The following is a 57,671-nucleotide window of genomic DNA, read 5'->3' as shown; positions in this document are numbered from 1 at the left end:
TGCTGTAAAACCACAGAACTCTTTTAGCATCAGGCATGATATTTTGCCAACCTTCCGGGGTATCTGGCATTATCATCCCGAACTGGAGCTGCATTACGTAATTAAAGGCGAAGGTGTGCGTTTTATTGGTGATAATATCAGCAATTTTTCGCCCGGCGAAATTACTCTGCTTGGCGAGGCCCTGCCCCATTGCTGGCGCTGCAAGGATGAATACTTTTTACCCGATTCGGGTTTGAATGTAGAAGTGATCGTGATTCATTTTTTACCGGATTGCCTGGGCAAATACCTGTTGAATTTACCCGAAGCCTACCTGCTGCCCAAACTGTTTGAAAAAGCCAAAAGTGGCATGGTGATAAAAGGGGCTGCCAAAGAAAAACTGGCCAATTTAATGCGGCAGGCAGTTGAAGCAACCAACCTCGACCGCATCATTGTGCTGTTGTCTATTTTGAAAATTTTGGCCGAAACTGAAGAGTTTGCCCCTATCATTCTTTCGCACAACGAGTTTCACCAGTCAAACGAATCGGACACCATCCGGTTGAATAAAGTATGCTCATACACACTTGCCAACTATAAACAGGAAATCAGCCTCGAAAAAATAGCAGCCATCGGTAATTTAAGCGTTACCTCCTTTTGCAGGTATTTTAAGCTGATGACCAAGAAAACCTATTTTGATTTTTTAACCGAGATAAGGATAAGCCACGCCTGCCGTTTTTTAATTGAGGATAAGCTACCTACCGAAGTACTATGTTTTGAGTGCGGCTACAATAACATATCAAATTTTTACCGGCATTTTAAAAGGGTTACCAACATGACCCCGCTGGAGTATAAAAGGCGATATATTAAAGGGCAAAAGGCAGCTGTGGCGTAACCAACTGATTTATACATTTATAATCTACCAGTCGGCTTTTAGCTTTAGGCATTCAGCTTTTAGCTATTATTTAATACCGATATTATTTTGCAGTAAAGTATAATTGCTATACAAGTCTTCGATCTGGTTGCGTACCGAAGCCGAAAAATGTCCTACGTTGCGCCTTGTAACTGTCGAAATTTTTAATCCGCGCCTGGTTAAATAATATTTGGCTATAACCGGGTATACATTATGCATCACAACCATGTTGTCTGTTAAAAACTCCTGTACCATGGTTACCTCATGCTGTAAAGCCTCATTGGCATAATTATTACACAACCATACAATTAACTCCGGAAAAAAATTCCCCTGGATACATGACAGGCCCTCCGAGCCTGCTTTTAAAGTTTCAACGGCGTGCCCCATATAAGCATCGTATAAACCAAAAGCCAGGTTTACGGCCTGGGCAGCCAATTTTTGTTTTACCTTGCCGATATCGAGACAGGTATCTTTATGATAAATTACCCTGCCAGTGGCTACAAAATCAATAAGCTGCTGTGGCGATAACAGCCTTTTGTAAGGTACCGGGCATTCGTAAAAACCCAGCGGAATACCTGTAGTTTGTTCAAACAAGTCAAATACGCGGTCGTTCAAAACTTCATCTCCCTCGTTAACATCTGCCAGTAAACTTGTAATGGCAATTACCGCTGCTGTACCTGTATCATGCACTTTTTTTATAAAATCGGCTTGCTGTGTAACAGTGCCACCAAAAGTGCCTGTGGCTACTACAGGTACGGCGCCATTCACCACTTGTATAACGTGCTTGATAAGTTGCAGCCGCTCATCTTCCTTGAGTTCAAACATCTCGCTGGATAAGCAATTGGCAAATACCCCGGCGGCGCCTGCCTGCAAATACATCTCTGTAAGTTGTGTAAGTGCGTCATAATCAATACAACCGTCGCTTTTAAAAGGTGTCAACATTACTGGTATAAAGCCTTTTTTCGCCTGTTCCATTTGTTTTTGAATTGAATTTAAATGAGTAATTAAACCGTTTGCCGCCTTGCTTTTGTTAAAAGTATGCCAGTAAGAAAAATGGAGAGCGTACCCACCACAATAATCATATTAGTATTGAAAGTACTGCGAAGCGACGCGTACTGATCTGGAATAATGGCCGGAAATGTAAGCCATATGATAACTATAACACCTATAATGGTGGCTATAATTGCCTCGTGATTGTTAGTTTGCCTGCTGATGATGCCTAATAAAAACAAGCCCAGCATGCCCGCGGCAAATATGCCCGAAAGCTGCCACCATAAATCAAGAATACTTTTTGCCCCTATCATGGCTATACCCACGCCCATACCGGCAAACCCGAATACTACAGTGCCAATATGTAATAAAAAAAGTGTCTGCTTGCCGTTAAGCTTCGGTTTAAAATACCGTTTATAAATATCAACTGCAAAAACAGTAGCCGATGCATTCATCCCCGAACTAATGGTGCTCATTGCTGCCGATAAAATTGCGGCAACAATAATACCCACCAGCCCTGTTGGAATACGGGTTACCATAAAATGGGGCATAATTTTATCGCCATAATCGGCAGGCGTTAATGTGGCCATCAGGGCGTTTACCTGGCCGGGCGTAGCCGTTAACGGGAGCCGTTCCGCAGCTACCTGGTGCTTTATACTTAAAAGCAAATCGGGATGCTGGCTATAATAGGCATACAGGCAGGATCCTATCGCAAAAAAAAGAAACGATGCGGGGATATATATCAGCACACAAAGCCACACCGACTTTGCCGCCTGGCTGGTTGACTTTGCCGCGTGGTAGCGCTGTATATAATTTTGATCCATCCCAAAATTGTTAAGGTTGATAAAAAAGCCATAAAACAATATTACCCAAAATGTGGGCTGTGTGAAGTTTAACGAAAAACTGCCCAAACTAAACTTATCGGCAATTTTACCTATAGCCAGTATTTTGGTAAAACCGCCCGGCACATTGGTTACTACCAGGTAAATAATAAGCACTGCTCCCAGTGTTTTCACAATGGCTTGTACTACCTCTGTCCAGATAACCGCTTTTATACCACCCGATACGGTGTATATAATAATAGCAATCCCCATAACGAGCATGATGAGTTTCATGGATACCCCGGTAAGCGCCTGCAGGCTTAATGCGATGCCAAAAAATACCGAGCCCATACGCGCCAGCTGGGTAAGTAAAAAACAGATAACCGCGTAAGTGCGCGCCCATGCCCCAAAACGTTTTTCGAAATGGGTATAGGCTGATACTTCGCCGCTGTTACGGTAAAATGGTATAAAATACTTAACCGCCATCCACGCCGCCAGGGGCATAGACAGGCTAAATACAAAAGCGCTCCAATTACCGCCATAAGCTTTACCCGGCACGCCCAAAAAAGTGTTACTACTTAAAAATGTGGCATATATGGATAGCCCGATAGCCCAACCCGGTATCAAACCCGAGCCGGTGGTAAACTGCTCGGCATTCTTATTTTTACGCGAAAAATAAAAGCCGATTAATACCATGGCAATAAGGTAAATACCTATAACGGCAAAATCGACCACGGGTAACATTTTCATGTATGGAACGGGTTGAACAATAAAAGTTTATATGATGGTTTAAAATTGTATTAACAAATGTAGCGCCCTATGGTTAATATTTACTGTAACATTTTTTCAGGCTATTGTAGGATGTTAGCATGGGGGTTAAAGGAATGGTGGCGACGACTCACCCCGACGAGGCTGCGCCCGTCTGCCCCTCTCTCCGCTTCGCGCATAGAGGGGCCAAAAGATTTTTTTTATTTTCATAAACCCTCTTTGCGGCTTCAGCCGGAGAGAGGGTGGCCCAGCGCAGCGTCGGCCGGGTGAGTCTTAGCCAGCGTCCAACCGAATGTTTACTCCCCCACACCTCATGGATAACTTGTTTCAGAATCTCACAAACATAGCGGCATGCCATCCGGCTATTTTACCTACCACTTTGTATAATAAGCTGCCCCGGCTGCAAACCTTCTGCTGCTGCGGTTATATTAATTTTACCTGCATTTGATTTTGATTGAATAATAGCCAGCCCCAAACCATTAAATACCCGGTGCTGATTGGAAACAAATGGATCAAGGTCTGTTTGCGAGCCATTATCAACCGCTTTTAAAATCCCCTGCCCCCCTACTTTAAATTTAATGAGCTGACCGGCATCCGGCACCGGGACATTATTTTTATCCAGTATGGTAACGGTAATATACGAAAGGTCTTTACCATCGGCTTTAATATGGTTCCTGTCGGCTTTAAGCTGTATGCGGTATGGCGCACCTGCCGTAACAACCTGCGTACTCATAATGACTTTGCCATTTTTACGCGAAACCGCCTTCAAGGTGCCGGGCTCGTATTTAACCCGCCACGTCACATGCAGGTCATCACCTGTTTTCTTGCGGATGCCTAATGATTTGCCGTTTAAATAAGCCTCCACCTCATCGGCATTATTATAATAAGCCCAAACATCAATAGTTTTACCGGGTTTCCAGTTCCAATGCGGCAGCAGGTGCAATACCGGCTTAGTTGTCCATTCACTTTGGTACATGTAATAAACATCCTTGGGGAAGCCTGCCAGGTCAACTATCCCAAAGTATGAGCTGCGTGCTGGCCATAAATATGGGGTAGGTTCACCAATATAATCAAAACCAGTCCACACAAATAAGCCCGAAAGGAAATCGTATTTTTTGATGATCTTCCAGGTTTCTTCATGTGTTGAACCCCAATAGGCCGATACATTGTCATAAGCCGATACCGTAAAATCGGGATTGCCATCTTTCAAAGGTGTTTTGCCATCCTTTGGCCAGCGCCTTATGCTATCCGAGGGCATATCATAATGCCCACGGGTAGCTAATGCCGACATGTTTTCGGTGCCGATAAACTTTTGGCCGGGGTAATTCTTTTGAAAATTGGCATACACCTCCTGGTGGTAATTTAAGCCAACCAAATCGAGCGCGCCGGATTGATAGATGAAATTCTTTTTAGGATCAGCCTCGCTCAGGGCCGATGTAACCGGCCTGGTTGTATCCAGCTGCTTCACTATGCCAACCAATTCGCGACTAATACTTATACCGGTAGTGTCAAATTGTTCCCTTATTTCGTTACCTATGCTCCAGGCAAAAATTGAAGGATGGTTACGGTCACGCAATACCTGGTCCTGCAGATCTTTTACATGCCATTTATCCCAATCCTGGTGATAGTCATACTTGCTTTTCTTTTTTCGCCACATATCAAAAGCCTCATCCATCACCAAAAACCCCATCCTGTCGCACAGGTCAAGAAACCCGGGAGCAGGCGCGTTGTGCGATGTGCGGATGGCGTTACAGCCCATAGCTTTCAGTATCTGCAGCTGGCGCTCCATAGCCCTTACATTTACAGCTGCACCCAGTGCGCCCTGGTCATGATGCAGGCAAACGCCTTTTATTTTCATCGGTTCGCCGTTTAAAATAAATCCTTTATCGGCATCAAAGTTAAAATAACGAACGCCCGTGTAAATTGACCGGTCATCAAGCACTTTGCCATTCTGCAGCACTTTTATTACTACTTTATACAAATATGGCCTTGCTACCGACCAAAGCTTGGGTTTGTTTACTGCCAAAGTTTGATGAACAGCAATCGAAGTGTCTCCTGTATTTTTTACCGGGGATGTCTGGGAAGCAACAGCTTTACCTTCGGCGTTGTAAATGGTAGTTTGCAGGCTTAATTTGTTTTTTGACGGGGGTTGATGTACCCCGATCTCCAAAGCCACTTCGGCGGCTTTATCATTTACTTTAGGTGTTGTTATAAAAGTTCCCCAGTTTGTAAGGTAAGTTTTAGCCGTGGTAATCAGCCACACGTTACGGTAAATACCCGAGCCTGTATACCAACGGGAATTAGGCTGATCGGAATTATCTACACGTACCGCGATCACATTTTTTTTGCTGCCAAAGTTAAGGTACGGCGTAATATCATACCTGAAAGAGATATATCCATTTGGGCGTTTGCCCAGGTAATGCCCGTTTACCCAAACCTCGCTGTTGTGGTAAACACCATCAAAATCAATAAATATGTTTTTATTTCGGGCAGATAAAGGCAGGGTAAAACTTTTACGGTACCAGCCAATGCCCGCTGGTAAGCCACCCTCGGCCTGTGTGGTGGGGTTTTTCTGATCAAAGCGACCTTCAATGCTCCAATCATGCGGCAGATCCAGGCTGCGCCATTGAGCATCATCAATGGCCTTGTTTTGGGCCCGCGGCTCATCGCCTAAAAAAAACTTCCAGCCCGTATTAAAGCTTTCTGTTTTACGCGCGCTTTGGGCATTAGCCGTAGTAGCACAGATCAATAAAGTAATGAGTAAAAAATAATGGTACCGCATAATAAGCCCCCTCTAAATCTCCCCCTGAAGGGGGAGACTTTTTGTTTTATGTTTTTATGTTTTGTTTTTTAAAGCCCTCTCCTTCAGCCCGCCGTATAACTACATCTTTTAGATCTCATCAATTAATAAAACCGATTGTCATTTCGAACGAGTCAGAGGTGGATTTGAGCTTTGGGGATGAGGAGAAATCTTATACGCCTTGCATTCATTAAGCATCGTTGTATAGCATATCGCCGAAGATTTCTCCTCACTCCAGCGCTCAAATCCACCTCTGACTCGTTCGAAATGACAATTTTCTTTTGTTAAAAATATGTGGGTACATTGTAACCCTTCAGCGGAGCTGCACCCCTATTTCTTCTTTTTAACTGGTGGTGCAACAAAATTCAATTCGCTTTTGCCCAGATCTTTTGATGTGGCTACAGCTATACCACGCTGATCGGCTTTGTTTACCGCGCAATAATAGTGGTATACCACACCCTTATATTTTACCACAAATGATTTGTGGGCAAACATATCATCGTAAGGTTCGGATGATTCAATCAGCTTATCGCCTGTCCAGTCAGTCCAGTGAACCAGGTCGTCCGAACAGGCAAAGCGGTTAAATACACCTGTTGTTCCGGTTTTCCAAAAGGCGCCGAAATAGAACATCACATATACATCGCCTATTTTTTGAATATACGGGTCGCCGGTAATGCCGTCGCCATGGTTCAGCACAGGATCTTTACCAAAACGCTGCCAGTGCAACATATCATCAGATACAGCCATACCAATGCGCTCGGCGCCGCGCTTTTTGTTTACACTATCGCCATTGGCATTGTAATACATTACAAATGGGTGCCCGGTAAGCTTTGCCTTATCCCATATCACAGTTTCTTTGTATTGGGTATGGTTATCCCACCAGCTTACATCTTTGTCGATACTTGATAGTACGGGATGATCTAACCGCTGCCACTCGTGCGGTATTGATGGATCCTTGTCGGTATTAGCTACGCTGATTGATAGCAGCCCTTTCTCGTACCCCCGGCTTTGCCCACCGAAATACGACATCCAGTATTTATCCCGGTATTTTTGCAACTGGTAACTACCGCCCCACTTGTAATCCTGTAAAGCGATATAACCTGCTTTTTGATTACTATCCCACTGCGTGGTATCAGAGAATGACAGGATACGGCCGCGGGTTTTCCAATGCAGCAGGTCTTTGCTATCAGCCAGCCAGGTTTCGTAACCACGGCCGTTAAAAACAAGATAAGTCATGTACCAGTTGTTCCCTTTCCTGAAAACACTGGGGCAATCCATTTTTTTTGAATTGCTATCGGGTACCATCACCAGGCCATATTTATAAGGTGTTTTTACCTGCTGATAAATATCCTGCATTACCTTACCAGGCACTGCTTTTGTTTGTGCTGATACTTTTACCGCTGATAACAGGCAAATAAATAATGTAAAGTGTTTTAATGTATGATTCATGATTTCTATAATTCTTAAAAGCTGTTTAAAAACAGATCGTCATTGCGAGGTACGAAGCAATCCCGAACTATGTGAGACTTAGCATGTCGGGGATTGCTTCGTACCTCGCAATGACGGCAGTTTAGAACATTTGTTTAAATATATCCGTTGCACGTCATAACGATTTTTTTCAGATTTTACCTGATGGATACTCGCAATGACGTGGTTGGTATAAACCAAGCAATTGTCTCAGTATACTGGCAACGACTCACCCCGGCTACGCTGCGCTGGCCGACCCTCTCTCCGGCTGCGCCGCAAAGAGGGTGAAGCTCAATTTTTGTTTTTTTGCCCCTCTATGCGACGCAGTCGGAGAGAGGGGCAGACGGGCGGAGCCTCGTCGGGGTGAGTCGTCGCCGCCATGCTGTATACGTCATTCCTTTCCCCAAACTTCATAACTCAACATGCCCCCCTTCACCTAACCACGAACAAATAACCACCCGAGCCCACCTTAACCAATGCCTTACCGTTTTTGTATCCCATAAACTCCATGTCTTTCCTGTTCCTGATATCCACCCCTCCTGACATAATCATAGCCGTTTTAGCTGCCGGCAAATAAATGATGGCCGTTGTATTAGCCGGAATACTTGCGCTCAGCTCAAATTTAGCTGCCTCCTTTTTCCAACTGCTTGAAATGGTGCCGTAGGGCGATTGGTAGTTTGCCTTGGCCCAGGTTACATCGCCTACAACTTCGGGCCTGATCTCTATTTTTTTAAAGGCGATGGCATCATCTGCCGGGCGGATGCCTGCCAATCCGCTGTAAAACCACTCCATTAAATGGCCCAGCATAAAATGGTTGTTTGATACCGATGGCAACGCTGCCCATGATTCCGTGAGCGCCGTTGCACCATGCGCTAACTGATACCCATAACCCGGCACATCAGCACGGCTATTCATATCAAATATTACGTCAGACCGGCCTTCATCATCCAGTACCCTCAGCAGGTAGCGGTAACCAATATCACCGGCGGTAAGGCTGTTACCCCTACTGCGGATATCCTTTACTATATTGTTCACCACAGCGGTTTTGTATTGCGGCTCAACCAAACCGGTATAAACAGAAATGGCATTTGCCGCCTGGCTGCCGGTACCATATTGCTTGGTTTCGGCATTAAAGAATTTTTTATTGTAAGATTGCTTTACCTGTCCGGCTAATTTATTGTAGGTTACAGCGTCTTCGCTTTTCCCCAGTAAGGTTGCAATTTTTGCCGCGATATCCAGGTCGTAATAGTATAAGGCTGTGGCTGTGATGCCCTTTGGGGTTAACTGCGATACGCCAGGTGGATTGGGTCCCAGGTCGTACCAATCGCCTAAGCCCTGGGTTAAAATATGATCATCTGCTTTTTTACCCAGGTAAGTTAGGTAGCGTTTTATCATGTCGTAATTTTGGGCCAGCACATTTTTGTCGCCGTACCATTGATACACATACCAGGGTAGGATAACTGCATTGCTGCCCCATTCGGGCGAGTCGCGGAACGGCTCATCAAACTTTACATATTCAGGCGATATTTCGGGCACCAAACCATCTTCTGTTTGGGAGATCCGCATATCGTTGATGCATTTACGCGCCAGCCCAACTAAATCATAGTTATAATGCAGGGAACTGCCCACCAAATGTGCTTCTTCCAGCCAGCCAAGTTTTTCGCGGTGCGGGCAATCGGTAAACACACTGGCCATGTTGCTCTTCATGGCCCAGTCTATCAGCCTAAAGGTTTTATTGAACAGCTCATTTGAACAGGCAAAACCGCCAACCGTAGCAGCGGCGTTGCGCGTATGCAGGCCTTTTATAGCGACAATAACCGGCTGCTGTTTGGCATTAGTCTCATTTTGCGGAACCGCGCCCACCAGCTGTAAATACCTGAAACCATAATAGGTAAACTGCGGCTGCCAGGTTTCGGCACCATCACCTTTTAAAATGTAATTATAATAATGCGGCCCGCCCGATCCTTTTTGATTCGCACTGCCATCAGCATTAACCAGCTCGGCGGGAATTATCTTTACCGTATCTCCTTTTTTACCTTTAACCGTAATTTTCGGGATGCCCGAAAAGTTTTGCCCAAAGTCATAGATCCAGGCCCCTGTGTTTAATTGTGTTTTGTTTTTGGGGATAAACTCCTGCATTACTTTCAGCGGGTCGGCCGTCTGGGCGTTTAACATCGGCGGGCCATCAACCTGTATAACCTTATGCCAGGTTTTATCATTAAAGCTATTGGTGTTCCATCCGGTTTGCTCCAGGTTGGCATTATAGTCCTCGCCGCCATAAATACTGCTGAAGGTTACCGGGCCGGGGGCGGTTTTCCAGGTGGTGTCGCTTACAAGGTTATCTACCCTCCCATCCTGGTACTCCATAACCAAACGGCAGATCATTTTGGGGTAGCCATATCCACCGGTAAGTTTACGGTAGCGTTTATCGCGGGGTATATAATAAAACCCGTTACCCAACATTACCCCGATTGTATTTTTACCGGCTTTTAAATTATTCGTAATATCAAATGGTACATATAGGGCCTGCTTGTCATATTTTGTCCAGCCGGGGTCAAGGAAATGATCGCCTACTTTTTTACCGTTCAAACTCAGGTCGAAATGGCCCAGCCCGCAAATATAAAGTGTAGCTCTTTTAAGCTGATTGCCCACATTGAACGTTTTACGCAGCAATGGCAGCACATCATTGGCTATCCCTAACTTTTTTGGTCCTTTACCATGATAAAACGGAACAATAACCGAAGTATCGGGCAGTTTATCGTAGGCTATCCAGCCGGCTCCTTGCCAATCGGCCTTAGTTAACAATCCCATTTGCCAGCTGGCGGTACCACTCCAGGCTGATTGCTGTTGATGGTTATCCCAAACCATTACTTTCCAATAATAAGTTTTGGCTGGTTGGAGTTGGCTGCCTTTGTAAGCCACCTGCAAAGATGCCGGCGAGTTCACTTTTTTTGAGTCCCAGATGTTGCCCTTATCATCGTCCAGCTTCTGCGGGTCATCCGACACCAATACCCGGTAAGCCGTTTGGATAGTGTTGACTTTACTGCTTTTCAACTGCCAGCTTAGCCCCGGCGATACCGACTCAATCCCTTGCGGATTTTGTTTGTAATCGCATTGCAGACCTGCCACTTTTAGTTCCTGGGCGAATAATCCCAATGGTAATACCAACAGCAAAAACAAAATGATCTTTTTTAGCATTTTTCTATATTTTTCTCAATTTTTCTACTGCATTTCTATCCCGGATATATATAAACCTGCACATTTTTCACCCCTGATTACCAGTTTATAATTGCCCGCGTTAATACTCGTCCCCGTTGTGGTAGCCACCATTCCCGACTTGTTTTTGGCTACGGGTTTAAAGTTTAAATTCTCCTCTTTCATCACCGTTCCATCGGCAGCAAGCAGCTTCATTTTTGCAGTAAAGACCTTATCGGTTGAGTTGTAATACTTTATGCGCAAAGCATACAAATCAGCCACACCGGGGGTAATAGCGAATGATGCCACGCCGCCCTCTTCCTTTTCAAACCGGATCACTTTTTTACCGGCCAAGGTATCCCTGATTATGCCATCGCCCTGTATATCAGCGATTTCAGCTTTGTAGCTTATGGTTTTACGCAGATCGGTTGCTGGTTCAAGTGTAGTTACCGGCAAAACAGCTGCGGTGTGCATGTATTTTCCGTTGTTCGCACCTAATTGCACCATACCATCCTTTTTAAATCTTTTGCGGTATACCGGGAGCTTATGCCCGCCATTGGCATCATTTTCTATATACAAACCGGTAACTTCATAATCGCTTAACCATTCGGGCCTTTGTGAAGGGGCAGTATCCATCGCCACAAATACATCTGCATCGGCAGTTACATTAAACGAGGCAAACTGCTTATTATCAGAAAGATCGGCACAAATCCAATCAGCCCCAAAAAGCACAGGCGGCAGGTTACTGAAGCTGATATCAGTGTTCACATATTGCTTTTGGCCCACATCCATCCAGCTTTGCAGCGTCCACCCACCGGCTGATTTTAAATGTGTTATTATGCCACTGTTGTTTGGCACTGCATGTACCTTGCCATTTAAAGTACTGATAGCCACTGCAGATATGATAGCTTCCCCAGCCAGTACATTGGGGAAGCTTATGCTTATTTTACCGCTTGTGATGTGGGCGGTAATTGTTTTCTTTAGTGCGCAGGCATAGCCCGCTTCTTTCCAGATATCCAGGTTTTTGATCTTTGTTTCACCATTAACAGCTACATCAAATAAACGCCACCCGGTGCAGTCCATTCCGCCGCCTGTGCCATACCATGGTTCAGTAAAATATAATTCAATGCGGTAATCGCCATCAGCTACCGAGAAGTTAAACTGCAATTTATCCATCCCATACCTGAATGTTTGAAACAATGGACTATCATTTGTTCTGTCAATATTATCAAACGTACGTTGCTGGCTGGCAAAAAAGGCAGGCATATCCGAATAATCGTCCGTCCATGATATTGAGCCGGGTTGATTTTTATTATGTTGATGCCTATCTGCCATCCATAAATTACCAAAGCTGTCTTTATAATCGGGACCTCCGCAATTTAAGCGATACAGGTAATTGTAACCCGCTGCGGGTTTAAGTAACGCTGAATTTGCTGACCTATCCGTACTTAAATGCGGGGCAGCAGGTAAATGATTAAGTATAACCTGGTCATGTGCAACGGCTTTGCCATTTACATAGCCAACCGTGTACAAAACGTTATATCTTATATCCACGCCATCCCATTGAAAATGAGTACCTATCCCGCCTTTTTTCTTTTTGCCCAACGAAATATGCTGTACATCGTTAAACAATTCAACCTCATCACAATTGGAGTAAACTGTAATACTATCTTTTTTACCCGCTGCCAACCAGCGGTCGGGCCATGTATGGGATACAATGTAAACCATCGGCTCTTTATCTTTTGGTGCATAATTGGCCCGGTACATATAAAATGCATCGGCTGGCTGCCCCCAGGGTGTAAATAAGCCCTTATAGTTAACCGGCCCTACCCTGTCCAACTCCCGCTGGCCTTCGCCACCTTGGGTGCGACCCGGATTTTCATGTGAGTACAACAACCATTGAAAATGCCCCGCAACCTGGTCTTTTACAGAATCGGCCAGGCGAACTTTAGTCTCCATCAATTGTGTCATACGGTCCTCGCTAAGCGAACCATTCTGATTAAAAGGACCTTCGGTATGCAAACCAAGGCTTCGCCAGGCACCATATTCGCCCACGAGGACCTGTTTTTTAAGGTCTTCGCCATAGGTTAAAGGGTTGCCGCCGTAGGTGCCTGTCCAGTTTTGCGGAACATCCCAATCGGTGCCCTGGCCGCCGTTACAGGTGGTTATTTTGCGCTGCGATGATGTTGTAGGATCAAGCTTGCGGATGATTTCGCCGCATTCACGGGCAAAGTCAGCGGGTAGTTTACTTTCATTCTGCAAACCCCACAAAATAACTGAGGGGCTGTTACGGCGCTCTTTAATCCAATCAACCAACAGGGCCTTATAACTAGCCCTAAACTCTGGTGTATCAAACCAGATATGCGCCGAATATTGCGGCCACCAAAGAATACCAAGCTTATCCCAATATGTTTGATATGCCAGATTATGCGGCTGGTGCGCATCCCTGAAAGCATTAAAACCTGCGGCTCTTACCTGCATCACTCTTGCTTTAATTTCTTCGGCGGTAAAAGCCTGGCTCTTGCCCATCAGGTGTTCATACTCAGCAATACCATTGATAAACACCGGTTTACCATTCAAATAAAAACGATTATCGCCATCATTACGCCCAGGTGGCCAGCTTATCCAGCGAATTCCATAGGGAGTGTTTGTTTGATCGGCGAGCTTGCCATTTTGCCAAACCCGGGTAATTAAATTGTATAAATACGGATTTTGTAAAGACCATAAATGTACACCGGCTATATCTTTAAGCAATTGCTGTACTATAACAGTTTCTCCTGGTTTAACTCCCTTTGAAGTGTTAACTTCTGCAACCACTTTTCCTGTAGCATCAACCAGTTTATTGCTGACACGAATGGAAGATGACTGCTTACTGTAATTTTTTACTTCTGTTTCGAGGTTAAGCGTGGCTGATTTTTCGGAGACGGTGGTATCATTCCAAATGTGTACGCCAAAAGGCTCAATACGCGCCGCGCTGGTCACAATCAAATGCACCGGCCTGAAAATACCCATAGGCTGCGACCCTTCCGAAAAACCCGGATCGTCCGAACAGCCGCCACAAACCCAGGGCAGATCTTTTATAAAGGCCGGATGATCTGCACGAATACAGAGTAGATTTTTACTTCCTGTTTTTATTGCATCAGTAACATCCAATGTAAACGAAGTACGCCCACCTGCATGATAGCCCACCGGCCTGCCATTAAGCCAAACAGTAGCATAAGAACCCACACCCTCGAACCATAAAAAGTAGCGCTTATTTTGCTGCTTTGCAGGCAGAGCGAATATTTTGCGGTACCAGGCATACCCATGCCTGTTGCCATGTTTTAAACGGCGATAACCTTCATATTCATCCCAATTGTGTGGTACGTTTACAGTTTTCCAGTCTTGATCTTTAAAGCCGGCCTGTTCAAAGCCCGGATAAGCCTTTACGTTATTATCATCGGCTATGGTATGCCAACCGGCGTTTAACAAAATCTCCTGCCTGGTGTTATTTTGCGCAAATGCCGGGCTTATCAAAAAAGTAAACACCAGGCATATAAAAAGGATTAAAACCGGTTGATGGTTGAGCCCGGGAAGTTGTTTTTTAATATGACCATTGTTTACCTGCATGCTTCTTATAGCTGTTTCAAATCAGCGTTAAATTGGTACGACTCACCTTTTTGCGTATTGATGCCGATGGTTTTATCATGATAACGCAACCGACAAACCCCGCCCATTTTTGATAGCACTTGTCCCCCCTGCAGCTTCCCTTTTTGCCAGTTAAAGTTCAATTCAAAACCACCACGGGCGCAAATGCCTTTTATACTTCCCTGCGCCAAAGCAGCCGGCAGCGCTGGCAGCAACTCAATATCATCGCCCTGGCTTTGCAGCAACATTTCGGCTAAGCCGGCAGCTCCGCCAAAATTTCCATCAATCTGGAAAGGCGGATGCGCGTCAAACAGGTTGTGGTAAACACCGCCTTTTTCTTTACCAGAGCTTACATCAGCAGGAGAAAGCAATTTGGTGAACATGAGGTAAGCATGATCGCCCTGCTTCATCCTGGCCCATATATTTACCTTCCAGGCTATACTCCACCCGGTTCCTTCATCACCACGGTATAGCATAGATTTTTCGGCTGCATGCATCAAATCCGGAGTTTTCCAGGTGATATCTGTACCGGGGAACACACCCCACATGTGCGATACATGCCGGTGGGTATCGGCAGTATCGTCCTTATCTTCCATCCATTCCTGCAGTTGACCGTATTTACCAATCCTGTTGGGAGCTATCTGATCGTATTTTGCTTTTAGTGTATCGGCAAAATCCTTGTCAATTCCTAAAACGGCTGACGCTGCTATGCAATTTTTAAATAAATCGCGGATGATCTGGTGATCCATAGCAGGTCCCGCTACCAATCCGCCATGCTCAGGCGAATTGGAGGGGCTGCTGATAAGGTAACCGGTCTTAGGATCTTTCACTAAAAAGTGCACAAAAAACTCCGCCGCCCCCTTCATTTCGGGGTAAGCGCGGTTCTGTAAAAAACTTTTATCCTTAGTATACAAATAATGCTCCCATAACTGGTGACAAAGCCATGCACCACCGCTTACCCAAATACCATGATTTGATGCATTTACCGGAGCAGTGCCCCGCCACAGGTCGGTATTATGGTGCAGCACCCAGCCGGGTGCACCGTAATGTTCTTTTGCCGTTTGCTTACCTGTTTTAGCCAGGTCATCAACTATACTGAAAAACGGTTCGCTGCAGGCCGAAAGGTTCAACACCTCAGCAGGCCAATAGTTCATCTGTAAATTGATGTTGGTGGTAAATTTACTGCCCCATGGCGGCGTAAGCAGATCATTCCATAAGCCCTGCAAATTGGCCGGACCATTGCCAGCACGCGAGGACGATATCAGCAAATACCTGCCATATTGCGTGTACAGTGTGATAAACGATGGGTCGGGTGTATCCCTGAACTTCAGGATCCGCTCATCTGTAGGCAAATCAGCATTGACGCCTTTACCAAGATCAATGGAGAATGTTTGGAAGTATTTTTGGTAATCTTTTATATGATCCGCCTTTATAACCGGGTAGCCTTTATGAGCTATGGCCGCTATTTGCTTTGCGCAGATAGCTCCGGGATTGCCTGATACATCATGATAATTTTTGAAATTTGTTGCCGCTGTTAAATAAAACGTAGCCTCATTGGCACCGGTAACTTTAATATTGTTTGCTGTTACCAGCACTTTGCCGCTGGTGGCCTTCACATGCAGGTAACTTACCCCGCGTAATACCCCGTCATGTACCTTTAACGATAACGCCAGGGTATGATCGTCAACCCTGCGGATAATAAAATTTTTATGCAGACTTTTCATCAGGGCTTTTACCGTAATGCTGCCGGGCTTATCGGCAGTTAAGTGAATGGTTATTACCTGATCGGGGGCGCTTGCCAGGTACTCGCGGGTGTAGTTTATTCCATTAGCCTTATAGGTAACATGCGCTGTGGCATTTGTGATATCAAGGTCGCGTTTGTATTCACTTATTGTTTGCTTAGGGAATTGCAGGTACAGATCGCCAAAAGGCTGATAATCGGCATTATAGCGAGGATAAGCTGGCGGATTATCATCCTGAATCCGGTATTTCCAGTTTCCGCTTAATTTTATTGGTTCTATAATACTACCTTTTTTATCAACTGCGGTTGTCATCTCGCTGCTGGTTATCCCGCCTTTGATGGTAGCAACTTCAACGCCTTCGGGATAGATCAGCATTTCTTTTGCCGCGCTCGTTAATCCACCTTTATCATTAAAATTTAATACCTGTATGGCTAATAAATTTGTTCCTGTATGCAGCTCTTTTGCCGGGATGATATATTTACGATAAGCGGTTCCGGTGGTTGTGCCTATCTGGGTGCCATTGATATAAGTAACATCCCAATCGCGGATGCGACCCAAACTAAGCACCAGGTTTTTGCCCTTCCAGCTGGCAGGTAACTCAAATGTTGTTCTGAACCAGACCGCCCCGTCAAGCCCCTCAAAACCGTGGGTTGTTTCCCAGCCCTGTACGGTTGGCAAGGTAATGGATTTCCATGTGTCATCATGAAAATCTACCCCTTGAATCCCATTTATATTCTGCATCATTTTAACCCAACGGGCCGAATCGGCAGCATACGTGATTTCATTACTTTTCACTCCCATGAAATACTTTTCGGCAAGTGCTTCGGCTTCGGCCTGTTTGCCATCAAACAAAAGCTGGCGAATAGGTTGCAGGTATTTTACGGCGCCATTCCGCTCATAGGCGCGCGGGCCTCCCGTCCATAATGTTTGCTCATTAAACTGGATTCTGTCTTCATCCACTCCACTAAATATCATTGCACCTAAACGACCGTTGCCAATGGGTAAGGCGTCTGTCCATTTTTGTGCAGGCTGCCTGTACCAGAGTTTAAGGTCTGATTGGGCCCGGGCTAAATGCGTAGCAAGCACAAGCGTAATTGCGATAAATAGATATTTTAAGACGGGCAGTGTGGAGTTCTTCATAGCACCGTTTAGTTAAATAACCAGCGTAAATCTTTAATGTTACCGGCATTGCTCAATCCGGCATCGTAAACCGGGATATAAGCGTCATCATTAACAATACCTAAAATTAAACAGGCACCTTTACCCAGCGTAAGCATGTTGATACCTGCTTTAAACGAGTAGGTATGTACATTAACCGGGGGCAGGCCTTCTACCTGTATGGCATTGGCAATCTTTACATCTGCCTGGCCATAATCGTTAGCGCTGGCATCTGTTTCCAGTTGTGGTTCCGGCAGGTATTTAGGGTCTTTCTCATTAAAAAAGCCCACCAGCACCTTAACAGGTTTGGCGTTGGTAAAACTTAGCTCAGTACCATTTTTAAGCTGATCTGCTTTCAGTAATTGTAAAGCCTGCAGGTTTACGAGCTCAGGAGCCGCATTTTTAACAACTACCGCAGTATCAGCAAATACCTGCTCACCGTTACTCAACTTGTAAAATGCGATACCACCTGTTTTAATCACTGCCTGCGCGTTGGTCAGGCTTACCTTATCAGCTTTTTTTGCCGCTACCTGCGGCGATTTCAACGAGTCGATGTTATGTTTAAAGTTATCCAGTTCTTTTTGGTAAACAGGCAACAGTTCTACCCAGGTTTTCATTTTGGCATCATTGCCGCCAACAGGAATTTTACGCTGTTTGGTTTGCATGCTATTGGCATACAGGTAAGTATCTTTGGTAAGATTAACCAGCTGTTTGAAATAATCCAGGCTGGTTTGTAATTCAGGCAAGGCCTTTTCCAGGTCGGCAATGTTATCCGAATATTTATACCGAAGCGCCCATAATGCCGCTTTTGCTTTATAGGCATAACTGTTTGCTAACGCATTATAACAATACATATCATTTTTTAACCTGCCGAATTCAGCCTTATCTTTTGTTATTTGTGCCGATGCACGATCAATAGCTTCAACAGCTTTACGGCCCTGCGTTATTACACTATCAATCACTTTCACAGGTGTCTCGCCGATATGCGGCTGGTGCTTCCATTCCTTTTCGGCGTACTCACTCATCATTTCGCCAACCGGCCCTTCAGAGTTATAAAGTAATGTGAACAAACCATATTTTTCGGGATTAACCAACTGGCTCATCAGCATGCCTAATGTCATGGTTTGCCGGTTGCCGTCGGTAATACCAAAGCGCCTGAGCAATTCCGGGGCTATCTCGCCCGATTGCTCATAAGCTGCTAAAATATCCTTGCCCTGGGTTTCATTACAGCCATATTTAGCGGCCAACTGTTTGGCCCAATAATTTATCTCGACTCCCCTGCTGCGATGGCTATCCCAGGCATAGCGTGCCCATGCCTTGTACCAGATCCAATCGCGATCCAGTTGCAATAACCGTTGGCCACCTGTGTTATCGGCTGTATAAGGCCAGTCCCAGTAAGATGCCTGTGGGTATAAGTGTAAGCCATTTGCTCCGTAAACATTGTGCATGGCTAACACGCATTTTTGTATAAAATCCGGCGAGCCATAGCGGAAAGGTTCCAGGTTGGCCATGATATGAACATTCTCTATCTGCACGGTACCAATGCGACTTAAGGTACGGTGCAGATCGGCCCATGGCCCATGCGGTTCATAGGTGGTAAGCGCCTCGCCATTATACTTAGCCATGGTATACAGGTTTTTATATAATGGTTTTGCGTATTTCATCACCGATGGCGCATCGCTATCATGCGCACGCAATACAATTGGCGGTTCATCGGTACGGCCCAATGCTTTCAAGCCATCCTGTACGCCTGGAATAATAGTTTTGGTGAACCAATCGATATCATCCTGCCCAACCCCTTCCATCGCTTCGCCAAGCGTGATTAACAACCCCACATTCGGATATTTTTGTACAAAGGCCGCTATTGATTTGCGGGTATAATCGGCAATCACGGGTACTATATGGCGGTTTCTGTCCTGTGTTTTAAGGTTATTTTTATCGGCGAAGGGTTTGGATACGATGATGTTATAAAAACCCTGGATCAGCCAGATGCCGCGTTTATCGGCCTCACTTGCCAGGAAACGATAGATCTCCTCATTCTTTTTAAAAGTAGCATCATCCACCTCAACAGCATAGGGATATTCCTTTACTTTAACCAAAGAAGCAAAGGGATGACCATTCCACAGGTATAAAGAGTTCATCCTGTTTTCGGCCAAAGAATCCAGGTAACGCAGCCAAAGTGCTTTATCATAAAACCAGGGGAAATTCTCAGGCGTATAAGGATATTCGTAAGTACCGCGACCGGGCAATAATGCAGGTTTTTGAACACCAACACAAGCACCGCGTAAAACCATTTCGGGTTGATCGGTTATTGCCAATTTAGGGGGCAAACCATGTGCTATTTTTACCCTGCCAGCCAACTCCAGGCAACCATATAAAGTACCGGAATTATCCGCGCCTGCTATGATAGTCGTATTATTGATGCCATTAATTATAAAGCCTTCTTTACCCGGAAATTTCAGCATATTGAGATGTTGCTTTATCATTACTCCTTTGATAACAGGATCCTGCAAAAGACCAACGAAAATGGCATTACCGGCCACCGCTTTAGTATTTTGCTTTATGATGACTACATAACCGGACTGTTGCAAGGCCGACTTTAGTTTTTGAGCGCCATAATCTAACCGTTCGTGATGTTTTACGGGCAGCACAATGGTTATTTTTTTGCCAGGGTCCTGAGCCTTTAATGAGGAATGAAAAGAGCTGAATAAGAGTATAAGAAGCGTAACGTAGCTATGGGTTATTTTCATTTTCATGTTTTTACATCATTTGCCACAAAGCCATTTCAGGGGGCCGACTTGGTATAGCTGGTTATGTTAAGATGGTATTAAGGTTGAACTTAATTGGTTGTATAACATTCAAAAATATCAGTATAGTATGGTAGTTTCATCTGATATTTTTCCCAGCTACTGTACGATATTATCATCATTGCAGCCTTTGCAATCCAGGAAAGAGAGAACGTATGTTACTAATTAAACAGGCATCCTTACCAATACATGCTTAAGCTGTGTACTGCGCATAATTATTTTACCATCGGCATAAATAATAAAACCTCTGCCTTTATGGTACCTGGTGCCGGTTTTATCCCATAGGATACCAATGCGATGACCATGATAAAGTACATTATCCAATGCAAACCATTTCCATTGATTTTGAGGGATAAGCGGAAAAATCTCCAGCATATTATCGGCACGGGGCTTTAAGCCAACCAGGTCATTGATCACCAGGTCACAAAAACCGGAGTGATTATAATAGCTGCTGCGTGGGTTATCGCCTTTAAGCCAATAGCCGTTTTTTTCGTCGTGGTACTCACCAAGATACGGCACTCCCCGCTTTATGTGCGATAAGGCATATTTATGCAGTTCGTTATAGAAAACAGCCGGGGTCATGCTGCCTTTGTTTTGATAATTGGTAAGCAAATTTGCCAGTCCTTTTAGGGTTTGGGTAGTAGCAAATGGCCAAACTGCCCCATCCCACTCACAACCATGCCCGGTACCATGTGTGCGGAACAACGGGTGGCGCCTTTCGGCCGTGGTAATACCCCATGGAGCATTAAAACCTCTATCATCAGTTAGCTGATCCCATTGTTTGGCAAAAGTGAGTTTATCATCGGGCAGCTTAAAATACCAGGGGATAAATCCCAATTCCTCACGGGCGCCGGCCAAGCTCCCGTTGGGTCTGCGTGCCTCAAAAAATGAAGCCGAATCGTTCCATAAACTATCCTGTACCAGTTTTCTAAGTTCGATAGCTTTTTGGCTGTACTTACTCTTCAACGAATCGATGCCAAGCAGTGATGCCATTTTTGATAGCGCCACAGCGTTACCATACATATAACTGTTAATGGTAGGTCTCTTATTCTTTATTTTCCGTGAGCCGCTAATGGATTCTTCCATGGCATCCCTTACATCAAACTGCCAGAACAGTTTTGAGGGTAGTTGCTTTTCGGTTTCCCATTGGCTGTAATCGGTATTTAAGGCAGGTATTACCTGCGCTACAAAATTTTTATTGAGGTTAACCAGGTAATAGTTATAAACGGCATCATCAATCCAACTGCTGAAGGCGTGCAAATGAGGCTTCTTTTGCTTTGGATCGACATAGAGCCAGAATTTGATATAGTCGTTTATATATTGAGGATCGTGCAGCCACCTGCCCTCATAAACCTGGTGACCAAGCGCACTGCTCGAGCTATTGTAAACGCCTGTAAAACTTACCGGTGTTATAAATTCTGTAAAAATAAAGCCATCGGGTGTTTGCTTCAGGTGTTTACGGAACGTCCACCAGCGGTAATAATATATTTTTTGGATGGCCGAATCGGGGCATTCGAACAAGGGTACATTTTTCGTGAGCCAGTCATAGGCATGGTCATTGGTCACGTAGTTTTTTACTGTTTCGGTATCAATGGAGTTAAAGTAGTTGACATAGGCTTTCAGTTTATCATAACTTAAGATATTCTTTTGCTGCGCACGGATAGCTGTTGCTATAAATACAAACAAAACTGCTGTTAACCCGGATATAATAATTCTCTTCATTGTGCTTATACTTCAACTATCGTTTTAATTACACCATTAGCTGGGTTTAACCAGCTCTCAAATTGATCTTTTACCTCATCAAACTTTACCCTGTGGCTAATACAGGTTTTGAGATCAACCTGCCAGCTTTTCATGGTTTGTATTACGTGCTCAAAATCCTGCCGGGTAGCGTTGCGGCTGCTCACGAGTGTAGCCTCGCGCTTATGAAACTCGGGGTGACTAACCACCATATCGCCCCGCTGCAAACCAACCAGCACATACCGGGCGCCATGGGCCATGTATTGAAAGGCGCCGTTTATGGCATTCAGGTTAATCTCTTTTATAGTTCACCACTTCGCCTGCCGGGAGATCGGCAAGCGCAACCAGCACATTATCGCCCGGGTATAATCGGGTAAGCCCCTTAACAGTACACCAGCACCAAATTACAGCTCTTTTTCGGCAGACTGAACAATTGCTCATCGGGTAATTCAAGTTCCTTGTTATTTATTCTTTTTAGGTTACATTTTGATAAAATTATATAACTATCAGGGGTATTATTTGTTGATCGATTTTTGTTTAACAGCTATTTGCTGCAGCACCCAGCGCACCAGGTCGTTTGCAGCGCTAAAATTTTCAAACTGCGGCGGCAGCTTACGGCCATCCACATATTCATTATAAAACCAGGGGTCGCCAACTGCAAATACGGCACCTTTACCATAACGGACCGTAGCGACTATCACATCGTTTTTATTACTCAACCGGGCAATTGCAGGGGCGTTTATCTTGAGCGTGCTGAGTTCTTTTATATAGGCCTTTTGGGCAGTTTTAAATAAGGTATTATCTGAGGCTATATTTATTGCCCCCTGCTCAAATTCACGACCGGCTACATGATTAACACTGTTTTCATTAAAGCCTATACCAAATTTTGCCATCAGTTTATTAAGATGCGCGAACTCTGCATTACCTGTATCGTTGTTTAATACCAGCAGAACGCCACCGTTTTTAACCCAGTTACTTATGGCTTTAATATGTGTGGCAAGGATATATTCAGCATCGGGGTTTTCCTTCGGGATATCGGGGTCAACAATAATATAAACAGCAGCCTTTTGCAGGTTTGTAGCAGTTGGTTCGGTATTAAGGGTTGCGGTTGTGAAGCCGTAGCTATTAAAAATCTGCCCTAAAAACGAGAAGCCGTTGTTATCCCACTCTTCCCATTTGTAGTGAAAGGGAATGGTTTTATTGGTGATATCCTGTCGATGCTCGTTATTAAAATAACTGTCGAGTAAAGCTATTTTACCCTTGCCTGCCTTTAAATTTACCAATCGTTCCATCTCCACACTGGCCAGCATAAAAGCGCCAACGCCCTTTGGCTCATTGGTGATAGTTTTCACGCTGGTATAATAATCATAGCTGCCATCCCGGTAGGGTTGGCCGCCTAAGCCAACAGCACCGCAGATGCCCTTTATATTTACCTGTCCGTTAGCATCTGTTTCAATAAATTGCCTGATAATACCCTGATATGCTTTTTGTGCCGGCTGTAAATATTTTTGCGACAGATAACCTTCCCTTACACTTTTAGCCAAAGCATAAACAAACATACAGGAAGCCGATGCCTCGAGGTAATTACCCATTTGCGCGCCTTTATCCAGTACCTGATACCACAAACCGGTGTTCTTATCCTGGCAAGCGGTTATAGCCGCCGAGAATCGGTTTAAAATAGCTAACAGTTCGGCGCGTTTAGGATGATTGGCAGGTAGCTGATCAAGCACATCTACCAGCCCCATAACGTACCAGCCATCAGCGCGGGCCCATAAACTTGCCGAGAGACCCGTTTGCGGGTTTGCCCAGCGTTCCTTTTTACTTTGATCCCAGGCATGATACAGCAATCCGGTTTTAGGATCCCGGGCCTTTTTTTCCATCAGGATGAACTGACTGGCTATATCATCAAAATCATTTTCCTGATGAAACGCGGTAGCATATTCAGCATAAAAAGGTTCGGCCATGTACAAGCCATCGAGCCACATTTGGTTTGGATAGCGCTTTTTATGCCAGAAACCACCTTCGGGTACGCGAGGCTGCGTAGTGATCTGCTTACGCAGCAAGGTAGCGGCCTTATAATACTTTGGGTTATTTAAAACCCTGTAAAGCATGATCAGGCTACGCCCGGTTAATATATTATCAAGGGTTTGATCATCGGTCTTGTAGGTGCGGATTATGCCATCGGCAGTTACGTATCTATCCGCAGCGCGTTGTATATAGTTAAAACATTCGCCATTGGCGCTTTGCTGCCAAACACTTTGCAGGCCCTGCAAAACTATGCCCTGATCATAAGACCAGTTACTGCCCGGCAAGGAATCCTTCCATAAATGCATAGCCGTAGCCGCCATACGCTGCGACCAGGGTTGCTGTTGTTGAGCCTGGAGCAATAAGCATTGCAATAAAATGCTGAGCAGTAAAAATGTCTTCTTCATTTTTAATTATTTTATGGCTGAAACATCCCAATTATCGTTATCGGCCAGGATATTTTTTAACGTATATTTTTTTATCTCCACATCAGTTATTTGGTGCGACCATGCCGCCCGTCCTTTTGGGTTTGCCTTGTCAGAAAAATCGCTGTTGGTGATAATGGTTTGGTCTTTACCCTCGCCAATTAAAGTTATTTTAGTTTTCCATGAGGAGATCACCAGCTTTTCATGATAGGTGCCTTTTTTTATAAAGATGGAAACCTGCTGCTGCGACAGATCGCGCACAGCGTTTATAGCCTCCTGTATGGTTTTATAATTACCACTGCCATACTGCGCCACCGTAAAATGTGTTGGATAGGTAATAGATTGCGCCAACAACATTCCAGGCATCATGAGGGCTATTATCAACAACTGCAATCTTCTCATTACTCTACTGTTATGAGTGAGTTACTTTCGGAACCGTGGTCAAACTCAGCTTTGCTTTTGGCCCTTGATGTATCGGTATTTAATAAACGTACCTGTGCCGATCTTTTGCCCGCTATTTTAAGCAATAGTTCGGCATAATTAACCGTTATGCCATCGAGGGTAATACCGTTTCCGTTTTGAATATTTACCAGCGGGTTGCTGTTTTTACTTTCAAGCCGCACATTTTTTATGCTGATATCCTGCGCCTCGATAATATCTATCCCGTTGTTTGTTTTAAAAGTGCTGTTTTCGATATGTATACCCTTTATACTCATCTCGGGCAACCCGCGAATCATGAGCGCCTTTTCGGCACCGTTACAGGCCACATTATTAACATAAAAATTACGGAATGCCGGGGTAGCTTCTGTTACAGGAAAAGCGACGTCGGTTTTAACAGTATCAGATTCGCCGGGCGATTTGCCGCCGTAGTACATATCAAAAAGGATAGCCTCGTTAACAATATCCCTCATGCTGATATTTTTGATAAAAATATTTTCGACCACCCCGCCACGGCCGCGGGTGGTTTTAAACCTAAGACCAATATCGGTACCAATAAATGTACAATCAGACACAAAAATGTTGCGCGCCCCGCCAGACATTTCACTACCGATAACAAAGCCACCATGTGCGCGGTAAACAACGTTGTTGCGCACAATAATATTTTCGGTGGGCTTACTCCGCTTACGGCCTTCCTCATCCCTGCCTGATTTTATGCAGATACCATCGTCGCCGGCATCAAAGGTGCTGCCCTCGATCAGTACATTTCTACATGATTCTACATCTATCCCATCGCCGTTCTGCGCGTTCCATAAATTTCTTACGCATACATTTTGCACCGTAAGATCCTCGCACAACAAGGTATGAATATCCCACGCCGGTGAATTCTGCAATGTAACGCCCCTTAACAACACATTTTTGCAATTGGTAAGTACCAGCATATTTGGCCGGAAGAAATCCTTCAGCGCCTTGCTATCCTCAATGGTTTTGCCCTGTCCCAATAATCCGGCGCCAGTTGTTTTAATACCATTCATGTAACTTTCTGAGGGATACCAGGATTCTCCGTTTTCGCTTACAACACCGTGGGATGCAACCAGTTTTTTCCATTCAACCTCCGTAAGCCTATCTTTGCCGATGGCACGCCAGGCCTCTCCGTGTCCGTCGATAATACCTTCGCCGGTAATGGCTATATTACTGAGGTTAGTGCCAGAGATAGGCGATTCATTGCGGACTGCCGCGTGCCCTTCATAATTGCCTTCAATTAATTTATACTGGCTTTTATCATCTGTAAACTGCAGCAACGCAGCCCGGCTTACATAAAGGTTCACATTGTTTTGCAAAATAATTGGTCCGGTAAGCCACAATCCCTGGGGAATGAGTACTACACCTCCCCCTTTGGCGCTGCATGTTTTTATGGCTTTATTGATGCTGACTGTGTTCAGCGTTATTCCATCGGGATTTGCGCCGTAACTTAAAATACTTACCGTATCCTTTTTAAATACAGGTTTGTTTACGGTTGGTAAATGCTGCCACGAGTACCCGGGCACCTGTGCAGATACTGTTAATAAACTTGCTGCAAACAAGGCTGCAATAGTAAATGACGCTTTTAATAGCATACGTTGATTTATAACATATTATAATTGGCAGGGGTATTATCAGGGACCGGCTCTTTACTATATCCCACATAATTTTCTAAACAAGATTAGTGGCTAATAATTATAAAAAAAAGAATATAGCCAATTAAAACAGTGCAATCGTTCCCGGAAACGATTGCGCCGTTTTACATTACCCGCAAAACAAGTGATATGTGATTGATGTAAATAATTACTGATATTTGAAACTATTTGTTGTTAATTTTACTTTGCAGCATCGAAACACATTTATCAAATTCGTACCTGTCGAGGAAATGCAAAAGTTGAGCAAAAACGTATTTCCCTGAATTCATAACCTTTAAAAAGTGCTAAGCTAAAGGGCAATTCAAATCAAAGAGAGCATATAAATTGTTATAAATCAGTGAATTGAAATCGAATTTAAAAAGTTAACGCATCACTAATAGGTTTGCCCTAAAAACAAAAAGCCCGTAAATTGATTGATTTACAGGCTTTTAATATGTTTTGAAGATCGTCTCAGCGGTAAGGGAGAGATTCGAACCTACCGCTATAAATACCTGACATATAACGATTTCAATTAGATGATGTGTTTAACTACACGAATCGCTCACCCTTTTTTTCTCTTTGTAAATCGCTTTCAAATATACTTAAATATTGCTTAATTACCAACAAATCATGGACTTACTGGATATTCCGAAGCCATTGACCACTTCATTCCGAAAATTTCAGACAGACCTTTCCAGTACCCTTTGACTATGTCAACTTCTTTAATGTTAATTACGATTTTCCTTTCTATCAACACAACTCGACGCTCTAAAGCACGTGGAATAGTTTGGTCAAGCCTACCGTAATATCCAGGTATGCTACACTTGATGCTTTTTTTATAAAATTGCGGAGGGATTGGAAATAATCAAACCACCAATACGGTCATTTCTTTAAGTGCATTTACATATTTGTCTTTGTCAAACATATAAAGAAACGGGTAGCGATGCCCCTCATTTTCTTTTGCTCATCCAGTTTTTTTATTATCCCGGTGCTGAGCAGCTTTTTAGTGAAATTGCGGCTGTCCAGTTGTTTATCTAAAATGGTTTCATACAATGCATGTATATCTAGCTATTGGTTGCAAAACTTACAATTTACAGATTTTTGAGGATCAACTAAATATTCCCGGCATCCATTATCGGTTCCTTCATATTTGACGAATTGTACTGGTGAAAGATTCCAAAGGAAATGGATCACCACAAAGGGGTGTTACAAAAGATCTTCCCAATTTTTCAATGAATTGGTTCGAAAAAACGCCAGCCTCAGGAGCTCAAAATAGTTCGGTAGTACCGAAGTAAATGTAAAAGCCTCCCTAAAAATTTCAGGAGGCTTTTACATTTACTTTATCCACCTTAAAATGAATTAGCTAAGCCTACTCCTCATCACTTTCCAAATGTGGCGGTATTAATTTATACATAACCGGCGTCACGATCCTCGATAGTATAGTAGAACTGATCAGCCCACCAATCAATACAATGGCTAAAGGCGCGATAAGCGGGTTGGGGTTAAGCGCAATGGGAAGCAAACCGCAGATGGCTGTTATGGATGTAAGCACTACCGGCAGAAAGCGGGTTTCGCCTGCCATGTTGATGGCCTCATCAATACTATAGCCTTCGAGCCGTAACTGGTTAGTAAAATCTACCAGCAACAGCGAATTTTTAACCTGTATACCTGATAAGCCGATGAATCCGATAATAGAGACAAGTGACATCGGGTTGCCTGTCATCAGTAGTAATACCACCCCGCCAAGGATACCTAAAGGAATGATCGACAATACAATAATGATCCCTTTAAAGGTCTTAAACTGCAGCAGCAGGACCCCGATAAAAAGAAAGGTGCTCAATATAATTACGGAAAGGAAGTTGCCGCCCAGTGTATCACCTTCTGACTCTGCCTCGCCGGAAAGCTTGTAATAATAGCCCTGCGGCATCTTTAATTTATTCAATTGCGGAACAACGTCTTTCAAAATGTCATTGGCCAGTACATGCTCTTTCGTAAGCGACGTAACCTTGGCAAACCGGGATTTATTGAAATGGTTAATCGCCGTAGGCGAGGTTTCAAAGGTGATCGTAGCGATCTGGTCTACCAGTACCGGGGTGCCCTGCACATTGTTGACATAAAGTTTTTTTAGCGCATTTAAACTGGAAAACTTGTCCCTGGGCATGGTGATCACCACGTTGCGCGAATCGCCCCGGTCATCAATGTAATCCCCTACCGTTAACCCGGCGACTGCCAGGCGGACCACTTTGTCTACATCACTGGTCAGGACGCCCAAAGTACGGGCCTTTTCTTTATCAATCTTGATTTTAACATCCGACTTATAGGTATTGAGTTCGTTGTTGACGAAGAAAGTGCCCGGATGTTTCCTCAGGATCTCTTCCACTTTAAATGAAAGGGACCGTAAGGTATCCTGGTTCTCACCAAATACTCTTACTACAATATTCGCTTCTATAGGTGTTCCCTGTTCAAAATCTTTGATTTCGATCCTGGCATATGGGAAGTCGCTGAACTTCTTTCGCAGTCGTTTGATCAGTTCCGTTTTTTCACCGGGACTTGCCTCTTCGCCCAATTGAACGAATACCTGGGCAAAGTCGGGCTTTACATCCTGCTGGTGCACGTTGTAATAAATTTGCGGATTTCCTTTACCTACATTAGAGGTATAAAAAACAATCTCTTTGTGTTTCTTCAATTCACCTTCTACTAGTTTGGTCACCCGGTTACTTTCCGGAATATCTGCCTGTAGGGGCAGTTTAATATTGATCAGGAACATCGGTTTTTCCGACGTTGGAAAAAGCTTAAACCCGGTTTGTGTGAACAGGAAAAAGGCAAGCCCGCTTAGCGCCAATGATATGCTGATAGTGGCTTTGGGCCATTTTAGAGCAAGCGGCATAACGCGGCTGTAAGACCTGGTCAGAAACCTTTGCAGGTGTTTTAAAAAGAAGTTGCCCTCGCCATGTGTATGCGTTTTTAACATCCGGCTACCCAGGAAAGGAACCAGTGTCAATGCTACGATCATGGATGCCAGTACGCTGGTCATGACGGCCATGGGCAGGCTACGGATAAATTCACCGGCTATATCGGGTAAGAATGCCAGTGGCAAAAACGCGATAACCAGCGTTGCGGTACAACCAATAACTGCAACACCAATCTGTTGCGTTCCTTTGAATATGGCATCCCAACGCGAATGCCCTTCCCTGAGCCAGCGTTCAATATTTTCTACCACCACAATACTGTCATCCACCAGTAGTCCTAACGCCACCACCAGGCCAACAATACTCAACTGGTTTAAAGAATAGCCTAACATGTTTAAGGCAATGAGTCCCAGGGCTAAGGAAAGCGGGATGGAGATCATCACGATAAGCGATGCCCTGAAGCCTAAAGGAAGAAGGGTTACTACCACCAGCAGAATAGCCAGCCCAAAGTCAAAGCCAAGATGGCCTAAACGTTCGGATACCATATTGGCCTGGTCGAAGTTTTTGACCATGCGGATGTTCTCCGGCAGGGTTTTGCCAAATTCCTCCAATACCGGTAAATATTCTTTCTGAACGCTGGCTATGTTCACGTTGTCCTTCATGGCCGCCGTAACCAGGATACAACGATGCCCGTTCACACGGGTAATATGGTCGACGATGCCATCCTTGTAGCTCACGTCTGCCACATCTTTCAGATAAATGATCTTGCCATTGGCATTGTAGATCACCGTATTGGCCACATCTTCAACGTTTTTAAATTTGCCGCTGGTTTTTACGTTAAACACCTTGCTATCCAGGTTAACACTCCCTCCGGGGATATCCGCCGCTTCGCTTTGCAAACTGCCGATGACCACATTAAGTGGTATTTTCAATTGAGCCAGCTTATCCAGCTGCATATCTATGCGGATCTCCTGCTCGGGCATACCGAAGTATTTCACCTCTTTCAGATTGGTGATCTTTTCTAATTGCGTTTTAAGGATGTCTGCTTTATCCCGCAGCAATTTACCTGAAGCGTTATCTGACACGAGAGCAACCTGTAAAACTTTTACGTCTGATGAGGATACCTTTTCTGTTTTGATCAGGTAGATATCTTTCGGAAGTTCACTGTTTTTTAAAGCATTGATCTCGGTGGATATTTCCTGGTATTTATTGTCTACATCCACACCGTATTTGAATTTAGGCTGGATAACCGCTACACCATCTTCTACTGTGGTGAGGATCTTTTCAATATTTTCCAGTCCATAGATTTTATTTTCGATGGGTTTTACCACCTGTTCTTCCATATCCTTGGGACTGGTACCCGGGTAAATAACCGTAATGATATATTGCGGCGCATGTGTGGTCGGGTCTTCCGAACGGGGCATGGTAAACAGCGTAAGCACGCCGACAACTGCTACCAAAAGGAATATGATCAGCGTGAACTGATAGTTCTTGACTGCAAAATTGGTAATCTTCATGGCCTTACTTGATAATTTTAATGAAAGATTGTTCGTTGAGGTAGGCGCTGTTGGAGACTACGATCTGGTCTATACCTTTCGGTTTATCCTTGAGGTATACATTTTCGTTATCAAACTTCAGGATCGTAACCGGTACTCTTTTTACCCTGGTTGTGCCGATAGTAGTAAACACGAAACCTTTGTTGCCGTCGGCCTCTACCAGCGATGCATAGGGAATGACCATTACGCTTTCATTCTGATGGGTAGCTATCTCCGCTTTGCCAAACATGCCGACCGCGGGTTTTACGCCGTTTAATTGCAGTTTGAGTTCTATCTGGAACGAGCCCAATTCACGGTCAGCCGCCTGCGACTTGCGGAACACGGTGGCATCAAAGGTTTGACCCGCATAACCGTCGAGCGTTACTTTGGCTGTTTGTCCGGGCTTGATGATGGCCCATTCACGGTCGGTCACACCCACTTTAAGTGAATAACTGTTTCGCTGTTCGGTCGAGTTGGTCAGCAGTACCGGCATCCCTTCGGCAATAACCTCGCCTTCGTTAGCTATTTTCTTGCTTACAAAACCGTCAGATGCGGCATATATTTTAGAATAGCGCTCGTTAAAGGCGGTTGCTTCTCTTGCTTTTTTAGCTACATCTAAAGCTGTTTTAGTATTCTGTAATTGTTCTAAGGTATAAACGCTGTCTTTGTAAAGATTCAGTGCCCGGCTATAGTCACGCTGTGCCTTTTCTACCCCCAAACTGGATTGAGCTAAACCCGCTGAAATTTCAGTAGAATTGAGTGTAGCCAGCAATTGTCCCTGTTTAAAGAACTGGCCTTCCTGTACCAGGATACGGCTGATCACGCCGCCTATCTTAAAAGCATATTTGGCTTCATCCTCGGTACTGACCAGGCCTGTGGCGGTGACCTGATCGGGCACGCCTAAGGTAGACACCGGGGCGATTTTAACCGGTATGATATCCGGTTCTCCTATTGGATTACCTTCCTGGTGTTTTGCTTTGCAGGAAGCCATCAAGGCTAAGGCTGCCATGGTAATGCTGAATAATTGTATTTTTTTCATGATTGTATTTTTTTTAAGGTATTCAAGAGCCCTTCGGGGTTTTTCATCGTAATAATTATTTTTTAAGGGAGATGAAGCGATCATGATCTTATTTAAATTACCTTTAAAGGGTAGCTCATGATGGTTTCATCATCCTATTTTTATTGAATGGTGAAACTGGCGTTGGCGCGTTCGATGGCTGCATCTGCAATCCAGGTGTCGTAAAGGGCAATATTGGCGTGAAGCTGGGCATCGATCCACTGGTTCTGGGCATCCAGCAGTTCAATGTAAATGACCATTCCCTGTTTGTATAACTTCAGCATATCACCATAATAAGTTTGACTGGTTTTTAATTGGGATTGGGAAGCCTCGTATTGCGCGATAGCGCTTTGCATACCGGCCTGGCGTACCTTAAGTTCCGTGAGCAGTTGCTGCTGCACATAATCGGTTTGTGAGGCCAGGGCATCGCGGTCGGCAAGCGCCTGCTTTACCCGGTAATTGTTTTTGCCGGAAGAGAACAGGTTCCATTCCAGGGAAACCCCGAACAGATAGTAACGGCTGTTATTGTTAAACTTCCAGTCAAAAGCCTGCGAACCCAGGTCAATAAAAGTTCCTAACTTGGGAACGATATAAGATCTGGCCAGCCCGGTCAGGTTGCCGTTGATATCCTTTGCTATCTTTAGCTTGGATAATTCTTCTCTGCCGTCAACATTGTTACCCAAACTTTGCTCCCTTGCAGGCAGTGTTTTAATATCGTCTGAAAGTACGCTGTCTGTAAGCGGCCGGTTAAGCAGGAAGTTAAAATAGTAACGTGCTGATTCTGCTGTTTTCCGTGCCTCAATAAGCGAAGCATTGATCCGGCTTACTTCATTCTGGCTTCTGAGCACAACGGTCCGGTTAACCTTACTGTTGTCATACAGCTTCGTATTGATCCTTTGACCCTCTTCAACCAGCCGGAGGGAGGATTCATAGATGCCGGTAGCATAAACGGCTTTCTGGTAATTGTAATAGGCTGTTTTGATCTCTTTGACCAGTTCGCGTTTATAAAGCAATACCTCGGCCTTTTGCAGATCTACCTGCTGCTTTTTGATCCGCTTATTATAGATCAGTTCAGCATTCAGGATGGGAAGTGTTGTACGGAACTTGGCATCATAAAAATTGTCCGGGTTAAGCAGGATACGCTGGTTTTGCAGCTGTGGAAAGGCATTGCTCCCTGTCAACCGGTTTAGTGTAGAGTAAACTCCGTTAAACAGGTCGCCAGTGGGGAAATCTATCGTACGCCCGCCATCGGCTTTGGTATAGGTCGTCGAAAAAGTTACCTGGGGCAAAAACATGCTCTTCGCTTCCTTCAGCGCGTAAATATTTTTTTCGAGTACAAAATTTTGTTGCTTGATACTCTCATTAGAGGCAAGGCCTTGCCGGATATACTCATCCAGCCTGCCCTGGGCTTTTGCAATGGGTGCAGCCAGTAAGGCCGACGATAAAAGCAAAAGTTGATAGAATGTTTGATTTTTAAATTTCATTTTTAATCATTGTTTTAATTTTAAACAGTGTTCAATACAGTTCGAAAAAAAAGGTTAACTTTTTTCGAGCAGCGCCACAAAAGACTCATATCCATTCTGCATCAGCTCTTCATTCGTCTTACCGACGAAGCTCGAATTGCGGTGTTTGCAAAAAAGCGCACAGATACCATGAACCACCGAGATGATCAGGAAAGTGAAATATTCTGTGTCCAAATCTACGAACTTGCCTTTCTGCTGACATTCCTGTACCATTCCCTGCATATATTTGATCGCTTCTTCAGCGATCTGGAATCCCTCAGACAGGGGATCTTTAACCGGTTCATCAACAATGAACATCAGGTTATAATAATCTTTGTTCTCCTGCGCGAATTGAATAAAAACGCGCCCGGAAGCCTTTAAACGTTCAAATGGATCAGCTACCTTGTCCAACACTTTTAATTGGTTGAGTAGCAGTCGGAACCCTTCTTTATGCAATTCGTGGAAAATCTCACTCTTATCTTTGAAGTAGAAATAAAGTGAACCCTGGCTGTAACTGATCTCGGCAGCGATGTTGCGCATGCTGGCTTTTTCATAACCTTTCTCTAAAAATATCTTACGCGCACCGTTAAGGATGCGTTTATGCATTTCCTGTTTCTCTTTTAATTTTCTTTCTGCTATGCCCATTTTCAGATGATTATAATATACAAATATAAGATCGCCGTTCGTGTGGCGAAATTTCCGATTGGTGTTTCTGCTTAATTCTGCATGCCGGGGCTGATCCCGCCCATAATGCTTACTGCGGCAACTCTGGGTAAAAACCTGAACCCGAATAGCATAAAACGATTCTTCCAGCCTTGCACCACTCTTGGTTTCTGCCTCTTTTGCAGAGCTTTAACCAGTTCTCTGGCAACATCCTCAACAGAAGACATTACAAACTTGGGGAAATCACTGGTATGCCCGCCTGCGTTTGCATGGAAATCGGAGTTTGCCGCACCGGGATTAAAGCCCAATACAAAAATGCCTTTCGGCTTGAATTCGCACCACAATGATTCCGAGAAATTGGCGACAAAACTCTTCGTAGCTGCGTACACAGAACCGCCAGGTAGTGAAGAATGGGCCAGTAGCGAGCCGATATTGACCAGCGCATCCCCCTTGACAGCATTCTGTAAGAAGCTATAAGACAAAGTAACCAATGCTTGCATATTGAGCTGCATAGTGGCCAACTGGTCTTCCAGCGGGATATCTGTAAATTTGCCGTAGGTGCCTGTACCTGCATTGTTAATGAGTACATCGTACTTTTCAGCGCAGAGATGCGTTGCCAGCTTTTGCAGGTCTTCCGTGTTGTTCAGATCAGCAACCAGGATGGTGTGGCCGCTGCCGCTTAAACTGCTTAATGCCTTTTCGAGGCGGTCCCTGTTACGGGCTACCAGCGTTACCTGGTAATTCTGTTGAGCCAGCTGCCGGGCTGTTTCGAGCCCGATGCCTCCGCTGGCGCCTGTGATCAATGCTTTTTTCATGATTGCCTGGATTAATTTTAAACCGGGACAAATTTATTGAACAGTGTTCAATAAAACAAAAGCAACGGACATCATTTTAAAAAACTGACATTAAAAACAGAAAAGGTTGGATACTCTTATGGTTCAATAAGCGGTAAAAGGCTTTCTAAATATTGAAAGTATTTCTGCTCAGCAATTCGGAAAAAAGTTAGGTAGTACCTAAATTTACTGTAAAGCTTAAAAAAACTCTTAGCATTACCCTGAGCGTTTTTTTTATTTCCTGATATACTAATTAAAGAGCAATTAGAAGTTTCAGCTAATAAATGTTCGGTTACTTACCTGTCAATTCAATGAATTCCTGTATTCATTGGGTGCATGCCCAACATGCTGTTTAAAGAAACGGGTAAAATGCGAGGGGTACTTGAAGCCAAGCTTATAAGCCACCTCGCTTACTGATTTACTTACATCGAGTATCTGTTCTTTAGCTGCATCAATCAGTTTTAGCTGTATGTACTCCTGAGCTGATTTTCCCGTTTCTTTTTTCACCAGGTCTCCGAAATATTTTGGAGACAGGTTGAGTTGGGCGGCACAGTACGAAACTGAAGGCAATCCCAGGGTTTGCAGCTTTTCCGACTGGAAGTAATCGTTCAGTAATCCCTCAAATCCAGTCAATACGTCTTTATGAATATGTTCTCTTGTGAGAAACTGCCGGTCATAAAACCGAACGGAATAATTCAGGAACATTTCGATGTTACTTACGATCAATGTCCTGCTGTGCTTATCAATTGGGTGAGCTAATTCATACCGGATCTTATTAAAACACTCCAGCACTATTTCTCTTTCTGCATCCGAAACGTGAAGCGCTTCATTAACATCGTAAGAGAAAAAGCTGTATTCATTAATGCATTTACCAAGATGGGTCCCACGGATCAAATCAGGATGAAAGAATAATCCCCAGCCTGTCGGCTGTATCATGTTTTCACTTTCGTCAAAACCAAATACCTGCCCGGGTGCAATGAACAGAAGTGTTCCCTCTTCGTAATCATAATGACTGCGGCCATATTTCATCTCCCCGCACTTCTCGTCTTTTAAAAAGATCATGTATACGTCCGAAATATAACGTGCCTCTTTTACGGGCTTCGACAGGGACTGGTCAAGAACACTAACTAATGGATGCAAGGTCTTTTGCCCCCGGTCGTTATTGATCTGGGTCACACTTTCAATTCTGAGGGGATTTCCCATGACTTCGGTTATTTGAAGTGAAAATAGCTTAAGTATTTCAAAAGTCCCCGCCGAAATTCTCCTGAACAGAAATAATGGTAAGAGAAACAGGAATCTGTATAACTACCTAATGCAAAAGTATAAAGAACTTCGCGCCTTTAGAATGATCTATTGAGCCATTTTAAATCTATATGGTAGTTTACTGGTTTACATTAACGGATTTTTATTTAATTTCCTTTCTCAAATTTGATACATCAAGGGTTTTATAAACCTTAATTAAAATGAACACAGATACACTCTATACCCATATCTGCTCTTACGTTCAAATATCCAGAGATGAATTTGAGCTCTTTTTTAACTTGTTTAAAACGGTTCATTTAAAAAAGGGTGAGTTCCATTACGTAGCGGGTAAAGTTCCTAAGTATTGGTCGTTTACTTTAAAAGGCTGCTTACGTGAATATTGGATCGATACCGAGGGTAATGAGAAAATCTTCCAATTTTATGAAGAAAATGCATGGGTTGGTCAGATCCAAAGTATGATAACGCAAAAGCCCACAGACATGAACCTGCAGGCATTGGAGGATTGCGAGTTATTGTGTATAACAGGCGATGATATGTGTAACGCTGTAAAAACACCCTGGATTCAGAACTTTACAATGCATAAGAGTTTTTCTGATAATGCCTCTATAATGGAAAATTCAAACCGAATTAAATCGGCATCACCTGAAGAGTTGTATTTGGAAATTCTTAAGCAAAGACCATCCCTATTGCTGCGTGTTCCACAGCACTATATTGCAAACTTTCTTGGCATCCGGAAAGAAACCCTAAGCAGGGTTAGAAGAAGAGTTGCCCACCTATGATTTGTTGATCCAAGTCAACGACATTCAATTTTCGTTCCGGTAATTTTACAGCGAAAAACGATCACCTCCATGTTATCGGTATCGTGCTTTATACGCACGATCTTATAAGTCGTTGAGCGACTGATTATTTTCCCGAACAATAAATTTTTAAGAAAGAATTAAATCAATGAAAAAAATAATCTATGACCAATACGGCAGTGTTGACGTTTTACATTCTGTGGAGGTAAATAAGCCAATTCCCGATACGCAACAAATTTTGGTTAAGGTAAAGGCAGTTTCTATTAATCCTATTGACTGGAAGATTTTAATGGGTGAGGTCAAACTGATGTCAGGCAAGAAATTCCCAAAATCTGTTGGCTGCGACTTCTCCGGAACAATAGAAAGCACCGGTAAGGGTATCCAAAAATTTAAAGCCGGGGATGACGTGTTTGGCGTAACAAATCCTTTTAAAGAGGGAGCCCTTGGAGAATACATCCTGGTGAATGAAAAAGAAATTGCCAGGAAGCCTGCGGATCTGTCATTTGAGCAGGCTGCTGCAATACCAACGGTCGGCCAGTCAGCTTTACAGATGCTTACTAAAAACCTTAATAACATAAAAGGGAAGGAAATTTTGATAAATGGTGCATCTGCCGGAGTGGGTATGTTTGCTATTCAGATCGCTAAAAGCCACGGGGCGATTGTAACGGCTGTTTCAAGCGCAAAAGGACTTCATTTGTTGAAAAAATGGGGTAGTGATTATGTGATCGATTACAACAAAGAAAAGGTGACCGATTTAAAGAAGAAGTTTGATATGATCCTTGAACTCTCCGCAAAATTATCTTTCAGCCAGGCTAAAAAATTGATGAAGCCTGAATCAACATATTTTACCGTAACTCCTTCCCTCTGGAATTTTGTGCATTCATTTTCAAATAATATGGTATCAGGAAAGAAATATGAAATTCTTTTAATGAAATCAGATACAGAAAGTTTAAATCGATTGGCAAATTATGCATTAAAAGGCTTTGATATCCATATTAGCAAGACCTATCCCATGTTAGATTATAAGGAAGCTTATAAAACTATAATCAAAGAGGGGGCTTTAGGCAAAGTCGTTTTTAATATCCCATCTTAAAATGCCCGTTTTAGCAACTTTTTTTTGACATGCACAGGCCTTATGAAACAAAGTCATAAGGCCTTTTTATTGGGGCAAAGGCACTGCAAATTATCTTACAGCAACACTCCTGAACAGAAATAATGGTAAGAGAAACAGGAATCTGTATAACGATCTGATGCAAAAGTATAAAGAACTTCGCTCCGTCAATTGATCTATTCAATCACTCAACATCGTCCTGTAAAAACATTAAAAGTAAGAGAGAAAATGAAAAAATTACCATCAATAGCGTTAGGTACCTGGTCATGGGGAACAGGCTTAGCGGGAGGGGACCAGGTTTTCGGTAACAACCTCAGCGCCGGCGATTTAAAGCAGGTATTCGATATAGCCATGAAGGCAGGGTTTAATCTGTGGGATACGGCAGCAGCCTATGGCATGGGCTCATCCGAATCTATCTTGGGCGAATTTGTAAAACGGTATCCCCGCGAGGAGATCCTGTTATCTACCAAGTTCACTCCACAAATGGCGGGTTCTTCCAGCAACCCTGTTGAGGAAATGCTGAATAGCAGTTTGGAGCGTTTGGAAACGGACTATATAGATATTTACTGGATTCATAACCCTACCGACGTTAATAAATGGACACCTGAACTGATACCGCTACTTAAAAACGGAAAAGTAAAAAGTGTTGGCGTATCTAACCATAACCTGGAAGAAATTAAGCTGGCAAACAGCATCCTCGCAAAAGCAGGCTTTAGTATTTCGGCAGTTCAAAACCATTACAGTCTTTTATACCGTTCGTCCGAAGATGCCGGGATAATTGACTATTGCAAAACCAATGACATCACGTTCTTTGCTTATATGGTGCTGGAACAAGGCGCACTGTCTGGCAAATATAACACCCGGAACCCGCTTCCTGAAGGTAGCGCCAGGGCAAATACCTACAATAAAGTACTTCCGCAAGTAGAAGAATTAACCGATATAATGAAAGAAATCGGCAGCAGCAAAAATGCTTCGGTTGCCCAGGTTGCCATTGCATGGGCCATTGCTAAAAATACCTTGCCTATTATCGGAGTAACCAAAACTTCACAAATTGAAGACGCTTTAAATGCAACTAAAATTATTTTAACTATTCAGGAAATAGAACAGATAGAGGCATTGGCAGCAAACGCGGGTGTTGATACCCAAGGCGCCTGGGAAAAATCAATGATATAATTGTACTGAGCGCTAAAGATAGGCTCACCCCGAATTAGCCCCACCGATGGCATCATTCACAGTTCATTTACATCCTTAAAAAACGAAGCATTCAATTTACCAAAATGAAAAAAGCAACAAGTTTTAAAAACAAAGACCTGAAGATGGCAGCGGAAATACATCTGCCGGAGGATTTTACTGAAACAAAAAAATATCCCGCTATTATATGTATCCACCCCGCAGGCGGTGTTAAAGAACAGACAATCGGGATGTATGCTTCACGGCTGGCAGCACATGGATTTGTAGTATTAACGTTTGATGCTTCGTACCAGGGAGCAAGCGAGGGCGAGCCCCGATACCTGGAAGAACCTACCGCCAGAGTGGAAGATGCACGTGCTGGTGCCGATTATTTATCAACGCTTCCTTACATTGATATAGATCGCATGGGAGTGTTCGGGATTTGTGCAGGTGGCGGTTATGCAATCAGTGTAGCACAAACAGAGCATCGTTTTAAAGCAGTAGCCACAATTAGCGCTGCACCTATGGGAGAAGGGTTCAGAAACTTCCTTGGAAACGAAACCCCCGCTTCTGTTTTGCTGGATATGCTAAAAAATGTAGGGCAACAGCGCACCGTAGAGGCAAATGGCGGAGAATTGCTTTATGTGCACTGGGTACCTGAAACGAAAGAAGAGATCAATGAGAATACGCCCGATCTATGGAGAGAAGGTCACGACTATTATAAAACACCAAGGGGGCAACATCCAAATTCAGTGAACAAATATTTGTTTACCGGTACCGACAGAATGATCGCCTTCTCGGCCTTTGATCAGATAAGCGCATTGCTTACGCAACCCATTCTTTTAATTGCCGGAAGTAAAGCTGATACCAGATTGTTCAGCGAACAGGCCTACAGCCTCGCAAAAGGCAAAAAAGAATTATTCATTGTAGAAGGTGCAACTCACATTGCCCTTTACGATATACCTGAATATGTAAATCAGATTGTACCAAAGCTGGTTGATTTTTTTCAGGCACTATAATTATCTAAATAAATCCCATAAGAAAAACGAAATGAACAAAGAAAACGGTTCAAAAAAAGTCTTGTTCGTAGTAACAAGCTGCAATGTAAAAGGAGCTACAGGTATTCCAACAGGATTTAACCTGAGCGAAGTTACACATCCATTGGAGAAATTGGAAGCAAGTGGCGTTGTTGTTGATATTGCATCTATAAAAGGCGGAGCAGCCCCATTAGATGGCTTAGAGGATTTCAATGATGCGGTTAATTCCAAATATTGGGCAGATGTTGATTTTCGTAAAGCTATCGCGAATACCCTGGAATTAGATGATGCAAAAGCGTCAGACTACGACGCCATATTTTTTGCAGGTGGTCACGGAACCATGTGGGATTTTGCTGATAGCCCCGCAATCTTAAAGTTAGTACCGGAATTTTATGAGTCCGGGAAAATTGTTTCGGCAGTTTGCCACGGCCCTGCAGCTTTGGTAAATGTAAAACTAAGCGATGGCTCCTATCTGATCTCAGGTAAAAATGTGGCAGGCTTTACTAATGGTGAGGAGGAAGAAGTGCAGTCAACCAACGTAGTTCCATTCCTGTTACAGGATGCTTTAATTAACCACGGCGCTGTTTACAAGCACGCGCCCAACTGGAACAATAACATCGCTGTTGATGGCAGATTGATCACGGGCCAAAATCCGCAATCTGCCGCAAGTGTTGGTGAAGCAATTGTAAAAACGCTTAAAATTAACACTACCGGCACATCAGCACCTAAACCCGCATTTTCAAGTGCTGATGTAAGTAGTGTTTCTCCTGCATTAGGCAAGTATATTGCTGAAAAATTAGTCGGCGAAGTTTGGGAGCGTTCGGGTTTGTCAAAGCATGACCGTTGCATAGTTACTTTATCAAGCCTGATAGCAAGAAACCAAAGCAATGCAATGCCCCATTACTTTATTAAAGCGCTGAACAACGGTATTACACCGGGCGAACTTTCAGAGATTATTACTCACCTTGCTTTCTATTCAGGAGTGCCTAACGCCATGTCGGCTGTGGCTGTTGCAAAAGATGTATTTGCAAACTATGGAATATCACAAGCAGAATTATCTTCAATCGCCCCATTGATGCTTGATAAAAATGAGGCTTTACCGGGTGATGAAAACAGGGTAGCTTTTATTCAGCAAAACATCGCTCCAATAGCAGGAGGCTTTGCTAAATATACTAATGAATTGTTATATGGTGAAGTTTGGCTGCGTGCAGGTTTAACATCAAGAAGCAGAAGCCTCGCTACAGTATGCGCAATGATCGCAGCGGGGGATATCCAATTTCTGGGAATGTACATGGGCAGGGCTGTTGAGCATGGCATTACCAGGCAGGAAATGGGTGAAGCACTGACTCAACTGGCATTTTATGCAGGCTGGCCTAAACTTATTTCTGCGTCAGAAATTGTAAAAGAGGTATATGACGGTGCCGGTAAATAATTTTTTTCATTAGCACCAATTCCCTTAAAAGGAGTTTGGGATCAAAATCCAAGACTCCTTATTTTAAAACAGTACTTTATTAGGATTAGCCTGGTTCAAATCATTTTCAAATGAGCCAATAAACAGTGGAAAACAACTACAATCAAATAGCAGGACAACGCGCGCAACGCATTGAGGCAATCAGCGATGGCGTGTTTGCCATTGCGTTAACCTTGCTTATTTTTAATATCAAGGTGCCGGTTGGCGAGTCCATCAAATCCGAGAAGAATTTGATTGAAGCATTTTTAGGATTAACTCCTCAACTCCTGAGTTACTTTCTCAGTTTCATCACCTTGGGCATTTACTGGTCTGCACATTCTACCCAGTTCCATTTTATTACTAAAAGTAACCGGACCCTGAATTGGATCAACTTGTTTTTTTTGCTCTTTGTTTCTACTATTCCATTCACCACAGCTTTCTTAAGTCAATACATTACTTTCAGGTTTGCAGTATTCCTTTATTGGCTTAATATTATTATGCTTGGGTTGATACTGGCGCTCCATTGGAATTATGCCAACAAGAATAATTTTACTTCAATAAGCGAAAACGAAAATTTGATCATAAGCAAAGCCATTAAAATAAGAGTTGTTGAGAGTTCACTGCTTTATACCATTGGTGCCTTGTTAAGCTTAATAAATCCTTATTTGAGCATTGCCGTTTTGATTTCCATTCAGCTGAATTATGCGCTGGGTTTGATCTCAGGTTCCCAAAAACACAAAGCAGATAAAGTAAAGCCAGACGGCTAACAGCAAATTCATCATCCATCGGAACTCTTAGGGATAAATTCTCGCAAAAAACACAAATGTATTAGGACGAATCAGAATTAAGATGACATGAAGCCATTAAATAAAATAATTACCATTGAGGAGCATTTTATCCTGAAAAGCATCTCGCAAAAGGTAGCAGCATTCAACATCAAAGAAAATGGTGGGATAGCGCCCAACGATTTAGTGCAAAAGGAGTTAATGAAAATTGGGCCAACCAGCGAAGATATGGAAGATGTTGGGGGGCGGCGGATAAAATTTATGGATGAAAGCGGTATTGATATGCAGGTACTCTCGTATGGTGCCGGAAGTCCTCAAAATATAACAGATAAAACCTTAGCTATTGAACTTTGCCAGGAAGCCAATGATGAATTAGCTAATTTGATAAAACTGCACCCAACAAGATTTGCCGGCTTTGCCACTTTGCCAGTTGCTGACCCAAGTGCAGCAGGAGAAGAGCTGAACCGGACCGTGAAGGAATTAGGTTTTAAAGGCGCAATGCTTTCAGGAACTTTCAATGGTCGTTTTTTTGATGAACCTGAATTTTTACCCATTTTTTCTAAAGCCCATGAATTAAACGTACCTCTGTATATGCACCCTGGTTTCATCCCCCCAAATATTGCAGCACACTATTATCAGAGTAATAACTGGCCTGCCGTTGCGGGGGCTATGTTTGCATCGGCAGGATATGGATGGCATTTAGATTCAGGAATCGCAATTGTCCGGTTAATTGCTTCAGGCATTTTTGACAAACTGCCCGATCTGAAACTCATTTCAGGACATTGGGGCGAACTGGTTCCTTTTTTCCTAAATCGCTTAGATGATCAATTAAGCAAGACTTTAAAATTAGATCGCAAAATTTCCGACTATTATAAAAACAATATCTATATCACACCAAGCGGGCTTTTTTCCGAAGCTCAACTTAAATATGTGATTGACGAACTGGGCACAGACAAAATTATTTACTCAGGTGATTACCCTTATTTAATAGATAAAAACGCCAGGCAATTTCTTGAAACGGCGCCTATTTCGCAAGAGGCTAAAGAAAAGATCGGTTATAAGAATGCCGAAAAATTGTTGGGCTTATAGTATGCTCTTTGAATGCCGCAAGTTAAAAAGTGTATATGTCGGCCGTTTTTCACGCTAATCGGAATAATGGTAAGTAAAACAGGAATCCGTATAACAGTCTTGAGCAGAAGTATCAAGAGCTTTGTTCCACAATACGAGTAATCATTACTGTAACTGTAAAGGGCTTGTTTAAATAAAATAAAAGCCTTTTAGAAACATCGAAATACTAACGAAAAACAAATGAAATTATCAAACAACAAAATTTTAATCACCGGCGGAGCCACTGGTATCGGTTTGGGATTGACTGAAAGATTTATTCAGGAAAATAACCAGGTTATTATTTGTGGCAGAAGGAAAGAAGCGCTGCAAGAGGTGTCTGACAAATTCCCGGCAGTAATAACCAAGGTTTGCGATTTATCGGAGGAATCCGAACGTACAGACCTTTATCACTGGATCGCTGAACACCATAGTGATTTGAACGTATTGGTAAACAATGCAGGAATTCAAAACTGGGTAGATATTTCAGACAAGAGCTTTTATGATAAAGCAAAAAACGAAATTGAAATAAATGTTATAGCTCCATTGCATCTGACTTCACTCTTCACAGAACTCAAATCATTGGACACTGTCATAAATGTAACTTCCGGCCTGGCATTTGTGCCCCTTACAAAAGTACCCGTTTATTGCGCCACAAAATCTTTTTTTCACTCGCTTACCATATCACTAAGGCATTTGCTGAAATCAAAAAATATAGAGATCATCGAATTGATTCCACCTGCCCTCAACACTGACCTGGGCGGCAAAGGGTTGCACAGCGAGCACCCTTCTGTAGGTGATTTTATTAAGGCAATATTTCAACAACTAAAAGAAGGCAAAAATGAATTGACTTTTGGATATAGCGAAATGCTATCGAAAGCAACACCAGTTGAAATACAGGGAATGTTTAAAAGAATGAATCCATAAGAAGACCCTAATTAAAACACTAAAAACTGGGTATCCGGATAATAACAGGGGCTGATCAATTAATTTTGATACAGCCTCTGTTAATTTAATTCTAATTTTTTTTTCAATGCCTCTGGACTTTCCGAGCTATTTCTCAGTCTTTGTTCGGGATTACAAAAAGACAGCGCCAAGTCGGATCTTAACCTATTACCTTAAAGTTACTTGTCATTTATCTCGCATTTATTTCTTTAATTCATAAAACCAGGCTTATCAGCTTCCGTTCCGGCTTTTTCCATACCGAGGCTTTCATTAACATGAAGTTTCGGATCTTCTATAAGTTTTATCACCAGGTCAGCAACACTTTTTCGGGATATTTCGGTTCCGGTAACTGGCTGGCCTTTTTGAGTGATTTTATAATCAACCTCATCTTTGTTCGTATACCAGGTCGGACGAAGAATCGTATATACAAGGCCAGATGTCTCAATGAGGCTTGCAGCTTTTTGATAGCGTTCCAGGATAGGCCCGATCATCTGTTTGTTCCACTGGCCAAAAGCACCGGGAACTTCATCGTAAATCCCAATAGCTGCAATGAACACAATACGCTTCACCCCTGCGGTCTGCATGGCTTTTACCGTCTGTTCGGCGATCACATCTTCCTGATCGTTTATATTTACATAGACCAGATCCTGGCCTTGCATAGCATTTTCAAGTTTTTCACCGTCCAGTATATCGCCTTCAATCAGCTTAATCTGCCCGCTTTCCAAATGTTGCAGTTTTGAGGCATTACGCAGATACAAAGTAAGATGGATGGAATTATTTTGTAATAACCTATCGATCACGTGCCGGGCAACTTGTCCGCCGGCTCCAAGTATTAATACGTTTGTCATATTCAGTTTCTATAGTTAGTATATTTTGCAATAAATGCATCCTTCGGATGAAACTCCGATGCATACGGGTTAAGGCGCCCGTTAATGTTCTATAACCCGGGCTGCTTCGCACTCGCGATGAGGTTAACGTCTACCAGTTCCAATTTCTTTACCATATGCTCTACGGTAGTTTTGTACTTTTTAAAATGAGGCGTTGCAATATGTTTTAGATAGGCGGCACTATCGGCGTAGATCTCCAGAATAGTTATCCGCGAAGGATCTTTTTTGTCGGCAACCGCATAATAAGTCAATACGCCAGGTTCCAGCCGGACAGCCGTTTGCATCTGCTCTTTCAATGCTGCATTATATTCCTTGAGTTGTGTCGAATCAACTTCAATTTGAGCTATACGGATCATGCGCTTATCTGTTTGTGCGTTAGCATGTAAAATAGAAAGGATTAACATTCCGCAGCAGCCGAGTATCCTGAATGATGCCCACACTGTCGTTCTGTAAAAATGATTGCTGATTTTCATATATCTTTATTTAGTGACCTTGAACTTAGTCAGTATTGTACGGGCAGCATCTGCCTGTTGTTTCCCGATGCTGCTTTCCAGCAAGGCAAAAACTTGTTCCAGTTGCCCTTCCGTTACCCCGACATTCATCCCCATGCCAAGATGCGCTTGTAATTGTGCTTCCAGTCCGGGCAAGCTCGCAAGTACTGTGATCGTTGCCAGTTCACGCTCCTGATAAGTCAATACGCCCCGCCCGAATATGTCGGCAAACAAGTGCTCTTTCAAAAAAGCATCAATGCCGGGCGCAAAAGCATTGGCGCCTGTGAGCGGACTGTTCTGTGGCTTACCTGTTAACGTCTCCAGCGTTTTCCTTCCCGCCTCGTATTTGCTTTTATTATCGCCGGTTACAGCCGTTGGGGCCTGTCCTTCCGCGTCCTGTATACCCTTGGATTTCCGTTCCTCCAGCAGGGACATGAAAGTGGTAATGCCGTTGAGGCTACGCGGAAAACCGCAGTAGGCATATAACTGCACCAATTCTTCCCTGATCTGGTTAACGGTCAATCCGGCATCAAGACCTGCATTCAGGGCATTTTTCAATCGCGGCAGGTTACCGGTTGCAGTAAAGGCGGCAATCAATACGACATATTTTTCGTTTGTATTTAATTCGTGACTTTGCTGTGCATTCATAGTAAGACTTGAAATTGCTATCAGAAGTGTTAAAACTGTGCGGATCATTGTTTGATTGTACTGCAAAAGTCGTGCGAAAATATCAGTCGTTGGTTATACAGACTCCTGAAATACTTACCATTATTCCTGATTGTGAGACAAAGACTGGGTGTTCGGAGAGGTTTGACCAAGCAGTTGGTGATTTTAAAGAATTTACCAGTAGCATAAAAGGGGTTTGATTCCTCCATGGGCTACTATTATAAGTTTAAACCTATAACAATTTGATTCTTAGTTGCTTATTTGTTTTTTAGCTAAGATCTTTTTTCTGCCAGGTTTTTCCAGCGCACAAGTAACACTCTGTTAGTTATCTATTTAAGTTGTTTTTTTAGGCGCCACAATGCCTTTTGGGGATTTGTTTCGGATACTCTTTAAATTTCCGGGACTAAATCTTTATCATTTTCACTTTCATCCATTATTATTTCTACTACGAGTTGGGCAGTCAGATCTAATAATTCAGTTTTGTTGTTATCAAATTTTGAGGCTCCTTTTTAACAACTCTTTTGACATTTTTAATAATATTAGTTAAAGACTAATGTAGCTAACCCAAAGAAACAACTTCTATTTTTTACGACCTGATTATAAGCATGTTAATAGCGTTAATCCTGCATAACCTACGTGCCTGCTGTACAAAAAGGGCGTTCCGTATCTCACCCCGGAACACCATCAATTAAATCCAGATCAACCTCATTTTATTGATCTTTTGCTTACCATCTTTCACAAAGTTGGAAGGTCTTAAATCTCCCAAACTCACCATTCTGATTTATTTACTTCACTAAATATGTTTTTTGCTCTAAACCTATTCCCGTCAGCTTTAAGGACTTCCACTGTACTTTTATGTATTAAAAGACATGATGCAACTTTCTATTTCCTGGTATGTTTTAGGTCGTGAAAGATGGATATTTCTAACACAGAATGGTTTTTGAATTTAAATGTTTGGATTGGAGATTCTAACCTCATTCAAAATTGGTTCAACAGTCTCCAAAAACTCAAATAAGTGTTCAAAGAATTTCCCTACGGGCTGCTTACATTTTGAGTCCACACTGGACAAATTTCGAACTACTGCTTAAAGGACTTTCGGAAATTGGCTTTTTAGATGGTCCGAGTCCCATGGGGTTCACCATCTAAGTGAACCGTATGGCATTCGAACCAAATCCTGGGCAGGGTGGGTATCCATTGGATAAAACACGTTTATGATCAACGGATGAAAACCTGGGAAGAGTGGCAGGACGTTTCCGTTGCTGCCCAGGGAAATTAAGATTGTATATTAGCAGTATCTGTTTTACGGATACTGCTTTTCCTATTAAAATAAATCATGAACCATTTCGATAAAATAAGCAGTTTCAGCAATGCCATCGGCATTAAAGCGCCGGAGCATCCGCTGTTCAGCATTTCCTTCGGAAATAAAGACGAGTGCGCGGGTGACGACATAGAATTCTCTGCAAATTTTTACATTATTTCTTTCCAGCAGCTGGAATCGGGTAACATTACCCATGGCAGAACAAAATTTGACCATGACCGGGGCAAGTTGTTGTTCATTAAACCACGCCAGCCGGTCACATTTAAAAATATCAAGTTAAGGGATGAATGCTTTCTGATATTAATACATGAAGATTTCCTGGCGGGAACTCCGCTGCATCATCAAATTAAAAAGTATGGCTATTTTGACTATGAGACCAATGAGGCCCTGTACTTGTCGCCCAGCGAGGAAGAGATGATCTGGAACCTGGTGAATATTATGAATAAAGAATATCGGAATAATACCGATGATTTTACCAAAACTATCCTGCTTAGCCATTTGGATACCCTGCTTAAGTACGCGCACCGCTTTTACAAGCGGCAATTTACAAATCGGGCCGATATAACGGGTACCGTAGCGACCAAGTTTTATGCGCTGCTCCATTCATATTTTGAAACAAAAAAGACCCAGGAATCCGGCCTTCCTACAGTGACTTTCATGGCAGAAAGATTAAATTTTTCGTCCCGCTATCTAAGCGACATGCTTAAACAAGAAACCGGAAAAACCGCCCTGGAACTTATACATCTCTATCTGATCACAGAGGCAAAGAATTTACTTAAAGAAGGAGTGATGAATATTGCAGAAATATCCTTTTTGCTTGGATTTGAAAACCCTACCTACTTTTCCAGGTTATTTAAAAAAGAGGTTGGCGTACCACCTAACGTTTTCAGAGATCGGCATCTGAATTAGCGACCCTACCAGGGCTTATTATGTTGATGAACTTATATAAGCCATCTGTTGGAAAATCGATTGCCAATAGCCTCGAAATATTTGACTGTAAATAATTATCTGACTTAACCAGGCATTGTTATGAGATCGCCATAAATCACCATTAATGTTAATTTATTGGTTGATAAACGAAATTTTTGAATTTAACTGTGCCCTCACCTACAGCACACAATCCTATTCGTAAACTGACGAAACCGCCCAGTACGTTATGATTGTAACCGGATACCTCGACAGAATTTTCTATTTTAATCCAGTTTCGTCCGTCTATACTGTAATACATATCAACTGTACTTTTTATGTTCCTGATCTTTAGAAACACATGTTTATTTATCGCATTTTTTTCGGTTGGGAACTGCCATCCCCTCAGGTTCGCCAAAATATTTTGCTTATCAGCCAATATTCCCGAATAATACCTGTTGTCGTAAAAAAGTGTCAGTCCACCCGTAGCACTTCCCTCTATAAATAACTCCACCTGTGCCGTATAAGAGTGGGTTGAAGGAATACAAGTTAAAGGAGCGCAATCAGCTACAGATTTACCCTTACCTTTTATTGTTAAGCTGTTATCATTCACGTGAAATCTTGTGGTGTCGTATTCTCCAAAAAATTGCCACTGGGGTTTTAAGCTATGGCCGCTGAAGTCATCGCTTAGGGTAAATGAACTTGTTAACTTACTTTGTTTTGGTTTTAATATCGGCGCATCAGTTTTAATGGTGCCGGGTACTTTAAACCACCCTTCCTTTGTCCATTCTACAGGCTCAAGCAAAGTTTGGCGCCCCATACCATAATAACCGTTCTCGTAGGCATGAAAAACCATCCACCATTTACCATTCGGGCCTTCCACTAAACTGCCGTGACCTTTGGACCACCATTTTTCTGAATTGTCTTTTGTACGGATGATCGGATCATAAGGCGAATTTTCCCATGGCCCGAACGGTGTTTTAGAGCGTGCGGAGATTACCATGTGGCTTGTTGCAGGACCAGCTGTCCCTCCTTGCGCTACGGTCAAATAATAATAATCACCCCGTTTAGCCATTGTAGGTCCTTCCAAACAAAAACATTCTATCGACCATTCACGCGGGATCTTCCAGCCGCTGTAAGCCGGTTTTAATTCACCGGTTATAGATAACCCATCATCCGACAACGGCAAATAGCCGCCATTGTTGAAATAAAGATAGCGTTTACCTGCCTTATCGGTAAAATGCCCGGGATCAATAAAATTGACCTTCAGTTCAACCGGCTCACTCCATGGACCTTTTATAGAATCGGCGGTAACCACAAAATTGCTGTTACTTGCGGGGAAGTAGATGTAATATTTGTTTTTATACTTAACTAAGTTTGGCGCCCATACCGAGCCCACATATTTATTCAGCGCGTGTGTAACCGGAACCCAGTTAACCAGATCTTTTGAATGCCAGATTAACAGGCCAGGATAATATTCAAAGGATGAATGTACAATGTAATAATCGTCACCCTCCCGCATGATGGTTGGGTCAGGGTAATCACCCGCAAAAATAGGGTTGACAAAATAAGCATCGCTCTTTGTTTTGCTTTGAGTTGGCTTCTGCGCCTGCGCTAAAAAAGCCGACAAAAAAAACACTGCGGTTAAAGTGATACTTTTGATATTATTCATATTTGCTTAACTATTTCTTTATTTGCCTGTGCCAGGCTACAAACCATCATACTCCGGGATGGGTGAAAATAAAAACACTGAACGAGCTTTCTGTCAAATCAAGAGAAATTTTTTTACTTTCATAAGCATCCGTTTGATTTCTGTTATTCCCCCCGTGCAGGCTGCTCTAACTTTGCATTATAAAGTTCAAATCAACATGATTAAAGCAAGACGAATACGCCAATTTATAATAAGTAAAATTACTTCACTACTACCCTGACCCGATCCAAATTTTGAATACGGGTAAACGAAGTGTTCGCATTGCCTTGGCGTTGTGATGCCACTCTCAATGCCGGAAAATAAGTGCCCGGTTTAGAAAATCTATAAGTAGTTGTCAATCTAACACGCGACCCCGTTTTATTGACGGCAACCCATTTCGTAGAAACTGGAAAGGCTCCGGAAGTAACAAAATTCCATCCATGCAAATCGCCGATCTTTTTTTTAAAGTCCGCCGATAAGCCATCAAAGTTCCAAACGGCAGTTACTAACTTTCCCATACGTTCCGGCACATCGACAAATGCGGTAAACGTAACTGTCTCGCCGATTTTAACTACAGCACGTTTGCTGCCATTCGCTTTCACCAATACTACGGGCTGTATACCTTTTCGTTCATTTGCGGTTGGTGGAATTACTACCTGCCCATCGACAACTTTGTAATTAGTACTGGCCGCGGGAGCAATACCTTTTTCTACCCACGCGCTCAGATCAAGGAGCGCTTGTTGTAAAACCCCGAGATAGCTAATGGTTTCTGTTGGATCATCTTCAATTGATACATCTCCGTGTAAAGCACGATCTGTGAACCATACCCTGAAATGGTTGTCAAGGCTGTCCCCGAGGTTCGCTTTGACCTTTGTTCGGTACCAATCTGCCTGCCACGGAAAAGCTTCGCGATCCCAAAGGGATTCGAGCAAAATTATTTTACCTTTAAATTTGCCGGTGGGAATGACACCGGCCGCTCCTTTTGTAAACAGCGGCCCCAGTAACAACGGACGTTGCGGATATTTAGGTGTGCCATCGGCATTGCGAAACTGATCCCATACATAATATTCCTTTCCCGGTACCTGGTGGCGGTGATAGGTTTGTATGGCGAGGAAGTTAGAGTTATCAACCTGTACCGAATCCCCTGTTTTTAGTTTGGCAACCACTGTTGAATCAACAGGCCCCAACACTACTTTGTCATCTTCTATTTTATTTATAATCAGAACTTTTCCGGCGGCCGCTCCACTTTTTATGATCAGATCGCCGCCGAGGAAATAAACATCCTTAAGTTTATCCTGCAACTGAAATGCAACCGGCATTCCATCCTGAACGCCGCCTATATTTTTAGACGCGGCTCCAGCCGTTCCGCGATCCTCCGCTGACACCGGCTTTTTAAGCCCCAAAGTAGCCGCCTGGTCGCTGTTGATGAGCGCCTTGATAACACTGCGCTGCTGAATTCGTCCTTTTAGAAATAACCCTGGTGAGTCGTGTCCGAGGTAGCCGGGCAGGGTCCAAAAGTCATGTTCAAAGTATTTGCTGTCAATACGAACAATAGACTGGTATAAAACTGAAAAACCCTGCGTACCCATTGTTTTGTAACCAAACCAGCTTTTTACGGGAAATCCCATTTTGGTAGCTTCCTGGAGCGCGGTTCTTTCTTCCTGATTTAACCCGGCGTACATGTCGCCGCTTCCGCCTGGTTCCAGTGCATCAATAATTTGCGGAAACTTATCCTTTAAAACACTCATGGCAAACATCCGCGCGGTAAATACATTGGGGATAGCCTGGTCAGACCCCAACACGTAAGGAACTACTCCATCCCAAACACCACTTATGCTTTCAAAACCTCCAACTGTGCGATATGCGCCCCCGCTGCCGCCAAAAGCGTATCCGTATGGGCGATTTCCACCATAGATCTGCTTGGCAATGACCCGTGAGAATTCGGCCGAAGCCGCATTTACCCGATACGCCGCCAGTGATGGGTCAGATTTCGATGGATCACTAAAGCTGAAATTGCCGCCTTCATTGGTCTCAATAAAATAAGCTCCATGAGTAAGGCTAAACCCTATTTTGTCTTCCTCGCCGGTTCTTCCCTGCGATCCATTCTCACTATCCGGGAATGGTGTAATGTATTGAAAAAAGTGGCCCTGATATTTTTCCTTCTGAGGAAAATAGAAGGAAAATTTTGAACTGGTGCCCTTGAATCCACCATGAATGTACCGATGTTTTACCGGCTTGTCTCGCCATTCATCAACATCCACATAAGGTTGCTTAAACAACGTGTCGGTTGTCTTAAATTTTTGAGCCAGGCCGTCATTTCCCTGGGTTAAATTGTTTTGGGCATGGGAAGCGACAAAACTCAAAAAAAGCAGCATAAACAGCCCTATCTTTAGTTTAATAGACTGCCCGCTATTTTGGATGGACTTCATACTTTTCATATTTATACTTATTTATGATCCTTTATAATTAGGTTATATACTGCTAATCAAATTGCGTTGACAGCGCTTTCCTCATGATTTCATGATTGGAAAATATTGAGGGTTTACGTTTAACGCCAGAAATAGTCCCGCGACTATGTTTAGCTTTTCATTTTAATTGGTTTTGAAGATACAGAACCTCATTCTGTTTATTTGACAGAATAAAGATATAATTGTTACATTGTATGTCAAAATTTATTCTGTCTATTTAACAGAATAGTGTATAACTTTGTATTTTCAAATGATATTTTGATTCATTATGGAATATTCTGAAATAGAAATTATTACGCATCCCGACAGGTACCTGCACCATATACAAGTCGACAATGTTATTTTCGGCTATCATGATAAAGAGCTGAAAGTACTATTGCAGCAGACCCTTGCGACCAGTAAATGGACAATTACAGGTGGCTATGTCGGCCGGGATGAGTCCATCGAAGAGGCCGCCGCCCGCATTTCGGCATCAAGGACCGGATTAAAAAATCTTTTCCTGCAACAGTTTCACTGTTTTGGTAACCCGGATCGTGCAACAGACGCTGAAAAAAATCCGGAAAACCTTCGCAAACTGTCTGGAATTGAAGTTCCTAAAGACCTTTGGATTTTTGACAGATTTGTATCTGTAGGTTTCTATACGTTGACAGAATTCTCGACAGTTGAACTAAAGAAATGGTCACTTGATGCAGCATGCCAATGGTGGCCGGTGAGCGACCTTCCCCCGTTAATGTTTGATCATAAGCTTGTTATTTCTGAAGCTTTACGGACCCTTCGAATGCATATTGCGTTTTATCCGATTGGTTATGAGTTGCTCCCTGAAAAATTTACATTACCCGAAATTCATGCTTTATATCAAACGATACTTGGGAGATCTCTTGATGAAAGAAATTTTCAAAGAAAGTTACTTGCATCAGGCATCGTTTTGAAACTGAAAGAAACAAGACCAATCGGCCCGCACCGGGCTCCCTACCTTTATAAGTTCGACCAGGAAAAATACAATGAAGGCTTACAAAGGGGCATTGTTTTAGCTTTTTAGCTGATTAATAGCAAAGCCCTTAGGATTCCTCGATCACAAAAGATTGGGAAAAGTAAAAAATAAAGTGGCAATTATTACAGGTGGAGAATTGTGAAGTTTGAACTCATATATATTAAATTTTCAAAATTAGATCAGAATTGAACATATAGCATATGAAAATTATGTGTCGGACATCCGTTGTTACGTTTCCTGCTTTTAGTGGTGTTTTGTGCTATTTAGCACTGTTTAGTGTTAAATAGTCACCAATTGTCGCAATGATTTTGTTGGGATTAAAAAACGAGAGGATAACGACGCTTTGAGTAACAAATAAACATCAAAATAAAACAATATCAGTAACAAAACATGCAAATATACCAATTGGTCTTATTTGCAATTACCTGAAAAACTGATATTTATAAAATAAAAAGTGAGATTTTGACTTTCCGTAGATTTATTGTAAAAATCTAAAAATCAATTAGTTACGTTGACTACTTGCCGATACAGAAACTAACATAATTTTGATTATCAATTATTTATACACCTTGAGTTACAAATGGGTAACAAATAAATAAGATAACAAAAAATGTTAATAACTTGAAAATTTTTTATCAAAAAAAAGACTCCAACAAAACTAGTTTGTCAATTCGCATTGTTTTCATCCTTCTAAATTTTGCTTGAATTAAAGTTTACAAGTGAAACATGGGCTTGTTTCACTCTTGCTTATTTTGTTTTCGGATACGCTTTTTTTTGCTTGATATTCAACCGGGGCGGAACTTTCGGTAAACCAAAATCACAACTCCATCATATCCTATTTCATTACTTGCATTGAAGTCATCATATAACATGATTTATATCATATTTTAAACACGCTGACATGTGCATTTTTGCTTGATGAAACTTACAATTACTCCGCAAACAAAGATCAGTCAGCTTCTTGAAGTTGACCGTGACCTGGTGATCGGGACGCTGGTCGGTTTGAACAAAAAGTTTTCAAAACTTAGAAATCCGGTATTACGGAATTTATTGGTAAAAAGAATAAGCATCGCCGATGCCTGCAAAATATCAAAAACCGAGATCGCTGATTTTATGTGGAGCATGAAGCAGATCGGGTTCAAAGTAACCGCTGACACTTCCGTTGGGAATGATATAGCCCTGCAGAATGCTTCTTTCCAGGAGCCTTTGGATTATCTTGAATTGGATGTCCGTCCTGTACTGGCCCAGGATAAAGACCCGCTAAAAGAAATATTAGCCTGTATCAAGAAACTCGAAAACGGTCAGGGACTAAAACTTATTAATACCTTCGAGCCGCTGCCATTGATCCATTTGCTGGCAGACAAAGGATTTTCCTTCCGTGTGGAACATCCCGAACCAAACCTGGTCGTAACTTATTTTAATAAAGCAGGATCTGATGCGGACGAAACGGTTACCATTCCCTTAACAGTCCCGGCCTATGATAATGATGAATTTGACCGGCTGCTGAAAAGATTTGACGAACACCGAATTATTTTTCTTGATGTCCGCCAACTGGAGATGCCAAAACCCATGCTTGCCATCCTGGAGCAAACACCGAACCTTGTGGCGGGTAACGCTTTATTTGTATACCACAAAAAGATCCCGGTATACCTGCTGCCGGAGTTGGAGAAACAGGAATTGACCTATGTCTTTAAAACGATCGGCCCTGCCGATATCAACATGCTGATCTATAAAAAATGAGTGGGATCAAGCAGAACCCTGGCCTTTATAAAATCGTGGTGACCCATTATGTGGCGGCCGCGTTTTGCTTTTTGGTGCTTTCTGTGATGATGCTGTTCTCCGTAAAAGCTTTTACCGGGCACTATTTTCATCCGCAGATCCTTGCTATCACCCATATGGCCGCGCTCGGCTGGGGAACAATGATCATACTGGGCGCATCCTACCAACTGATCCCGGTGGTATTGGAAACGGACCTGTACAGCAAAAAACTTGCCTGGTTAAGTTTCGCACTCTTTTTGCCGGGACTGATTTCACTGGTTTATTCATTTTGGGTATTTGTGCCCGGCATCCACATGCAATGCGGGGCTATTTTATTGCTTTTGGCGGTTATCATGTTTACGGTGAATGTATACCTGACCGCTAAAATGAAAAATCAGAAGACCATCCAGGAGGACTTTATCTTTAGCGCCTGTATCTGTCTTTGCCTGACGGTAGCATTAGGTGCGGCTTTGGTCTTTAATTTTACCCTGTCCATATTTCCGCAGGACCATTTGCATTTTCTGAAATTGCACGCGCATCTTGGATTGATCGGCTGGTTTTTGCTGATGTTGATCGGAGTGAGTTCCAAACTGGTACCCATGTTCCTGGTATCATCGTACCAAAACACCAAACTGCTCACCTACAGTTATTACCTGATCGTCGGCGCGCTGTTGTACTTCCTGATCGATTCTTACCTTTTCGGGCTTAGTCTCCGCACCTACCTGATATTTACGATCGGAGCTTCAGGAATAGCCTGCTATTTTATCTTCATTTTAAAATGCCTGCGGTCACGGTTAAGAAAGCATATCGACCTGCCGATGATGAACAGTTTCCTGTCTTTTATCCTGTTAAAGATCGCTACGCTGACCGTTCCGTTTATTATCTACCTCCACCTCAAAAACAACCCGATGACCATTCGTTTTTCCATGATCTATGGCGAATTTATGCTGATGGGCTGGATCACCGCTTTAATATTGGGGCAAACCTTTAAGACACTGCCATTTATTGTTTGGGTTAAACACTACGAACACCTGACCGGCAAGTTTAAAACCCCAATGCCCGCAGACCTTTTTGCGGATAACCTCCTGAAGGCACAAACCGTGGCCTACCTGATCTTTTGCCTAACCTTTATGCCAGGCTGTTACCTGCTGTTCCTGCCGCTGATCTATATCGGGATAGCGGCGCTGATGGTTACCGCCATACTGTACCTGTCCAACATCTTTATCGTACTATTTCATAAAACAGTAACTTATGGCAAGCTTTGATATTACCAACCCCAATTCCTTTTTAAAAGAACAAATGATGGAAACACTCCGCCTGGTGATGGATCCGGAACTGCATATTAATGTTATCGATCTCGGCCTGGTCTACGGCATTGACATAGACGCGGAGAAAAACCTGGTCAATGTTGAGATGACCTTGTCCTCTTCGTATTGCCCGATGGGTGAAAGCATTGTATCCGCAGTTAAAAACTGTATTGAGGGCCATTATGAAGGTTATACGGCTGCCATCGCGCTCGTTTGGGAACCGGTTTGGTCTTATCACAGCATTACCGAAGAAGGGAAACGATTATTGGGCATTTAATGAAATGGTCTAATTATTCCCGCTGGGCAATGGTTAATTTTATTGTACTCAGCATCTTCGGCGTAATGCTGCGTTATATACAGCTTTACGATATTCCCGGACTTGATTACCAGTTCATTCTGCATGCCCACTCGCACTTTGCTTTCTCAGGCTGGATGTTCTTTTCTATCGCTTTGTTGATCGCATTATTATGCGGTGACGGTAAAA

At 43.1% G+C, this 57,671-nt stretch carries 40 protein-coding genes (2 of these 40 cut by a window edge); 15 read left to right on the top strand and 25 right to left on the bottom strand.

Translation table 11 applies throughout. The features are described from left to right. On the top strand, positions 1–868 hold the 3' portion of the coding sequence (locus AC1RM2_RS27015) for an AraC family transcriptional regulator (RefSeq protein WP_492988217.1). 23 nt of this gene lie to the left of the window's left edge; only the last 868 of its 891 coding nucleotides appear in the window; its start codon lies off the left edge, out of view; it ends in the stop codon at positions 866–868. A 66-nt stretch (positions 869–934) separates the two neighbouring features. Here AC1RM2_RS27015 and AC1RM2_RS27010 read toward each other — a convergent pair whose 3' ends face one another. The 20 genes from AC1RM2_RS27010 to AC1RM2_RS26915 all read right to left on the bottom strand — a co-directional run bounded on the left by AC1RM2_RS27010 (position 935) and on the right by AC1RM2_RS26915 (position 36,246). Continuing rightward, positions 935–1,861, bottom strand: coding sequence for a dihydrodipicolinate synthase family protein (locus AC1RM2_RS27010; RefSeq protein WP_492988216.1), 927 nt, complete (start codon positions 1,859–1,861; stop codon positions 935–937). A 29-nt stretch (positions 1,862–1,890) separates the two neighbouring features. Next, positions 1,891–3,447 carry a sodium:solute symporter family protein gene (locus AC1RM2_RS27005; protein WP_492988215.1) on the bottom strand — a complete coding sequence of 519 codons (1,557 nt, stop codon included), beginning with the start codon at positions 3,445–3,447 and terminating at the stop codon, positions 1,891–1,893. 385 nt (positions 3,448–3,832) lie between these two features. Beyond that, positions 3,833–6,247 (bottom strand): beta-galactosidase GalB, encoded by a 2,415-nt coding sequence (gene galB, locus AC1RM2_RS27000; protein ID WP_492988214.1) that lies wholly within the window; start codon positions 6,245–6,247, stop codon positions 3,833–3,835. 348 nt (positions 6,248–6,595) lie between these two features. Beyond that, positions 6,596–7,714: a glycoside hydrolase family protein gene (locus AC1RM2_RS26995; RefSeq protein ID WP_492988213.1), complete on the bottom strand. Its 1,119-nt coding sequence runs from the start codon at positions 7,712–7,714 to the stop codon at positions 6,596–6,598. Positions 7,715–8,164: 450 nt separating this feature from the next. After that, on the bottom strand, positions 8,165–10,930 hold the full coding sequence (locus tag AC1RM2_RS26990; RefSeq protein ID WP_492988212.1) for a family 78 glycoside hydrolase catalytic domain: 2,766 nt from the start codon (positions 10,928–10,930) through the stop codon (positions 8,165–8,167). Positions 10,931–10,954: 24 nt separating this feature from the next. Beyond that, entirely contained in the window at positions 10,955–14,536 is a 3,582-nt protein-coding gene (locus AC1RM2_RS26985) for a malectin domain-containing carbohydrate-binding protein (protein ID WP_492988211.1), read from the bottom strand. Positions 14,537–14,541: 5 nt separating this feature from the next. After that, a complete protein-coding gene (locus AC1RM2_RS26980) occupies positions 14,542–17,436 on the bottom strand; it encodes a glycoside hydrolase family 95 protein (RefSeq protein WP_492988210.1) in 2,895 nt (964 codons plus the stop codon). Positions 17,437–17,444: 8 nt separating this feature from the next. Beyond that, a complete protein-coding gene (locus tag AC1RM2_RS26975) occupies positions 17,445–20,210 on the bottom strand; it encodes an alpha-d-galacturonidase (protein WP_492988209.1) in 2,766 nt (921 codons plus the stop codon). 216 nt (positions 20,211–20,426) lie between these two features. Then, complete coding sequence (locus AC1RM2_RS26970; protein ID WP_492988208.1) at positions 20,427–21,983, bottom strand: MGH1-like glycoside hydrolase domain-containing protein; 1,557 nt, start codon at positions 21,981–21,983, stop codon at positions 20,427–20,429. Positions 21,984–21,988: 5 nt separating this feature from the next. Then, positions 21,989–22,261 (bottom strand): hypothetical protein, encoded by a 273-nt coding sequence (locus AC1RM2_RS26965; protein WP_492988207.1) that lies wholly within the window; start codon positions 22,259–22,261, stop codon positions 21,989–21,991. 255 nt (positions 22,262–22,516) lie between these two features. After that, positions 22,517–24,433 carry a glycoside hydrolase family 88 protein gene (locus AC1RM2_RS26960; RefSeq protein ID WP_492988206.1) on the bottom strand — a complete coding sequence of 639 codons (1,917 nt, stop codon included), beginning with the start codon at positions 24,431–24,433 and terminating at the stop codon, positions 22,517–22,519. A gap of 6 nt (positions 24,434–24,439) precedes the next feature. After that, the gene (locus AC1RM2_RS26955; protein ID WP_492988205.1) at positions 24,440–24,853 is read right to left on the bottom strand and encodes a pectinesterase family protein; all 414 of its coding nucleotides are present in this window, start codon (positions 24,851–24,853) and stop codon (positions 24,440–24,442) included. After that, positions 24,853–26,505, bottom strand: a complete 1,653-nt coding sequence (locus AC1RM2_RS26950; RefSeq protein ID WP_492988204.1) for a glycoside hydrolase family 28 protein — start codon at positions 26,503–26,505, stop codon at positions 24,853–24,855. Before AC1RM2_RS26950 ends, AC1RM2_RS26955 begins: the two co-directional genes overlap by 1 nt. 939 nt (positions 26,506–27,444) lie before the next feature. Beyond that, on the bottom strand, positions 27,445–27,597 hold the full coding sequence (locus AC1RM2_RS26945; RefSeq protein ID WP_492988203.1) for an NrtR DNA-binding winged helix domain-containing protein: 153 nt from the start codon (positions 27,595–27,597) through the stop codon (positions 27,445–27,447). A 316-nt stretch (positions 27,598–27,913) separates the two neighbouring features. Beyond that, positions 27,914–30,970: an efflux RND transporter permease subunit gene (locus AC1RM2_RS26940; RefSeq protein ID WP_492988202.1), complete on the bottom strand. Its 3,057-nt coding sequence runs from the start codon at positions 30,968–30,970 to the stop codon at positions 27,914–27,916. A 4-nt stretch (positions 30,971–30,974) separates the two neighbouring features. After that, a complete protein-coding gene (locus tag AC1RM2_RS26935; protein ID WP_492988201.1) occupies positions 30,975–32,027 on the bottom strand; it encodes an efflux RND transporter periplasmic adaptor subunit in 1,053 nt (350 codons plus the stop codon). A gap of 140 nt (positions 32,028–32,167) precedes the next feature. Beyond that, positions 32,168–33,529: a TolC family protein gene (locus AC1RM2_RS26930; RefSeq protein ID WP_492988200.1), complete on the bottom strand. Its 1,362-nt coding sequence runs from the start codon at positions 33,527–33,529 to the stop codon at positions 32,168–32,170. Between the two features lie 54 nt (positions 33,530–33,583). Beyond that, positions 33,584–34,192 carry a TetR/AcrR family transcriptional regulator gene (locus AC1RM2_RS26925; RefSeq protein ID WP_492988199.1) on the bottom strand — a complete coding sequence of 203 codons (609 nt, stop codon included), beginning with the start codon at positions 34,190–34,192 and terminating at the stop codon, positions 33,584–33,586. 71 nt (positions 34,193–34,263) lie between these two features. After that, a complete protein-coding gene (locus AC1RM2_RS26920) occupies positions 34,264–35,025 on the bottom strand; it encodes an SDR family NAD(P)-dependent oxidoreductase (RefSeq protein WP_492988198.1) in 762 nt (253 codons plus the stop codon). 321 nt (positions 35,026–35,346) lie between these two features. After that, positions 35,347–36,246, bottom strand: a complete 900-nt coding sequence (locus AC1RM2_RS26915) for a helix-turn-helix domain-containing protein (protein ID WP_492988197.1) — start codon at positions 36,244–36,246, stop codon at positions 35,347–35,349. A gap of 260 nt (positions 36,247–36,506) precedes the next feature. On the opposite strand from AC1RM2_RS26915, the gene AC1RM2_RS26910 reads away from it, so the two are divergent. From AC1RM2_RS26910 to AC1RM2_RS26875, 8 genes are all read left to right on the top strand, one after another. Continuing rightward, a complete protein-coding gene (locus tag AC1RM2_RS26910; protein WP_492988196.1) occupies positions 36,507–37,085 on the top strand; it encodes a Crp/Fnr family transcriptional regulator in 579 nt (192 codons plus the stop codon). A gap of 166 nt (positions 37,086–37,251) precedes the next feature. After that, entirely contained in the window at positions 37,252–38,196 is a 945-nt protein-coding gene (locus AC1RM2_RS26905; protein WP_492988195.1) for an NAD(P)-dependent alcohol dehydrogenase, read from the top strand. Between the two features lie 246 nt (positions 38,197–38,442). Then, a complete protein-coding gene (locus AC1RM2_RS26900; RefSeq protein ID WP_492988194.1) occupies positions 38,443–39,387 on the top strand; it encodes an aldo/keto reductase in 945 nt (314 codons plus the stop codon). A gap of 104 nt (positions 39,388–39,491) precedes the next feature. Next, on the top strand, positions 39,492–40,403 hold the full coding sequence (locus AC1RM2_RS26895; RefSeq protein WP_492988193.1) for an alpha/beta hydrolase: 912 nt from the start codon (positions 39,492–39,494) through the stop codon (positions 40,401–40,403). Positions 40,404–40,434: 31 nt separating this feature from the next. Further along, the gene (locus AC1RM2_RS26890; RefSeq protein ID WP_492988192.1) at positions 40,435–41,853 is read left to right on the top strand and encodes a carboxymuconolactone decarboxylase family protein; all 1,419 of its coding nucleotides are present in this window, start codon (positions 40,435–40,437) and stop codon (positions 41,851–41,853) included. A 125-nt stretch (positions 41,854–41,978) separates the two neighbouring features. Next, the gene (locus AC1RM2_RS26885; RefSeq protein WP_492988191.1) at positions 41,979–42,638 is read left to right on the top strand and encodes a TMEM175 family protein; all 660 of its coding nucleotides are present in this window, start codon (positions 41,979–41,981) and stop codon (positions 42,636–42,638) included. Between the two features lie 87 nt (positions 42,639–42,725). Beyond that, a complete protein-coding gene (locus AC1RM2_RS26880) occupies positions 42,726–43,745 on the top strand; it encodes an amidohydrolase family protein (protein ID WP_492988190.1) in 1,020 nt (339 codons plus the stop codon). A 219-nt stretch (positions 43,746–43,964) separates the two neighbouring features. Further along, positions 43,965–44,687 carry an SDR family oxidoreductase gene (locus tag AC1RM2_RS26875; RefSeq protein ID WP_492988189.1) on the top strand — a complete coding sequence of 241 codons (723 nt, stop codon included), beginning with the start codon at positions 43,965–43,967 and terminating at the stop codon, positions 44,685–44,687. Between the two features lie 227 nt (positions 44,688–44,914). Here AC1RM2_RS26875 and AC1RM2_RS26870 read toward each other — a convergent pair whose 3' ends face one another. The 3 genes from AC1RM2_RS26870 to AC1RM2_RS26860 form a co-directional block, all read right to left on the bottom strand. After that, positions 44,915–45,553 (bottom strand): SDR family oxidoreductase, encoded by a 639-nt coding sequence (locus AC1RM2_RS26870; protein ID WP_492988188.1) that lies wholly within the window; start codon positions 45,551–45,553, stop codon positions 44,915–44,917. A gap of 89 nt (positions 45,554–45,642) precedes the next feature. Continuing rightward, a complete protein-coding gene (locus AC1RM2_RS26865; protein ID WP_492988187.1) occupies positions 45,643–46,065 on the bottom strand; it encodes a putative quinol monooxygenase in 423 nt (140 codons plus the stop codon). 6 nt (positions 46,066–46,071) lie between these two features. Further along, positions 46,072–46,779, bottom strand: coding sequence for a carboxymuconolactone decarboxylase family protein (locus tag AC1RM2_RS26860; RefSeq protein WP_492988186.1), 708 nt, complete (start codon positions 46,777–46,779; stop codon positions 46,072–46,074). Positions 46,780–48,082: 1,303 nt separating this feature from the next. Between AC1RM2_RS26860 and AC1RM2_RS26855 the strand changes: the two genes are divergently transcribed. Further along, on the top strand, positions 48,083–48,976 hold the full coding sequence (locus tag AC1RM2_RS26855; RefSeq protein ID WP_492988185.1) for a helix-turn-helix domain-containing protein: 894 nt from the start codon (positions 48,083–48,085) through the stop codon (positions 48,974–48,976). A gap of 148 nt (positions 48,977–49,124) precedes the next feature. Here the strand turns inward: AC1RM2_RS26855 and AC1RM2_RS26850 are convergent, their stop codons facing one another. Together AC1RM2_RS26850 and AC1RM2_RS26845 are read right to left on the bottom strand one after the other, a co-directional pair. Beyond that, positions 49,125–50,645, bottom strand: a complete 1,521-nt coding sequence (locus AC1RM2_RS26850; RefSeq protein WP_492988184.1) for a family 43 glycosylhydrolase — start codon at positions 50,643–50,645, stop codon at positions 49,125–49,127. Positions 50,646–50,884: 239 nt separating this feature from the next. Further along, positions 50,885–53,092, bottom strand: coding sequence for a hypothetical protein (locus AC1RM2_RS26845; protein WP_492988183.1), 2,208 nt, complete (start codon positions 53,090–53,092; stop codon positions 50,885–50,887). Positions 53,093–53,399: 307 nt separating this feature from the next. Between AC1RM2_RS26845 and AC1RM2_RS26840 the strand changes: the two genes are divergently transcribed. The 5 genes from AC1RM2_RS26840 to AC1RM2_RS26820 all read left to right on the top strand — a co-directional run. Then, positions 53,400–54,170 (top strand): NUDIX hydrolase, encoded by a 771-nt coding sequence (locus AC1RM2_RS26840; RefSeq protein WP_492988182.1) that lies wholly within the window; start codon positions 53,400–53,402, stop codon positions 54,168–54,170. 870 nt (positions 54,171–55,040) lie between these two features. Continuing rightward, the gene (locus AC1RM2_RS26835; RefSeq protein WP_492988181.1) at positions 55,041–55,862 is read left to right on the top strand and encodes a DUF2249 domain-containing protein; all 822 of its coding nucleotides are present in this window, start codon (positions 55,041–55,043) and stop codon (positions 55,860–55,862) included. Beyond that, positions 55,859–57,145, top strand: a complete 1,287-nt coding sequence (locus tag AC1RM2_RS26830; RefSeq protein ID WP_492988180.1) for a cytochrome C oxidase subunit I — start codon at positions 55,859–55,861, stop codon at positions 57,143–57,145. The genes AC1RM2_RS26835 and AC1RM2_RS26830 overlap by 4 nt, the downstream gene beginning before the upstream one ends. Further along, positions 57,132–57,464, top strand: coding sequence for a metal-sulfur cluster assembly factor (locus AC1RM2_RS26825; RefSeq protein WP_492988179.1), 333 nt, complete (start codon positions 57,132–57,134; stop codon positions 57,462–57,464). The genes AC1RM2_RS26830 and AC1RM2_RS26825 overlap by 14 nt, the downstream gene beginning before the upstream one ends. Next, positions 57,464–57,671, top strand: the 5' end (the start) of a protein-coding gene (locus AC1RM2_RS26820) for a hypothetical protein (protein ID WP_492988178.1). The gene runs 968 nt beyond the window's last position; 208 of the gene's 1,176 nt are visible here — the first part of the coding sequence; it begins with the start codon at positions 57,464–57,466; its stop codon lies beyond the right edge, outside the window. The genes AC1RM2_RS26825 and AC1RM2_RS26820 overlap by 1 nt, the downstream gene beginning before the upstream one ends.

It is taken from the genome of Mucilaginibacter sp. GW822-FHT03E02, assembly GCF_058801545.1.
Note: the sequence above shows the minus strand (reverse complement) of the source record. Positions and strands in the feature narration are given on the sequence as shown.

Coding starts and splice junctions, on each gene's coding strand:
- AC1RM2_RS26865 (WP_492988187.1), bottom strand. CDS start 46,065: ATGAAAATCAGCAATCATTTTTACAGAACGACAGTGTGGGCATCATTC.
- AC1RM2_RS26905 (WP_492988195.1), top strand. CDS start 37,252: ATGAAAAAAATAATCTATGACCAATACGGCAGTGTTGACGTTTTACAT.
- AC1RM2_RS26895 (WP_492988193.1), top strand. CDS start 39,492: ATGAAAAAAGCAACAAGTTTTAAAAACAAAGACCTGAAGATGGCAGCG.
- AC1RM2_RS26950 (WP_492988204.1), bottom strand. CDS start 26,505: ATGCTATTAAAAGCGTCATTTACTATTGCAGCCTTGTTTGCAGCAAGT.
- AC1RM2_RS26850 (WP_492988184.1), bottom strand. CDS start 50,645: ATGAATAATATCAAAAGTATCACTTTAACCGCAGTGTTTTTTTTGTCG.
- AC1RM2_RS26930 (WP_492988200.1), bottom strand. CDS start 33,529: ATGAAATTTAAAAATCAAACATTCTATCAACTTTTGCTTTTATCGTCG.
- AC1RM2_RS26890 (WP_492988192.1), top strand. CDS start 40,435: ATGAACAAAGAAAACGGTTCAAAAAAAGTCTTGTTCGTAGTAACAAGC.
- AC1RM2_RS26975 (WP_492988209.1), bottom strand. CDS start 20,210: ATGAAAATGAAAATAACCCATAGCTACGTTACGCTTCTTATACTCTTA.
- AC1RM2_RS26870 (WP_492988188.1), bottom strand. CDS start 45,553: ATGACAAACGTATTAATACTTGGAGCCGGCGGACAAGTTGCCCGGCAC.
- AC1RM2_RS26845 (WP_492988183.1), bottom strand. CDS start 53,092: ATGAAGTCCATCCAAAATAGCGGGCAGTCTATTAAACTAAAGATAGGG.
- AC1RM2_RS26855 (WP_492988185.1), top strand. CDS start 48,083: ATGAACCATTTCGATAAAATAAGCAGTTTCAGCAATGCCATCGGCATT.
- AC1RM2_RS27005 (WP_492988215.1), bottom strand. CDS start 3,447: ATGAAAATGTTACCCGTGGTCGATTTTGCCGTTATAGGTATTTACCTT.
- AC1RM2_RS26915 (WP_492988197.1), bottom strand. CDS start 36,246: ATGGGAAATCCCCTCAGAATTGAAAGTGTGACCCAGATCAATAACGAC.
- AC1RM2_RS26880 (WP_492988190.1), top strand. CDS start 42,726: ATGAAGCCATTAAATAAAATAATTACCATTGAGGAGCATTTTATCCTG.
- AC1RM2_RS26970 (WP_492988208.1), bottom strand. CDS start 21,983: ATGAAGAGAATTATTATATCCGGGTTAACAGCAGTTTTGTTTGTATTT.
- AC1RM2_RS26860 (WP_492988186.1), bottom strand. CDS start 46,779: ATGATCCGCACAGTTTTAACACTTCTGATAGCAATTTCAAGTCTTACT.
- AC1RM2_RS26940 (WP_492988202.1), bottom strand. CDS start 30,970: ATGAAGATTACCAATTTTGCAGTCAAGAACTATCAGTTCACGCTGATC.
- AC1RM2_RS26980 (WP_492988210.1), bottom strand. CDS start 17,436: ATGAAGAACTCCACACTGCCCGTCTTAAAATATCTATTTATCGCAATT.
- AC1RM2_RS26960 (WP_492988206.1), bottom strand. CDS start 24,433: ATGAAGAAGACATTTTTACTGCTCAGCATTTTATTGCAATGCTTATTG.
- AC1RM2_RS26835 (WP_492988181.1), top strand. CDS start 55,041: ATGAAACTTACAATTACTCCGCAAACAAAGATCAGTCAGCTTCTTGAA.
- AC1RM2_RS26955 (WP_492988205.1), bottom strand. CDS start 24,853: ATGAGAAGATTGCAGTTGTTGATAATAGCCCTCATGATGCCTGGAATG.
- AC1RM2_RS26935 (WP_492988201.1), bottom strand. CDS start 32,027: ATGAAAAAAATACAATTATTCAGCATTACCATGGCAGCCTTAGCCTTG.
- AC1RM2_RS26840 (WP_492988182.1), top strand. CDS start 53,400: ATGGAATATTCTGAAATAGAAATTATTACGCATCCCGACAGGTACCTG.
- AC1RM2_RS27010 (WP_492988216.1), bottom strand. CDS start 1,861: ATGGAACAGGCGAAAAAAGGCTTTATACCAGTAATGTTGACACCTTTT.
- AC1RM2_RS26910 (WP_492988196.1), top strand. CDS start 36,507: ATGAACACAGATACACTCTATACCCATATCTGCTCTTACGTTCAAATA.
- AC1RM2_RS26925 (WP_492988199.1), bottom strand. CDS start 34,192: ATGGGCATAGCAGAAAGAAAATTAAAAGAGAAACAGGAAATGCATAAA.
- AC1RM2_RS26985 (WP_492988211.1), bottom strand. CDS start 14,536: ATGCAGGTAAACAATGGTCATATTAAAAAACAACTTCCCGGGCTCAAC.
- AC1RM2_RS26990 (WP_492988212.1), bottom strand. CDS start 10,930: ATGCTAAAAAAGATCATTTTGTTTTTGCTGTTGGTATTACCATTGGGA.
- AC1RM2_RS26900 (WP_492988194.1), top strand. CDS start 38,443: ATGAAAAAATTACCATCAATAGCGTTAGGTACCTGGTCATGGGGAACA.
- AC1RM2_RS26875 (WP_492988189.1), top strand. CDS start 43,965: ATGAAATTATCAAACAACAAAATTTTAATCACCGGCGGAGCCACTGGT.
- AC1RM2_RS26830 (WP_492988180.1), top strand. CDS start 55,859: ATGAGTGGGATCAAGCAGAACCCTGGCCTTTATAAAATCGTGGTGACC.
- AC1RM2_RS26965 (WP_492988207.1), bottom strand. CDS start 22,261: ATGGCCCATGGCGCCCGGTATGTGCTGGTTGGTTTGCAGCGGGGCGAT.
- AC1RM2_RS26995 (WP_492988213.1), bottom strand. CDS start 7,714: ATGAATCATACATTAAAACACTTTACATTATTTATTTGCCTGTTATCA.
- AC1RM2_RS26825 (WP_492988179.1), top strand. CDS start 57,132: ATGGCAAGCTTTGATATTACCAACCCCAATTCCTTTTTAAAAGAACAA.
- AC1RM2_RS26920 (WP_492988198.1), bottom strand. CDS start 35,025: ATGAAAAAAGCATTGATCACAGGCGCCAGCGGAGGCATCGGGCTCGAA.
- galB (WP_492988214.1), bottom strand. CDS start 6,247: ATGCGGTACCATTATTTTTTACTCATTACTTTATTGATCTGTGCTACT.